The sequence below is a fragment of the Cellulomonas olei genome (assembly GCF_039548315.1).
Classification (GTDB): domain Bacteria; phylum Actinomycetota; class Actinomycetes; order Actinomycetales; family Cellulomonadaceae; genus Cellulomonas.
Genome location: NZ_JBCLVN010000039.1, coordinates 1 through 43,254 on the forward strand (window position 1 = coordinate 1; position 43,254 = coordinate 43,254).

Sequence of the window (43,254 nt, forward strand, 5' to 3'; positions counted from 1 at the left end):
GTCAGGCGGTGCCGGACGTCCCGCCCGCGGACCTGCTCGCTCCTGCCGACCCGCTCGCTTCTGCCGCGTTCCCGTCGGAGCCTCCGAGCGTGACGCGGCAGGCGGTGCCGGACGTCCTGCCCGCGGACCTGCTCGCTCCTGCCGACCCGCTCGCTTCTGCCGCGTTCCCGTCGGAGCCTCCCGGTGAGACACCTGCCGCCCCGCCGCGCCCCCGGTCGCAACCGCCGTCCCCGGGGTCGGCTGGCCCGGCGCGCAGCGGGCCCCGGGCCGAGATGCCCGCCTCACCGGGCCCGCTGGAGCAGCTGCCCGACGCGGCGCCGGGAGACGGCGTGCCCGAGGCGACCATCCCCACGGTGCCCGAGCTGGGCGACCTGGAGCACACCCGGCTCGTCCGTCGCGGTCGGGAGGACGCAGGTCCGGCGCCCGAGGCGTTCGCCCTGGTGCTCGGCCCCGCCGAGCGGGTGGTCGTGAGCCGGCGAGCGGTCGTCGGCCGCCGGCCTGTGGCGCCGGACGCCACGTGGGAGCGGGTGACCGTCGCGGATCCCGGCCAGTCCGTGTCGCAGACCCACCTGGAGGTCCACCCCGCGGAGGACGGGCTCGAGGTCCTCGACCGTGGCTCGACCAACGGCACGGTGCTGGTCGACCCGGACGGCGGCCGGTGGTCGCTCCCTCCGGGCCGACCCGCCCTGGTCGGGGCCGGGTGGACGCTGGTGCTGGGCAACCTGCGCGTCGCCGTCGAGGCCGCCTGACGAGACCACGGGTCCCGCGCCGCGCCGGCCCTGTGTCTCGGGGCCCGTGACCCGGCGCGCCGGTCCCGGCCGGACGCGTGCCCGTCGCGCCCGGGGGAGTGCCCGGTGCGCCTGGCGTGCGCCCGGACGCGTGCCCGTCGGGCCCGGCGTGCCCGGTGCCTGCCGGGTCACGGGCCCGTCGTGCGCCGGTGCACGGCCGAGCCCGACGCCCCGGCGGCCTCAGAGCGTCGGCGGCGTCCAGGCGAGCTGCACGACCTGGCGGCCCTCGTCGCGGGTGACGAGCTGCGCGCGCCCGGGCACGCCCGGCACGGGCTTCGCCCCGCCGACCAGCGCGCCCTCGTCCGGGCTGCCGGACAGCACGATGCCGGGCGCGGCGAGGTCGCGCAGCGCCTGCAGCACGGGCTCGTACAGGGCTCGGCCGGCACCGCCGGAGCGGCGGGCGAGCACCAGGTGCAGGCCCACGTCGCCGGCCTGGGCCAGCAGGGGCACGAGCGGGGCGAGCGGGTTGCCCGTCGTGGTGGCGACCAGGTCGTAGTCGTCCACCAGGACGTACACCTCGGCGCCCGACCACCACGAGCGGTTCCGGAGCTGCTCGGGCGTCACGTCCGGTCCGGGGAGCCGCCCGCGCAGGTAGTCGGCGATGCCCTGGACCTCCCCGGCGGCCTGCTCCTGCGTCGTGAAGTAGCCCGCGAGGTACTCGTCGGGGATCTCGCCCAGCAGCGACCGGCGGAAGTCGACCGCGAAGATCTGCGCCTGCTGCGGCGTGTGCAGCCGGCGGACCTCCTGGGCGACGGCCCGCAGCAGCGCCGACTTGCCGGAGCCGCCGTCGCCGAACGCGTACAGGTGCGGCTCCTCGCGGACGTCGACGCCCACGGGGGCGAGCGCCGCCTCGTCGATGCCGAGCAGCAGGCGCCGGGCGTCGGCACGGGGGTCGGCGTGCACCTGCGCGAGCGTGACCTGCTCGGGCAGCAGCCGCAGCTTCGGAGCCGCCGGCCCCTGCCAGGCCGCGTTCACCGCGTCCACGAGGTGCGTGACGCCGGCGCCGAGGGTGTCGGGGGAGGCGTCGCCGTCGATGCGCGGCAGCGCCGTCAGCACGTGGTGCTTGGACACCGCGAGCCCGCGGCCGGGACGCTCCTTCGGGACGTTGACGGCGACCTTGCGGTCGATCTCGGAGTCCATCGGGTCGCCGAGCCGCAGCTCCAGCCGGGTGCCGAACAGGTCCTTCACCTGGGTCCGGAAGTCCATCCAGCGGGCGGCGGTCGCGACCAGGTGCACCCCGAACGTGAGGCCGCGGCCGGCGAGCGCCTGGATCCGGGCCTCGAGCTCGTCGAACTCCGTGCGGACCGTCGACCACCCGTCGACGAGGAGGAACACGTCGCCGTAGCCGTCGTCGGCGGTGCCCTGCTCGCGCCGGGTCCGGTACGTCTCGATGGAGTCGATGGCGTGCTGCCGGAAGTACCGCTCGCGCTCGTCGACGATCGACTCGACCTCGGAGACGACGCGGCGCACGACGTCCGGCTCGGCGCGCGAGGCGACGCCGGCGACGTGCGCCAGCGACGCGAGCGGGGCGAACGTCCCGCCGCCGAAGTCGAGCACGTAGAACTGCACCTCGAGCGGGGTGCGCGTCAGTGCGAGCGACGTGACGACGGACCGCAGCACGGTGCTCTTGCCGGTGCGCGGTGCGCCGACGACCGCCATGTGACCCGCCGCGCCGCCGAGCGAGACGGTGAGGTTCTCGCGCCGCTGCTCCAGCGGGCGGTCCACGGTGCCGAGCGGGACGGTCAGCGTCCCGGCGGCCCGCCAGCCGGGGGAGACCAGGCCGAGGCGCGGGTCGGCCGTCAGGTCCGGCATGAGCTCGTCGAGCGTCCGCGGCACGACCAGCGGCGGCAGCCACACCTGGTGCGCGGGCGGGCCCTGGCCCTTCATGCGCTGCACCGCGATGTCGAACGTCGCGCGGGTCTCCTCCGGCTCGCTCGGCAGCACCTCCGTGGTGGCCGGCAGCTCCTCCACCCCGCCGAGGACGGGCGCGGCGGTGAACGACTCGAGCCGCCCGCGACCGGTGCCGGTGACGGCGCCGCCCCCGCCGCCGGTGCGCCGGGTCCTCGGGGGCCCGGAGACGTAGGCCGCGCGGAACTGGATCATCGTCGTGGTGTCGGGCTTGAGGTAGCCGGTGCCCGGGACGGGCGGCAGCGTGTAGGCGTCCGGGACGCCGAGCACCGTGCGCGACTCCGCGGCCGAGAACGTCCGCAGGCCGATGCGGTACGACAGGTGCGACTCCAGCCCGCGCAGCCGGCCCTCCTCCAGGCGCTGCGAGGACAGCAGCAGGTGCATCTGCAGGGAACGGCCGAGCCGGCCGATCGTCACGAACAGGTCGACGAACTCCGGCTTGGCCGACAGCAGCTCGGAGAACTCGTCGCACACGATGAGCAGCGCGGGCAGCGGCGCCAGGTCGGTGCGGCCGCCCCGCCGCGCCTTCTCGTAGTCCGCGACGTTCGCGAAGTTGCCCGCGGCGCGCAGCAGCTCCTGGCGGCGCACCATCTCGCCCTGCAGGGCGTCCTGCATGCGGTCGACGAGCGTGAGCTCCTCGCCCAGGTTCGTGATGATCGCCGACACGTGCGGCATGTCCGCCATGCCCGCGAACGTCGCACCACCCTTGAAGTCGACGAGGACGAAGTTGAGGTCCTCCGACGAGTGCGTCAGCGCGAGCGCGAGCACGAGCGTGCGCAGCACCTCGGACTTGCCGGATCCCGTCGCGCCGATGATGAGGCCGTGCGGCCCCATGCCCTGCTGCGCGGACTCCTTGATGTCGAGGGCGACGGGCTGGCCCTGCGGTGTCACGCCGATGGGCACGCGCAGCCGGTCCCGGGGGAGCCGCGGCCGCCACGCCACCGACAGGTCGAGGTCGCGCACGTCGCCGACGCCCAGCAGGTCCACGAGCTCGGAGGAGACCTCCTCGTCGGAGCGCTCCGGGCCGGACTCGACGTGCAGCGGGAGCAGCCGGCGCGCGGTGGCCTCGGCGTCCGGGACGGACATCTGGTCGCCGTCCACCCGGACGGGCGCGTTGCCGAGCCGCAGCACGTCGACCGGCGCGCGCGTCGCCTCCGGGGTCGCCACGGCGGCGCCGACGTTGAGCCGCAGCGTCGTCGCGTCGTCGAGCTCGTCCCAGCGCTCCGGGAGCTCCAGCACCGTCACGCCGAGCACGCCGTCCGTCGTGAGGATCGCGTTGCCGACCGGCACCTGCCCGCCGTCGACCACCACGAGGACGTGGGGCAGCGGCGCCTCCGCGGCGTACCCGAACCGCGGCCGGTCCACGAGGTCCTCGGGCAGCAGCGACTCGACGTCCGCGAGGGTCGTGCCGATCAGCCGCGCCGCGCCCACGGCGTCCCGGGACCGCGTCGAGTGGGCGTGCGGCAGCCACTTGACCCAGTCCCACTCGGGGAGGGCCGTGTCGTCCGCGATCACCGCGACCTGCAGGTCCTCCGGGGCGTGGAACGTCGCGAGCTGGGCCACGAGCGCGCGGGCCAGGGCGCGCGACTCGGAGGCCGCTCCCGTGACCTCGATGCGCGCCACGGAGCGCACGTCGAACGCCAGCGGCACGCCCTGCTGCACGCGGTGCGTCACGAGGAACCGGTGCGCGGCCGACGCGGCGACCGGGTCGAGCTGGGCGAGCGGCGGCGTCTGCGGCGCCTCCAGGTCCAGGCACAGCGGCTGGGCGCCGACACCGACGCGCGCGTGCAGGAAGTCGTCGTGCTGCGGGCGCCGCTCCCACACGCGGGTGCGCTCCTCCGCGACGGCGGGCAGCGCGCGGGGGTCGGGCGACGTCCACTCGGCGGCGCGACGCTGGGCGCTCGCGGCCTGGCGGACGGACGACCGCAGGTCCGCCAGGTACGCCAGGTACTCCCGCCTCGCCCCGACCACCTGGGCCTGGTGCTGCGAGCGCTGGCGCCAGCCGTTCACCCCGACGAACCCGAGGGACGCGAGCAGGAACATGCCAGCCGCGATGTAGCCGCGGGGGCCGGGCTGGTTCATCGCGACGAACACGATCGAGCCAACGGACCCCAGCATGGGGATCGCGTTCGCCAGCAGGCCGCTGACGCCGTCGGACGGCTGGATCTCCGGGGGCGGCTGCAGGACGACCTGCCCGCTGGGGACGGCGGGCGGCTCCAGGCGCGTCCCCTGCTGCGGCGCGATCGACATCGTCGGCGCTCGGTCCCTCCTGCCGGGCGGGGAGCCGCACGCCCCCCGACGTTCTCGTGCGGTCAACCTACCCGGGCGGGCGCGCGCGGGCGGCTCGTGGCTCCTCCGTCCGGGCGAACCTGGGGACCACGACCGCCGCCGGACGAGGACCGACGTGCCGACCCGGCCCGACCGCATAGCATGACTGCGCTGCGCCCGGGGGCAGGCGGGTCCGCCGCCGCCGTCCGTCCCGAGCGCCCGACGGCGGAGGGAGCGCGCGTGACGGTCCAGGCACCCGGCACGCCGCTGACGCGCGTCGCCGTGCACCTGGGAGGCCGCCGCCTCGACGTCGCCCTGGACGCCGGCCGCACGCTCGGGGAGCTCCTCGCCGCCGCGCAGGTCCCGCTCGTCCCCGGACTGCTCGTGCTCGACTCCGCGGGTGCGGCCCTCGACCTCGGCACGCCGCTCGCCGCCCAGGTCCCCGACGGTGCCGCGGTCCACGTCGTCGCGCCCGCCCCCCGGCCCCGCGGGCGCGCCGCCCGGCTGCGGGCCGGCTGGGTCGCGCGGCGTCCCGACCCGCAACCCGCGCTGCTCGCCGCCGCCGCGGCCTCGGCCGCCGTCCTCGCGACCGTCGTCATGGCGGACCCCGCCCCGCGCGGCGCCCTCACGCTGGTCGCCGCCCTGGTCCTGGCCGCCGGGGCGGTCGCGCTCGCGGTCGTGCCCGTGGCGTCGCGCTCGGCAGCGACGCTCGCCGTGCCCGTGCTGGCGTTCGCCGCGGGGGTCGCAGGCGTCGACCCGACGTCGGCGGCGGACCGCCGGCTCGCGCTCGCGGCCGGGCTGGTCTGCGCGACCGGCGGCGCCGCCGTCCGCTGGGTCGCCGCGCGGGCGCAGCGCGAGGGCCGGGACCTGGCGTCCGCCGTCCTCGCCGGGGCGGGCGTCCCGGCCGTCGTCGTGCTCGGCGTGCTGCTGGCCGGGCTGCCCGGCGTGCTCGCGGCGGCCGTCCTGCTCGGGGTCGTCCCGGTCGCCCTGCGGGCGCTGCCCGTGCTCGCGCTGTCCGTGCCGGACGAGCAGCTCGTCGACCTCGCCCACGTCGCGCGCACGGCACCGTCCGTCCGCGGCCCCCGTCCCCGGGCGCTCGGCCGGGTCAACGAGCGCCAGGTCGTCCTCACCGTCGGCGCCGCCGAGCGCCGCACGGACGCGGGCGTGCTGCTCGTCTGCGCGGTCCCGCCGCTGCTGGTGCCCGTCGTGGTCGGTGCCGCTCTCGCGGATCCCGCGCGCGGCGCGCTGCGCGGCTGGGCGGCGGTGGCCCTGGTGGCCGCGCTGCTCGCCGTGCTCGGACTGCAGCCCCGGAACGCGCGAGGGTCGGTCGCCCGGTGGGCGCCGCGCGCCGCTGCCGGCCTGGTGCTGCTCGAGCTGGCCGTGCTCGGCGGCGCCCGGATGGGCGGGTCGGCCGTCCTGGCGGCCGTCGCCTGCGCGGTGCTGGCGGTGCTCGTCGCGGGCGTCTCCGTCGCGCTCGGCCGCGGCTGGCGGTCCGTCGTGGCGTCGCGGTTCGCCGACGCCGTCGAGGGGCTCGGCGTCGTGCTCGCGCTGCCCGCCGCGCTCGTCGCGGCGGACCTGGTCGAGACGCTGCGGCGGGTGACGTCGTGAGGCGCGCGGCGGGCGCCGGGTGCGCCACGGCCCGTCGGGACGGCCCGGTGAGGCGGTCGAGGGGGACGTGGACGTGGGGGACGAGGACGACGGCGACAGGGGGCGGGACGTGGAGCAGACGATGAGCGCCGTACCGGTCGCCACCCTCGCCGTGTGCGCGAGCTGTCGTCGGCCGCTGCAGCCCGGGGCCCGGTTCTGCACCGCGTGCGGGGCGCCCGCGCAGCCCGACGCGACCGTCACGCTCGTCGAGGGCGCCCAGGGCCGCTCCCGGTCGACCGCCGCCGCGCGCGAACCGCGCCCCGCCGTGCTGCACCCCGCCTTCGGGGACGCGACGCCCGCCGCACCCGTGCGCCGGGTCCTGGCCTACGCCGTCGACGCGGTCGCTGTCGGCGCCGTCGCCGGCGGGCTGCTGGCGTGGACCGGCTCGTGGCTGCTGGCCGGCCTCGTGGTCGTCGAGCTGGCCGTCGGCCTCGTCGTCTGGGAGGCGCACACGGGGCGCACGCTCGGCAACACCGCGCTCGGGCTGCGCACGGCCCGCGAGGAGACCCCGTACTCCGTCGGCCCGGCCCGCGCGTTCCTGCGCGGTCTGGTGCTGACCGCCGGCCACGCCGTCGCGGGGCTCGGGCAGTGGGTCGTCGTCGCCTCCGGCGCGTTCGACCGCACCGGACGCGCGCAGGGGTGGCACGACCGCGTCGGCCGGGCGGTCGTCGTGGACGTGCGGGCGCACGAGCGCGCTGCCGGGACCGCGTCGGACGCCGCGGAGCGCGACCACGCCGGGGCCGCCGTCGTGGAAGGCCGTGGTGGGGCCGTTGCGCCGGTCGCGTCCGGGCTGCAGGTCGGAGCACCGGGGGCGTGGGGGACAGCGCCCGCGGTCGCGTCGCCCGGCCCGGTCGCCCACGCCGGCGGAGTCCCCGGGCCCACGGCTGCGCCGGCCGGGCAGGTCGTCGCGTCCGGGGGCGCCGGTGCTGCGCCCGGCGGGCTCCTCGGTGCCGCCGCGTCCGCGCCGCCGGCCGCGGTGCCGGCCGCGGTGCCGCCGACTCAGGGTGCCGTCGGCACGGGTGCGGGCCCTGCCGGGACGCCCACCGAGCCGGCCGCGCCCCTCGGCCGTCGTGCGGCCCGAGCCGCCGCGGAGCGCGCCTCCTCGGCCGCGGGCACGCCGCCCGCCGCCGCGTCCGCCTCGCAGGCGCCGTCCTCGGCCGGCATCCGCCCCGTCGTCCCCGGCCCCGCCCCGGTGGAGCCCCTGCCCGCGGCCGCGCCCCGCGTCGCCGACCGGGCGCAGCCGGCGCCGTTCCTCGTCACCCTCGACACGGGCCAGGTCATGTCCGTGACCGGTCCGGGTCTCATCGGACGCGCGCCGCGTCCCACCCCGGGTGAGCGCTGCGACCACGTGATCGTCGTCGAGGACCCCGAGCGGAGCGTCTCCCGCACGCACGCGCGGTTCGGCATCGAGGCGGGGACGTTCTGGGTGTCCGACGCGGGATCGGGCAACGGCACGACCCTGCGCCTGCCGAGCGGCCGCGTGGTGCCGGTCCCGACGGACCAGCGCGTGCCGGTCCCGTCGGGCTCGACGATCCAGGTCGGTGACCGGGGCGTCCGGATCGACGCCCCGGAGCCGCGCGGCTGAGCTCCTCGGGCTCGGTGAGCCCGAGGCTCAGCGTTCCGAGAGCTCGAGCCCCGTCCCGCAGCGAGTTCGCGCGTCCGCTCAGCGAGGCGGGCGTGCTCCGCCTGACCCGGCCGCGGGTGAGAGCGCCATCGTGCGCGCCGCCTGGTGGACCAGGACCGTCACCTGCGCGACGCAGAGACCGATGATGACGGGTGTGGTGACCGACAGCAGGAGCGAGCCGGCACCGCCCGCCGCCCGCGCGACGCCGTACACCAGGCCACCGAGCGCGAGCAACGGTGTCAGGCAGACCAGGACGAAGGAGGTCGCGACCGGCGCGCGCCCCGCGACCACGGCGAAGCCGCAGACGGAGGTCACGAGCAGGACCCCGGTGAGCCCTGCCGCCCACGCCGCGAGGCGGAGGTCTGGTTCGGTGCCGTACACCGCGGTCAGCACGCCTATCCCGAGCGCCAGAGGTGCGGTGACAAGCGACCCCAGTGCGCAGGTCAGGGCATTGCGGCGGGCTCTCTCGGGTGTCTTGAGGACTGGTGCCGTGCTCATGACAGCGCGAAGGACGGCCAGGCGGTCAGGCCCGAGGACCCGACCCCGTTGAGCGTGCTCTCGGCGGACGATGCTTGGGACGTGAGGACGGCGAGCGTCCCGCCGAGCGAGGCGAGCGCGGTGAGCACGGCGGCCGCAGCGAGGACCGGGGCTGCCGGAAGGCCCACGATCGTCCCCGTGGCGGTGATCGCGCCGATGATGCCCGCCACCAGAGCGGCGAGCGCTGCCCCTGCACCGCACCAGAACACGACGATCCCGTCGCGCACCTGGTCGAGGGCCGCGGTGATGCCGGCCGTGAACTCGTCACGGATGGCCCGGATGGCCGCCTGCTGCTCGGGCACCTTCTGGCGGTACTGCTCGGCGGCCGCACCGTCCCACGCGTCGTCGGTGCGCAGGTCGCCGGCGTCCAGCCTCTCGGCCAGGGCGGACGTCACCGCGGCGACCTCCGCGTGCCAGGCGTCGCGCGTCTCGGTGAGCTCCCCGGGGTCCCCGGCGTACAGCAGCTTGTCCCCGATCCACAGCATCACCTCGCGGAACCGGCGCATGAACTCGTCCCAGCCGTCCTCGACGCGCTCGACGACCCACGTGAGGAGGTCCGGCACCCCACGCAACGCGGAGCTCACGGCCGCAGCCAGCTCGGCGACCTTGCGGTCGAGCCGCTCGAGCAGCTCCGTGATCTCGGCGACCACCTCGTCCATCCCAGTTCCTCTCAGTGGTCCCAGGTCCAGAGACCGGCGATCCTGTCGCGAGCGTCCTGGTCGGCGCCCTCGTACGTCGCGCGCACCCGTCGCAGGGCGGTGGCAGCACCGCCGCTCGCGGCCTCACCCTCCTGGAGCAGGCGCTCGACCTGGGCCCGGAGGGACTCGTAGGTGTCCGCCACGCCGAGCGCGGCGAACGAGAAGGCCCGGGGGCGCACGTGGAGGCCGATGACGCGAGTCCTGGCGTCCTCGAGCCCGTCCGCGGTCTCGTCCCAGAGCGCCGCGTCGGCGGTCAGTGCGTCCAGCGCGGCGGTGACGTTCATCGTCGTCCTCCCGCCGTCACAGCACACCGAGGCGGGTCGCGAGGCCCCGCGCGTCGGCGACGTCGGCCGCGATCGCCCCGAGCGCGGTGCCGTCGAGCACCGAGGCCGGTGCCGCCGCGGCGGCCGCTGCGGCGGCGGCGTGCACCGCCTGCGTCATCTCCCGCGAGATGTTCGTGCCGTGGGCGCGCGCGGCCCAGCCCTCGTCGACCTCCACCCGGACCGGGGACCCCGAACCGTCCGCCCAGGCGCGCACGTGACCATCCGTGCTCCGGCCCGCGTGCTCGCGCGCCGCACGCTGCTGGACCTGCTCGAGCGCCGTGTCGAGCTCGGCGTTGATCTCCCGGAGCATCTCCGCGAGCGACCGCATCGCGTGCCGGGCGTCCACGCGATCACCGCGTGCGCTCACGATGTCGGCCAGGTCGGCGGCGAGACTGGTGCTCCTGGGCGGAGCCGGTCGTGTCACCGGCGTCGAGTCGTCGTCGGCGACCTGCTCCGCCCAGGAGCGGAGCCGTGCGGTGGCGGCCGAGGCCACCGCGCTGACCAGGGCAGGGCCGAGATCGGCTGGTGCCAGGACGTTGCGCCAGGTGCTGGTCAACCTCACCCGGTGGACTCGACCGTCCGCGCCGAGGAGCACGCTCAGCTGTCCGGTCTCGTCCGAGCCTGCGACCGGGGGCCCAGCGCCGGCGGCGCGCTCGTAGACCTGCGCGCGCCGGTCCAGATCGTCCCGGATGTCGGCGAGCGGCTCGGCGTCGTCACTCACGTCGGTCGGACCCTCACCACTCGTCGGGGTCGACGTCGCCCGCGGACGGGCGCTCCTCGACCGGGGTGGTGCGCAGGGAGTCGCGGCCCCCCGCGCCTGCCGCGAGACCGAGGTCGGGACGCTCCGCGCCGTCCTCGACGTCGATGTCGGGGGCCAGCAGGCCGTCGGACGTGCGACGCTTCGACCCCTTGGACGAGCCAGCGCCGGCACCGCCACCCATCGGGGCGCCCATCATGCCGCCGCTCCGGGCGCCGGACGCACCGGCACCCGTCGCGCCGGCCTGCGAGCCCTGCACGAGGGCGGACGTCGAGCCGGACAGACCCGACCCCGACGAGCCCGCGCCGACCGTCCCCAGGGGGATGCCGGCACCCGACCCGCCGGCGCCACCGACACCACCGACACCCCCGACGCCGACCCCGCCGCCTCCGGCGAGCCGGCTGAGCCCGGCACCGCCGAGCGCGGCGCCACCGACCGTCAGGCCGCCGGCGAGGCCACCCGCGCCGAGGCCGGACAGGCCGCTCGCGCCGGAGCCGCCCGCCGAGCCGCCGGGGCCGCCGAGGTGGGCGCCGCCGGCCCCGCTGCCCGAGCCGGGCACCGTCCCGCCGACGAGACCGTCGGACGAGCTGCCGTCGCCCGTGCCGGGCACGTAGCCGCCGCCGGTCCCGGACCCGCCGCCGGACCCGCTGCCGCCGGTCCCGGACCCGGACCCGGATCCGCCGCCAGGCTGCCAGCCCGGTCCGACCGACCCGCCGCCGGAGCCGGATCCGCCGGTCCCGGACCCGCTGCCACCGGTCCCGCTGCCCGAGCCGCCGCCCGGAGTCCACCCGATGTCCACGGTGCCCCCGCCCGGCGTCGGGGTCGGGGTGCCCACGGTGCGGCCGCCGCTCCCGCTCGTACCGGTCCAGCCGTCGGGCACGCTGCGACCGCCGGTGCTGCCCGTCGGACCGCTCGGGTCGGTGGTGCCGGTGCCGGGAGTGAAGTCGCTCAACCGGTCGTGCGCCGGTGGGTCGACACTGATGGCAGCCATCGACGCGTCCAGCTCCCGCAAGGCTGCGGCCGCCCGGGCCTCACGTGCCTGCTCGCGCTGCCGGGAGAGGATCTCACCGGCGGCGATGCCCGTCACGGTGCCGATACCCGGCAGGGCGACGGTCCCGGCAGCGGTCAGGCTGGCGCGCTCCGCGAACGTGAGCTCGCCATCGGGGAGGTTGGCGTACGCCGCCTTCGCCGCGACGATCGCTTGGGTGGCGCGGGCGCCGGCATCGGCGAGGGTCGACAGGTAGTCGGCGACGGCGGCGACCTCGCGCGCGAGCCCCACGAACCGGTCGGCCGCGGCGTCGGAGCTCGCGCCCTCGATGCCGGTGTCGCTCCCGACGGCCCGGAGCGTGTCGACCGTGGGCTCGATGTCCGACGAATAGGCCGAGAGCTGCCGCACGGACGTGTCCATCACGCCGAGGTCGGCCTCCCGTGCCCGTCCGAGCTGCTCTGCGCGCTCACCCATGGTTCCCCCTCGTGTCGGTCGGCGGTGCGTCGTGGTGGTCGGAGGCGGCCACCGCCGGATGCCGACGGCGGCGTGCGAGGACGGTCGCGACGGCGACACCGACCACCACCACGCCGGCGGCCGCCCCGAGCACGACACCGATCCCGGGGCCGGTCGTGGCCGCCTCAGTGGGCCCGGTGCCGGATGCGTCGCCGTCGACGTCCCCGGGGGCGGCGGTGGCGCTGGGCCGGTCGTCCGTCGCAGGCGCGGTCGCCTCCGCGGTTCCCAGGATCTCGGCGGCCGTGGGGACGACGTTCGGGTCGTCAACGATGAACGGGTTGACGTCGGGGAGTGTGGTCGGGTCCACGGTCATCAGCACCCGGGCGTTGACGACGCCGTAGCCCCAGGCGGGGTCGTGCGTCCACGTGTCCTTGACCTCGCCGTCCGTGGTGCGGATCAGCGCCTGGAGGATCTGCCCGTCTGTCGCGTCCGGGTACAGCGACCACAGCAGAGCCAGGACGCCCGCGGTGTACGCCGCGGCGTTCGAGGATCCGGTCGTCGTGCCGTAGCTGTCCCACGTCGGCGCGAGGGCGCGGAAACCGGTCCCCGGGGCGACGACGCTGAGACGCGGGCCCTCCACGCTCCCAGGATCGAGCGTCTGGTCAGGGGTCAGCGTGCCGGTGGAGACGACGCCGTTGAAGACGGCGGGCATGCCCGTGAGCACGCCGCCGTCGTTGCCGGCCGCACCCACGACGATCACGCCGGCTCGTTGGGCCGCGGCGACGACCTCCTGGGACATCTCCTGGGTACCGGGCACGAAGATGATGTCCGCGCCGTCGGCGATGGCGTCGCGCACGGTGTCGTCCGAGGAGATCTGGTCGCCTCGTGGGGTGTGGCACGGGAGGCCGTCGAGGTTCGACGCGTACGTGCGCAGGGTGATCCCGGGGGCGATACCGGGGATGCCGGGCTGCCCGTCGAGGCCGGCGTCGCGGCCGACGAGCACGGTCGCCATCGACGTCGCGTGCCCTGCGTCAGGTCCGGTGGACGTGCCCGGATACGGATCACCGCCCGCCGCGTCCGCGCAGTAGGACGGTTCGTGGGGGCGGATGTCGGCGCCGACGAGGTCGGCGACCTCGGTGTTCACGCGCCCGTCGACCAGGGCGACGGTGATGCCCTCGCCGGTCGTCCGCTGGTGGATCTCCGCCATGCTGGTGGCCTCGTAGTACCAGCGGCCGTCGTCGGCTCCGGGCACCGCGGCGGACGCTGGGGTGGAACCCCCGAGGGCGACCAGCGCGACGGCGGTGACCACGGCGCCCGCGCGGCGCGGCGCGAGGCGCATCAGAACGCGGACCGGCCGAGCCGACCGGCGGCGACGGCACCCGCGACCAGCGCCTCGGGGACCGGCGTCGCCTCCAGGCGCTCGGCGAGCAGGCGGAACTGCCCCTGGATGGCGGCGTCCTGCTGCTCGAGGGAGAGGCCGCTGTCCGCCAGTGCCTGACGGCAGGCGTCGATGGTCGTGCGGATCACCTCGAGCCGGTTCTCCACGGCCTGCAGCGCCTCGCGGTACCGCGCCGCGAACGCCTGGACGCTCGGGATCTCCGGCCACACGCCGCCGCTCTGGTTGTACCGCAGCGTCTGGATGCGGGTCTTGAGCTGGTCCGTGTCGTCGAACAGCCTCACGAGCTGCCGCAGTCGGGCCTCCAGGACCTGCGTCCTGACCTCGACGTCCCCTGCCACGTCCGTCCTCCGCGTGAAGTCTCGGTGCGCCGCCCCCGCGGCGCCCGTGCTCCGCGCGGTCGCGCCCGGCCGTCGGTGGGACGGCGGACGCGACCGCGCGGGTCGTGCTGGGTGGCGTCGCGCGGTGCGCGGCGCCGGGTGGTCACCAGCGGGCGGCGTTGGCCCGCTCGGTGGACTGGTAGTCCTCCCCGGAGGTGGACACCGCACGGCCGACGTCGGCGAGGAGCGCCTTCATGTCGGTGAGCGCGGCCTCCCACTTGGCCTTGGCGGCGGTGTAGGCGGTGGACGCCTCACCGGACCAGTTGGCCTTGAGGGGCTGGAGCGACCGGTCGAGGTCCGCCAGGCGGGACTCGATGTTGCCCGCGGAGGTCTGGATGTCCGCGGCGGCGGTCGACAGACCGCCGAAGTTGACCTTGAGATCAGCCATCGTCTCGTCCTTCCCGGGTCAGCCCAGCCGGCCCTGCAGGCGGCTGAACGTGGACTGCTGGGCCTCGTCGGACGCGGTGTACGTCGACTGCGAGGAGAGCAGGTTGGCCTCGAACTCGTTGAGGGCGGACACGATCTTGTTCGCGTCCTCGCGCCAGCGCGCCATCAGCGCGGTGAACGCCACGGCGCCCTGGCCCTGCCAGTGCGACCCGATCCCGGACAGCTTGCCCTCGAGGGCGCTCAGCTCGCGCTGCAGCTCCCCACGACTCTGGGCGACCGCGTCGGCGCCCTGCTTGAGCGCGCCATCTGCTGCGGAGACCTCTGCTGCCATGTCACCTCCCCTGCCACGGCCCTGCGGGCCTGCTCGGTGCGTGCACCCCTGCGGCGCCGCAGAACCAGGACCTGTGCGGTTCCTGGGACTGCTCAGGAGGCTAACCCAGGGCTCCGGAGAGCGTCACTCCAGATGACGCGGGCTGTGGACGGTCACGCTGACTGGTGTCGCGCTTCACTCGATCGGCCCATCAGAATCCGCTGTTCTGCGCGGAGTTGTCCCGATTGTCGCGTCGGCGGTGCACCGCAGGAGTGACGGCCGACCGGTCGGACGCCGCCGAGGTCCACCCGGTCGGCCGCCACCACCCGGGGGGCGTGCGTCGTCCGACGAGCGGTTCCGTGAGCCGTCGCTATGCTGACCGCCGACCTGCCCAGGGAGTACAGGGGACCCGATGACAGACGCCTCCGCCTCCACGACGTCCGTCGGGACGCTCGTGCGGGTGTCGGTGACCGCGGGGGACCGGCGGCTCGACCTCGGCATCCCGGGCGCCGTGCCGATGGCCGAGGTGCTGCCGGGCCTGGCCCGCGCGCTCGGCCTGCTCGACGCCACGACCGCGCACGGCGGGTACCGGCTCGTGCGTGCCGACGGCACCCCGGTCGACTCCGCCCGCAGCCTCCTGGCCGAGGGCGTCGAGGACGGCGCGGTGCTCACGCTCGAGTCGGGCGCCCGGCGCGAGCAGGAGCGGATCTACGACGACGTCGTGGAGGCCGTCGCGGACGCCGTGGAGCAGCAGTACGCCCCGTGGACGCCGCGTGACTCCGCGCTGAGCGCCGCGTGGACCGCCGCCGCGCTGCTGCTCGCGGGGGCGGCGCTGCTGCTCGGCGCGGACCGTGCCTCGCTGGTGCCGCCGGTCGTCGCGGGGCTCGGCTCGCTGCTGGCGCTCGTCGCCGGTGCCGTCGTCGGACGCGTGGGCACGGAGCCTGCCGCGGGCCGCGTCCTCGTGCTGGTCGCCCCGGTGCTCGCGGGCGTCGCGGGGCTGACCGCCACGTCGGGGTCGCCGTCCTGGGGGTGGCCGGCCGCGCTGGCGGGGACCGGTGTGCTGGTCGCCGGCCTGCTGGGCATGCCGGCCCTGGTGGACCACCGCGAGCTCGGCGCCGCGCCGCTGGCCGGCGGGCTCGCCGTCGCCGTGGCCGGGACGGCCATCGCGCTGACGGGTGCCGAGCCCGGCGAGGTGCTGGCCGTCGTCGTGGCCGCGGTCGCCACGGCCAGCATCGGGGTGCCCTGGCTGGCGCTGTCGAGCACGCCGCTGCGGGTCGTCTCGCCGCGCAACGACGCCGAGATCCTCGCGGACCCGCAGCCGGTGGGTCAGGCGCAGGTGCGGGCGCAGCTCGCCGCCGGGCACCGCGTGCAGGTGGCGCTCCGCGTCGCGATCGGCGCGCTGGCGGTGCTGGCCGCCCCCGCCGTCGTCGCGACCGGGGTCGCCGGGACCCTGCTGCTCGTGCTCGCCGCCGCCGGGCTGCTGCTGGCGACCCGGCAGACGTACTCGCGCCTGGACGTGCTGCTGACGGTCGGCATGTCCGTGCTGGTGCTGGTCACGGTGGCGGTGGTCGCCGCGACGCAGCACCCGTCGTGGCGCCCGGCGCTGGTCGTGCTGGCGGGCGCCGCCGCGGCCGTCGTCATCGGGCTCGGGCTCGTGGCGCCGCGGCGTCGGGTCGGCCTCGCGCGGCTGGGGGACTTCCTCGAGATCGCGTGCCTGGCGCTGCTGCTGCCGCTCGGCGTGACCGCCGCGGGCCTGGTCTGAGCCGTGGCCTCCAAGCGCGACCTCGTCGAGGCGCAGACCTACAGCCGCCGCCGGCTGCTGACGGCGTTCACGAGCGGTGCGCCCGGCGGCCGGGAGCTCGAGCCCACCAAGCCGCTGCGCGGCGTCGTCGCCGGGGTGTCGCTGACCGTGCTGCTGGTGCTGGGCAGCCTCGGGTTCGGCCTGCTCAGCCCGTCCCTGCCGGACGGGTGGGACGACCAGTCGCTCGTCATCGTCGAGGGCGACGGGAGCCGGTACGTCGGGATCCAGGGCACCCTGCACCCCGTGCTCAACGTGACGAGCGCGCGGCTGGTGCTCGACTCCGGCGCGTTCCACGTGGTCGACGTCAGCGAGGACGACATCACCGACGCGCCGCGCGGGGCCACCTTCGGCATCCCGGGCGCGCCCGACGAGCTCCCTCTCCCGAGCCGGCTCACCGCCGCCGGGTGGGCGTCGTGCGTGGCCCCGGACGGCAGCACGACCCTCGACCTCGACCCGGAGGCGCCGGCCCCGGACGTCGACCCCGACGCGGGGGTGCTGGTGGAGGTCGCCGGGAAGCTCCACCTCGTGGCCGGCGGCGTACGCCACGCCGTCCCGGAGTCCGACGAGGCCGCCGTGCTGCGCGCGCTCGGCCTCGACACGGCCACCCCGGTCGAGGCGGGCGCCGACTGGCTCACGCTCTTCCCGCTGGGCTCCGACCTGGCGCCGCTGACCGTCGAGGGGGCGGGCGACCCGGCGCTGCCGGAGGGCGGGCTGCCCGTGGACACCCGTGTCGGGACGCTCGTCGAGGTCACCGGGACCGGGGAGGGCGACCGCCGCTACGTCGTCGACGCCCGTGGTGAGCTCGCCCCGCTGAGCGACCTCGCCTACCCGCTGTACCTGCTGGGCGCGGGCGACCTGGCCGCTGAGCCGCTGCGGGTGAGCGCCTCGGACATCGGGGAGGTCCGGACGTCCACGACCCCGGTCGCCCCCGCGGACCTGCCCGCGACCGTGCCGACGCTCCCGGCGGCGGGGCAGGCGCCCTGCTCGGTGCTCCGCCCGGGCGAGGACGGCGGGGTGGACCTCGTGCTGCGCGACGGCGACGTCGAGCCGGGCGTGCGCGTCGCCCCGGGCTCCGGTGCGCTCGTGCGGGCGCAGACCACCGAGGGCGGGACGGCGACCGTCAGCCTCGTCGACGGCTCCGGGCGGGCCTACCCCGTGCCGGACGCGAGCGACGAGGTGCTGGCCCGGCTCGGGTACGGGCCCGAGGACGTGACGACCGTGCCGCCGGCGTGGGCGGCGCTGCTGCCGACGGGTCCGTCGCTGACGGTCGAGGCCGCCGCCACGGAGGTGTCGGGCGCGACCGCCGCGTCGGGCGGCGCCGGGGACTCGTGAGCGGCGTGCCCGCCGGGCGTCGCCGGGCGGCCGCCGGGCTGCTCGGGGCGGCGCTGCTGCTCGCGCCCGCCGCGCAGCCGGCGTCCGCCGCGCCCGCGCCGGCCGTGCCCGCGCCGGCCGTGCCCGCGCCCGCCGCGACCGACCAGCAGTGCACCCCCGACCGCGTCGCGTACAGCACGGAGCAGCCGCAGGCGCTCGCGCGGCTGTCCGCCGAGCGCGCCTGGGACACCGCCACGGGCCGGGGCGTCCTCGTCGCCGTCGTCGACTCCGGCGTCGACGCCCGCAACGAGCACCTCGCGGACGCGGTGCTGCCCGGCGTGGACCTGGTCGGGGTCAGCGGCGACCCGGGCGGGCGCACGGACACCGCGGGGCACGGGACCGCCGTCGCCGGCCAGATCGCCGCCCGGCCCGTGGACGACTCCGGCGTGGTCGGGCTGGCGCCGGACGCCGAGATCCTGCCGGTGCGGGTGTACTACGCCGACGACGACCGGGCGCGGGAGGAGGGCGTGGCCCCGGACGCCGGGCGGATCGCGGCCGGCATCGAGGCCGCCGTCGCCGCCGGGGCGCAGGTCGTCAACGTCTCGATGAGCACGCCCACGGACACCCCGGCGCTCCGCGAGGCCGTCGCCCGGGCCACGGCCGCCGGCGCGCTCGTCGTCGCGAGTGCCGGCAACCGCACGACCAGCAGCGACGAGACGGACGGGCCGCGGTACCCGGCGGCGTACGACGGCGCGCTCGCCGTGACCGCGGTCGACGTGGACGACGCGCCGTCCGCGGACGCGATCCACGGGGAGCACGTGGACGTCGCGGCTCCGGGGACGAACGTGCTGACGACGTACCACGCGGCCGGCGACTGCCTGCTGTCGGGCGAGAACGTCTCCACCAGCTTCGCGACGGCGTACGTCAGCGCGGCGGCGGCGCTGATCGCGGAGCGGTACCCGGACGAGACCCCCGAGCAGTGGGCGTACCGCCTCGAGGTCACCGCCGCCCGCGCGCAGCCCGGTGAGCGGGACGACCTGGTCGGCTGGGGCGTCGTCCGGCCCGCCGAGGCGCTGGGCTTCGTCGACGACGGGACCGCGGTCGGGCCGCCGAGCCCCGTGCACGGCGCCGACGCCGCCGCGGCGCCCGAGCCGCGCACGGTCGACCTGTCGCCGCGCACCGACCCGCTGGCCGCCGCACGCCGGGGGGCGACCTGGTGGGGGATCGCCGGCACCGCGCTCGTGCTGCTGGCCGCCCTCGCGGGCCGCGTCGTCGGTCGCCGCCGGCGCCGCTGACCCCTCGCGCGGGCCGCGCCCCGGGTCAGCACCCCGCCCCGGGTCAGCGCCCCGCGACCTCCGCGAGCCGCAGCACCGTCGCCCGCCGTGCCCGCACCCCGTCGACCGTGAGCAGCACGAGCGCGACCCACACCAGCCCGAAGCCCCACCACCGGGCGGGCGGCATGGTCTCGTGCAGGACGAGCACGCCGATGACGAGCTGCAGCACCGGCGCGAGGTACTGCAGGCTGCCGACGACGCTGAGCGGGAGGCGCCGGGCGGCCTCGCCGAACAGCAGCAGGGGCAGGGCCGTCGCGATGCCCGTCCCGGCCAGGGCGAGGGCGTGCCAGGTGCCGTCGGCGCTGAACGTCGCGTCGCCGGTGCCCTGGAGCCACACGAGGTAGACGGCGGACGCGGGCGCGAGCACGAGCGTCTCGGCCGCGAGGCCGGGCGCCGCCGCCACGCTGCGCCCGACGCGGTTCTTCAGCAGCCCGTACAGCCCGAACGACCCGGCCAGCGTGAGCGCGACCCACGGCAGCCGGCCGAGGCCGAGCGTGATGACGACGACGGCCGCGACCCCGAACCCGAGGGCGACCCACTGGAGGCGCCGCAGCCGCTCGCGCAGCACGAGGACCGCCAGCAGGACGGTGACCAGGGGGTTGATGAAGTACCCGAGCGCCGCGTCGACGACGTGCCCGCTGAGGGCGGAGAACACGAACGTCAGCCAATTGACCGCGAGCAGCACGGCCGCGGCGGCGATCAGCGCGAGCGTCCGTCCGGAGCGCAGCACGACGCCCAGGGCGCGCCAGGTCCGCGTGACCGAGAGCACCACCGCGCAGAACACGAGCGACCACAGCACGCGGTGGGCGACGATCTCGGTCGCGGCCGACGGCTTGAGGAGCTCGAAGTACAGCGGCAGGACGCCCCACAGCAGGTAGGCGCCGGCGCCGGCGGCGAGCCCGCGGGGGTCGAGCGCCGCGGGGGCCGACGTCGGGGGAGGGACGGAGCCGGAGGCCGCCGCGGTCGTGCTCGGGGCGGCACCGGCCGCCGGGGACGGGGTGGTCACGAGCAGACGCTAACGCTGTCCGGGGACAGCGCCGGCACCCGCAGGGCCGGGCCGGGCAGAACGGCAGGAACTCGCGCACGTCCGGCAGAGGTTAGGCCGTCCTACACTGGCACCGTCATCCTGTGCGCACCGCGCCGGGCTCCGGCCGGGACGTCCTCCCGACGCCGCCGGGCCGCGCCGCGCCGGGACCTCGGAGGAAGGACCTGCGTGAGCTCGAACCGCCCTGTCCGTGTGGCCGTCGTCGGCGCCGGACCCGCCGGGATCTACGCGTCGGACATCCTGTCCCGCTCCGGCCTGGACGTGTCCATCGACCTGATCGAGCGGCTGCCCGCGCCGTTCGGTCTGGTCCGGTACGGCGTCGCGCCGGACCACCCGCGCATCAAGCAGATCATCGTCGCGCTGCACAAGGTGCTGGAGCGTGGTGACATCCGGCTGATCTGCAACGTGGACTACGGCGCGGACCTCAAGCTCGACGACCTGCGCCGCCACTACGACGCGGTGATCTTCGCGACGGGCGCGATCAAGGACGCGGACCTGCCGATCCCGGGCATCGACCTCGAGGGTTCGTACGGTGCCGCGGACTTCGTGTCCTGGTACGACGGCCACCCGGACGTCCCGCGCACGTGGCCGCTGACCGCGCGGCACGTCGCGGTGCTCGGTGCGGGCAACGTGGCGCTGGACGTCGCCCGCATGCTCGCGAAGCACGCCGACGACCTGCTGCCGACCGAGGTCCCGCAGAACGTCTACGACGGCCTGAAGGCCAGCCCGGTCACGGACGTGCACGTGTTCGCCCGGCGCGGCCCGGCGCAGGCGAAGTTCTCCCCGCTGGAGCTGCGCGAGCTCGGGCACGTGCCCGACGTCGACGTGGTCGTGTACCCGGAGGACTTCGACTTCGACGAGGGCTCGATGGCGGCGATCCACTCGTCGAACCAGACGAAGCAGGTCGTCAAGACGCTGACGGACTGGACGCTCAAGGAGCCGGAGGAGCTCACCGCGAGCCGCCGCATCCACCTGCACTTCCTGCACAGGCCCGTCGAGGTGCTCGGTGAGGACGGCCACGTGGTCGGCCTGCGGACGGAGCGCACGGCGCTGGCCGGCGACGGCACCGTCGCCGGGAGCGGGCAGACGCACGACTGGCCGGTCGAGGCGGTGTACCGGGCGGTCGGGTACTTCGGCTCCCCGCTCGTGGACGTGCCGTTCGACGAGGCCGCCGGCGTCATCGCGAACCGCGAGGGCCGGGTCGTCGACGTCGACGGCGAGCCCGTCCCGGGCGTCTACACCACCGGCTGGATCAAGCGCGGGCCGGTCGGCCTCATCGGGCACACCAAGTCCGACGCGAGCGAGACGATCCGTCACCTGGTCGAGGACGCCGGCGACGTGACCGACCCGGGCAACCCGTTCCTGTCCGCCGCGGAGCCCGACCCGCAGGCCGTGCTCGACCTGCTGACCGCGCGGGGCGCCCGGCCGATCCACTGGGCCGGGTGGGAGCTGCTCGACGCGTACGAGCGCTCGCTCGGCGAGCCGCACGGCCGGGAGCGCGTCAAGGTCGTGCCGCGCGAGGACATGGTCCGCATCGCCCTGGCCCAGGCGGCCGGCGAGGCCTGACGGGCACGGGAGGCCGGGTCAGGCCGTGAAGCGGCGGAGGAACTCGCGCGTGCGCGCCTCGCGGGGGTCGACGAGCACCTGCTCGGCCGGCCCCCGCTCGTGCACGCGGCCGGCGTGCAGGAAGCACACCTCGTCGGCGACGTGCCGGGCGAACGCCATTTCGTGCGTGGCGACGACCATCGTCGTGCCCTCGTCCTTGAGCTCGCCCAGGAGGTCCAGCACCTCGCCGACCAGCTCCGGGTCGAGGGCGCTCGTCACCTCGTCGAGCAGCATGAGGGCCGGCTGCGTCACGAGCGCCCGGGCGATGGCGACGCGCTGCTGCTGACCGCCGGAGAGCTCGTCGGGGAACGCCCGCGCCTTCGCGCCGAGCCCGACCCGCTCCAGGATCGCGCCGGCCCGCTCCCGCGCCTCCGCGCGCGGCACGCCGTGGACGAGCCGCGGGGCGAGCGCCACGTTGTCGAGCACCCGCAGGTGCGGGAACAGGTTGTACGCCTGGAACACCATGCCGATCCGGGAGCGGACCGCGTTCGCGTCGACGCGCGGGTCGGTGACCTCCTGGCCGGCGACCTCGATGACGCCGTCGTCGACCTCCTCGAGCAGGTTGATGCAGCGCAGCAGCGTCGACTTCCCCGACCCGGAGGCGCCGATCAGCACGACCACCCGGTGCTCCGCGACGTCGAGGGACAGGTCGTCCAGGACGACGTGGTCGCCGAACGCCTTGCGCACCCCGTCGACGCGCAGCAGCGGCGCGCCCGCAGCCCGGGCCCCGGGGTCGATCCCGGTCACCGCATCGCCGGCGTTCACCGCATCGCCGGCGTTCACCGCATCGCCCCCGCCCCGGCGAGCCCCGCCTGCGACCCGAGCCAGCCGCTGCGCCGGGCGAGCGCGTCGGTGAACCGCGTCAGGGGGATGGTGAGCAGCACGAACAGCACCCCCGCGACGACGTAGGGCGTGAAGTTGGCGTAGGTGGCGGTCTGGATCTGCGCGGCGCGCACGGCGTCGACGGCCCCGAGGATCGAGATGAGGCCGGAGTCCTTGGACAGCGCCACCAGGTCGTTCAGCAGCGGCGGGACCACCCGGCGCCACGCCTGCGGCAGCACGACGTGCCGGAGGGTCTGCCCGCGGGTCAGGCCGAGGGACCGCGCGGAGGCGATCTGCGACGGGTGCACCGACTCGATCCCGGCGCGGAACACCTCGGCGACGTACGCCGAGTACGTCAGCACGAGCGCGAGGCCACCCAGCACCACGGCGGACGTCGGGATGCCCTGGAGGCGCAGCCCGGGCAGCCCGAACCCGACGAGCAGCAGCACGAGGATGAGCGGCAGGCCGCGGAACACGTCGACGTACCCGGTGGCGAGCGCCCGCAGCGGGAAGAACGCCGGCCCGCGCAGGGTCCGCGCGAGGGCCAGCAGCATGGCGACCACGACGATGAGCACCGCGCACACCGCCATGACGCGCACGTTGATCCACAGCCCCTCGGCGATCTTCGGCAGCGACGCCCACGCGACGTCGGGGTCGAGGAACGACTGCCGCACGCGCGGCCACCCCGGCGACGACACGAGCCCGAGCACCGCGAGCCCCGCCACGACGACCGTGCTCACGAGGGCCACGAGCGTCGAGCGGCGGGCCTGCGTGCGCCGGTAGGCGTCCCTCCCGCGCTGCCGCTCGGACGGCACCCACACGGGGAGGGCGCCGTCCGGCGGCGTCGTCGGGGTCACTTCAGGACGGGAGCGCCGGCCGCGTCGGTCAGCCACTCGGCCTCGAGGTCGGCGAGCGTGCCGTCCTCGCGCAGCGCGTCGACGGCCTCCGTGACGGGGCCGGTGAGCGCCGAGCCCTTGTCGAGCACGAGGCCGAACTGGTCCGGGTCGTCGCCCGCGGGCAGCTGCCCGACCAGGACCCCGCCGTCGAGCTCCGCCGCCGTGATGTACAGCGCGGTGGGCAGGTCCACGACGATCGCGTCGACCAGGCCGGACTGCAGCGCCTGCTTGACCTGGTCGTTGTCGTTGAACACCTGGACGTCGGTGGCCGGGTCGATCGACTCCTGCGCCACCGTGAGGCTGGTGGTGCCGACCATCGCGCCGATCTTCGCGTCCTGGAGGTCCGCCAGGGACGTCGCGTCGGCGACGGGGCTGCCCTCGACCGTCACGACCGCCTGCGCGGTGTCGTAGTACGAGGACGAGAAGTCGAGGTTCTCGGCGCGCTCCGGGCTGATCGACACCTGGTTGATCGCGAAGTCGAAGGACTTGGCGCCCGGGGCGATGATCTGGTCGAACGTCACCGGGACCCACGTGACGTGGTCGGCGTCGAAGCCGAGCTCCTCGGCCACGGCGTACGCCACGGCGGACTCGAAGCCCTCGCCGTTGGACGGGTCGTTGTCGACGACCCACGGCTCGTAGCCGGGGTCGGACGTGCCGATGGTGAGGACCCCGTCGGTCAGGGTCTCCAGCGAGCCGTCGGCGGCGGGCGAGCCGGACGCGGCGGGCTCGTCGTCGGCGGGGGCGCACGCGGCGAGCGCCAGGGCGCTCGCAGCGGCCAGGGCGATCAGGCGGACGGTGCGCACGGTGCTCTCCAAGGGGTCCGGGGCGGGGTTCGACGACGTGCGGGGTCAGGGTAGGGGAACCAGCGCGCCCGCCGCGGCGTTGTCCTCCACGCGGGACGAGTCGACGGGACCGCGCGGAGCACCGAGAGGACGGACATGGGTCACCGGCACTACAACGGCCTGAAGACGGCGCTGCTGTTCGGCGTGCTCTGGGCGGTGCTGCTCGGCATCGGCACGTTCGTCGCGAACGGCCGGTACATCTTCCTGTTCGCGCTGTTCGGGGTCGCGATGACGGCCTACTCGTACTGGAACTCCGACAAGATCGCGATCCGTGCGATGCGCGCGCGCCCGGTGTCGGAGATCGAGCAGCCCGCGATGTACCGGATCGTGCGCGAGCTCTCCACCGCCGCGCGGCAGCCGATGCCGCGGCTGTACGTGTCGCCGACCGCCGCGCCGAACGCGTTCGCCACCGGCCGTAACCCCCGCAACGCCGCGGTCTGCTGCACGGACGGGATCCTGCAGATCCTCGACGAGCGGGAGCTGCGCGGCGTCCTCGGGCACGAGCTCATGCACGTCTACAACCGCGACATCCTCACGTCCTCGATCGCCGCCGCGGTCGCGGGCGTCATCACGTCGGTGGCGCAGTTCGCGCTGTTCTTCGGCGGTGGCAACGACCGCGACCGCGGGGGCAACCCCATCGCGGCGCTGCTCATGGTGTTCCTCGCACCGCTGGCGGCGACGATGATCCAGCTCGCGATCAGCCGCACGCGCGAGTACGACGCGGACGAGGACGGCGCGGCGCTCACCGGTGACCCGCTCGCGCTGGCGTCGGCGCTGCGCAAGCTCGAGGCCGGCACGCAGGCGCGGCCCCTGCCCCAGGACCGTGAGCTCGTGGACGTGTCGCACCTGATGATCGCCAACCCGTTCAAGGGCGCGGGGATCGGGCGGATGTTCGCGACCCACCCGCCGATGGCCGACCGCATCGCGCGGCTCGAGCGCATGGCCGGCACCGGGGGCCCGGTCACGCGGTACTGACCGCCCGCCTGCGAACTCGAGCCCCGGGCCCGTGGCGTCCCCCTAGGGTCGTGAGGATGGCGCGACCGACAGCGATCCTCTACGTGGACGGGTTCAACCTCTACCGGCGCTGCCTGGAGCGGTACCCCGAGCTGAAGTGGGTCGACCTGCTCGCGCTCGCGCAGAACCTGATGCCGTACGCGGACGTCGTGGCCGTCCACTACTTCACCGCGCTGATCAGGCCGGGTACCTCGCTCGACCGGCAGAAGCCCCAGCGGCAGCAGGTCTACCTGCGTGCGATCGCCACCCAGGCCCCGCGGGTCCAGGTCCACCTCGGCAAGTTCCGGGTGGACCCGCGCGAGATGGTCCGGCACCCGCTCGTCCTCGACCCGGGCACGGGCGAGCCCGCGCGGGTCAGGGTCCGGAAGATCGAGGAGAAGGGGTCCGACGTCAACCTGGCAGGGCGGGTGATCTCGGACGCCCACCTGGGCCGCGCCGATCTCTACGTGCTGCTCACGAACGACTCGGACCAGGCGGGGACTCTGCGGATCGTGCGCGACGACGCAGGCGGGGTGACGGGGCTGGTGCTGCCGATGGAGACCGCCCGCGGGTCCAAGGAGCTCATGCACGCCGGGCCCGGGTTCGTCGGGTTCGTGACCCGGCCGCTGCTGGAGGCGTCGCAGCTGCCGGACGTGCTCCGTGACGAGGTCGGCTCGATCCGGCGGCCGGGCACCTGGTCCAGAACGTCCGAGGACCCCGGCACCAGTGGCGCCGGGGTCCTCTAACCGGTAGCCGAAGCATCCGGGGGTGTGTAGACGAGTCTACAGCAGGCGTCGTCGCGTCGTCGGCGCGCCCCGCGTCAGCGGTAGTTGATGAACTGCAGCGCCGCGTCGATGTCGTCCGCGCCCTTGAGCAGGGCGATCACGGACTGCAGGTCGTCGCGGCTCTTGGCGGAGACGCGGACCTCGTCGCCCTGGATCTGCGTCTTGACGCCCTTCGGGCCCTCGTCGCGGATGAGCTTGGTCACCTTCTTCGCGATCTCGGAGGACAGGCCCTCCTTGACCGACGCCTCGAGCCGGTACTCCTTGCCGGACGGCTTCGGGTCGCCGTCGCCGGTGTCGAGCGACTTCAGCGAGATGCCGCGCTTGATGAGCTTGGTCTGGAACACGTCCAGCACGGCGCGCACCCGCTCCTCGGAGTTGGCGACCATGAGGATCTTCTCGCCGCTCCAGGCGATCGAGGCGCCGACGCCCTTGAAGTCGTACCGCTGGGCGATCTCCTTGACCGCCTGGTTCAGCGCGTTGTCGACCTCCTGCCGGTCCACCTTGCTGACGACGTCGAACGACGACTCGCTCGCCATGACTTCCTCCTGCTGTGCGGTGCGGGTGCTGCGGGTGTGCTCCCCGGGGGCCGATTGCGGTCCGGGGCCGATCCGTTGCTATCCTTCCATCCGCACCACGGGGACGCAGTCGCCGTGCGCGCATCCCCGGCGGGTTACCCGAGTGGCCAAAGGGGGCTGACTGTAAATCAGCTGGCATCGCCTACGGGGGTTCGAATCCCTCACCCGCCACGCGATGGACGACAGGGCGTCCTCCTCACGGAGGGCGCCCTGTCGCGTGCCGCGGGTGCGACGGTGCCGGGCGGCGGCGTGGGGCGCCCGGTGATCGTGCGGGTCAGCCGGGTGCGGTCGGAGAGATTTCGCTCCGGCCCCGGCCACCGTGTAACCTAGCCCGCGCTGCCCCGATAGCTCAGTGGTAGAGCACTTCCTTGGTAAGGAAGAGGTCACGGGTTCGAATCCCGTTCGGGGCTCTGCGGTGTGCCGCAGGTCAGGACGCTCGTCCTGGCCGGGTGCATCCGAGGCGGGGTAGCTCAGTTGGTGAGAGCGCACGACTCATAATCGTGAGGTCGCGGGTTCGAACCCCGCCCCCGCTACCAGTGTGGAGAACCGCGCGTCGGCCGGCGCGTGACGACGAGATCGCAAGCGCCCCGGGCGCGAGAGGTGGCAAGACCATGGCCAGCAAGAGCGCGGACGTCCGTCCGAAGATCACGCTCGCCTGCACGGAGTGCAAGGAGCGGAACTACATCACGAAGAAGAACCGTCGGAACGACCCCGACCGGCTCGAGATGAAGAAGTTCTGCCCGCGCGACGGCCGGCACACGCTGCACCGCGAGACCCGCTGACCTCAGCGCACCGTCGTGGCCGTCAACCCTGAGTACGCGGGACGCGAGTACCCGCCGAACGAGGCGTACGAGGTCGGCCGCGAGAAGCTCCGCGAGTTCGCGGAGGCGGTCGGGGCCACGCACCCCGCCCACACCGACGTCGACGCGGCGCGAGCACTCGGGTACCCCGACGTGATCGCGCCGCCGACGTTCGCCGTCGTGGTCGCGCAGCGCGCCGAGGCCCAGCTCATCGCCGACCCGGGTGCGGGCATCGACTTCACCCGGGTGGTGCACGCGGACGAGCGCTTCATCCACCACCGCCCGATCCACGCCGGCGACCGGCTGGTGACGGTGCTGCACGTGGACTCCGTCACGGAGCGTGCCGGGCTGTCGATGGTGACGACCCGCGCCGTGATCAGCGCCGCCGACGGCGAGCCGGTGGCGACCGTGACCTCGACGCTCGCCGTGCGGGGGGAGGACGCCTGATGGCCCTGCCCGTGCTCGAGGAGCTGACGGTCGGCCAGGAGGTCGGCCGGCGCGAGATCGCCGTCGACCGCTCCCGCCTGGTCCGGTACGCCGGTGCGTCCGGGGACTTCAACCCGATCCACTGGAACGAGCGCTTCGCGACCGAGGTGGGCCTGCCGGGCGTCATCGCGCACGGCATGTGGACGATGGGCGCCGCCGTCGGCGTCGTCTCCGACTGGCTCGGCGACCCGGGCGCCGTCGTCGACTACCAGACGCGGTTCAGCCGGCCCGTGCCCGTCCCGGACCCCGGTGCGGCGACCGTCGAGGTGGTCGCGACCGTCGGCGCCGTGGACGCGGACTCCCGCACCGCGCGCGTCGACCTGACCGTCTCGACCGGCGGCACGCGCGTGCTCGCCAAGGCGCAGGTGCTCGTCCGCCTGGGCTGACCCGCGTCAGTCCCGCGGGGCCGGCCCCGTCGTCGTGCCCACCCGCAGCTCGACGGGCAGCACGGCGTCGGCCGGGGTCCGTCCGGCGAGCAGCGCCTCGATGGCACGGCCGACCGCGGCGCCCTTCTCGGCGATCGGCTGCACCACCGTGGTGAGGACGTCGGGCGCGAGCCACGGCAGGTCGAGCCCGTCGAACCCGGCCACGGACACGTCCTCGGGGACGCGCAGCCCGAGCTCGCGGGCGCCGAGCACGACGCCGGACGCCAGCAGGTCGGACTGCGCGACGACGGCGGTCGGCCGGGTGGCGGCGGGGCCGGACAGCAGCGCGTGCGCGGCCGCGGTCCCGTGCTCGACGAGCGAGGCGGGCGTCTCGTAGACGACGGCGGGCGTCACGCCGGCGTCGGTGATGCCGTCGAGGCGCCGCCGTGACAGCGTCCACGTGATCTGCGCGATGCGGTCGGCGTCGGCCACGGCGGCGCGCCGCTCCGGGCCGAACGGGAGCGTCACCGCGGCGATGCGCCGGTGGCCCAGCCCGACGAGGTGCCGGGTCGCGTCGGCGATCCCCCCGCGGTCGTCGATGCCGACGGTCACGACGCCGGGCAGGTCCTGGCCCTCGACGACGACCGCCGGGATGCCGCGCCGGCGCAGGGCCTCGAGGGTGGGGTCGTCGAGCGTGCCGCCCCACAGCATGACGGCGACGTCCACCGCCGCCGTCTCGATCAGGGGGTCGACCGCGCGGGCGTCGGGGGCGGTGGGCCCGGGCACCAGCAGCACGCCGAGCCCGAGCGGCCCGATCGTGTCGACGAGCCCGTCGAGCAGCTGCACCGACACGGGGTCGCGGAACGAGCGGCGGAGCGTGTCGCCCACGACCACGCCCACGATGCCGGAGCGCCCGCTGCGCAGCTGCCGTCCGAGCGGGTTCGGCCCGGAGTAGCCGAGCCCGGCGGCGGCCTCGAGCACGCGGGTGCGCGTCGCGTCGGCGATGGGGCCGGCTCCGGAGAACGCCAGGGAGGCGGTGGAGACCGAGACGCCGGCGGCGGACGCCACGTCGGCCAGGGTCGGTCGCTGGGACACCGGTGCTTCTCCCGGGTCGGGGGCGGTGGCAGGCATCACGGTTGACGCCGCCGTCAGCGTACCCGCAGACTTGAGCTCTCCCTCGCATCGATTCGACCGCCGCTCGCGGCCCGGGATCGAATCGATTCGACCGAGTCGTTCCGCACCCGCCCGCCCCCGACCAGGAGCTGCCGTGAGCCAGCCGCGCGCCCGCACCGGCCGCGTCTCCCTGCGACCCGCCAACCGCCGTCCCCGCCCGGGGTCGCCGTCCTCGGCGGGCCGCCGCCCGGGCGCCACCCGCCGCCCCGTCGCGCCCGTCGACCCCGACGTGCAGCGCGCACGGGTGCTGCTGCTCGGGCTGTTCGGCCTCGTCGGCGTGATGTTCTCCGGGTGGCTGGCGCGGATCCCGTCCGTCCGGGACGCCCTCGGGATGAGCCCGGCGGAGCTCGGCGGCATCCTCATCGCCGGGTCGGTCGGGTCGTTGGTGACCGTGTCGGTGGCCGGCCTCCTCGTCACGCGGTACGGCGGCCGGCTGGTGCTGTACGTGTCCACGGCGGCGTTCGCCGCGGCCTACGTGCTCATCGGGCTCGGGCCGACCGTCGGCTCGGTGCCGGTGCTGACCACCGGCATCTTCCTGTCCGGCGTCGCCTTCGCGCTCGGCAACGTGCCGCTGAACGTCGAGACGGCCGCCGTCGAGCGGCGCATGGGCCGCACGGTGCTCCCGCAGTTCCACGCGGCCTTCTCCATCGGCGCGGTGGTCGGCTCCGGGATCGGGGCGCTCTGCGCGGCGGCCGGCGTGCCGATCGTGGTCCAGCTCACCGCCACGGCGGTGGTCGGGACGGTGTGGCGCCTGCTGTCGATCCCCGGCGCGGTCATCGAGTCCCTGCCGCCCGACCGTGCCGCCGCGCGCGCCGCCCGGGAGGCGCTGCTCGCGGGCGCCGGCCCGCGTGAGGCCGGGCTCGCCGGTCGCCTGCGCGCCGCCCGCGTCCGGCGGAGCGCCCGGCCCGGGTCGGCGCTCGGGGCGTGGCGGGAGCCGCGGACGCTGCTCATCGGCGTCGTCATCATGTCCGCGGCGCTCTCGGAGGGCTCCGCGAACGACTGGCTCGCGCTGGCCGTCGTGGACGGGTTCGGGCAGGCCGAGGCCGTCGGCGCCGCGGTGTTCGGCGCGTTCGTCGGCGCGATGACCGCGGTCCGGCTGCTCGGCACCCGGCTCATCGACCGGTTCGGTCGCGTGCGCGTGCTGCGCGCGTCGGGTCTCGTCTCGTTGGCCGGGCTCCTGCTGTTCGGGTTCGCGCCGTCGCTGCCCCTCGCGGTGGCCGGCGTGCTGGCGTGGGGCTTCGGCGCGGCGCTGACCGTCCCCCTCGGCATCGCGGCGGCCTCCGACGACCCGCTGCGCGCGGCCGGCCGCGTCGCGGTGGTCTCGGCGTTCTCCTCGACCGCCTCGCTCGCGGCGCCCCCGCTGCTGGGGCTGGCGGCGGAGGTCGTCGGGCCGCGGCACGCGCTGCTGCTCATCACGGCGGCGATGGCGACGACGATCCTGCTCGCCCGCACCGTGCGGCGCCCGGACGGGCCGCCCGCCGCGACCCCGGTCGACCCGCCGGGCGCGAGCACACCGGCCGCGGCGGCCCTGACCCCGGCGACCGCCGCGCCCGTCCCCGCGGCTCCGCACGAGCCGGCGCAGGAGCCCGCAGCCTGCGTCCCCTCCGGTAGCGTCCGACGGGACGCCACCCCGGAGCACCGGCCCGAGCCGGCCCGCCCCGCCTGACCGGCCGGTCCCGGCGCGCCGCACGCCGCGACCGGCCCGCCCCACCGCACCACCCACCCACGAGCCCGCGAGGTAGCACGGCGATGGCGCAGCACCCCCCGATCGACGCCCGGCGCGTGAACGCGGCCTCCGTCGCCGTGTTCACCGTCTTCGCGCTGTCCGGCTTCAACTTCTCGACCTGGGCCGCGCGGCTGCCCGCCGTGCGGGACGGGCTGGACCTCTCGGCGAACCAGATGGGCCTGCTGCTGCTCGTCGGCTCGTTCGGGTCGCTCGTCGCCCTGCCGCTGTCCGGCCTCGTCGTGACGCGGATCGGTGCGGCGCGCACCGTCCTCGTTTTCGCGCTGCTCAACGCCACGGGCCTGGCGACGGCGGCCGTCGGTGCCTCCGCCGGGGAGGTCGTCCTGGCCGGCGCGGGCCTGGTGGTCTACGGCGTCGGCACGGGGGTGTGGGACGCGGCGATGAACCTCGAGGGGGCCGTCGTCGAGCAGCGCCTGGGCCGGACCGTGATGCCGCGTTACCACGCGGGGTTCTCGGTCGGCACGGTCGCGGCCGCGGGGATCGCCGCGCTCGCCGCCCGCGCGGACGTCCCGGTGCACCTGCACGTGCTGGTCGCGGTCGCCCTGTCGTCGGTCGCGGTCGTCGTCGCCGTGCGCTCGTTCCTCCCCGCCGGGCACGACGCCGCGCCGGACGGCGAGGGCGCGCACGGTGCCGGGCGGACGTCGGTGTTCTCGGCCTGGCTCGAGCCGCGGACGCTGCTCATCGGGCTCGTGGTGCTCGCCGCGGCGCTCACCGAGGGCGCCGGCAACGACTGGCTGAGCCTCGCCGTGGTCGACGGGTTCGGGCGCTCGGACGAGATCGGCGCGCTGTCGTTCGGGGTGTTCGTGGCCGCGATGACGCTGATGCGGTTCCTCGGCACCGGCCTGCTCGACCGGTTCGGCCGGGTGGCCGTGCTGCGGCTGTGCGCGGCGCTCGGGCTGGTGGGCCTGCTCGTGTTCGGGCTGGTGCCGGACACCATGCTGTGGCTCGCGGTGCTCGGCGCGGTGCTGTGGGGCATGGGCGCGGCGCTCGGGTTCCCCGTCGGCATGAGCGCCGCGAGCGACGACCCGCTGCGGGCCGCCGCGCGCGTGAGCGTGGTCTCGACCATCGGGTACACGGCGTTCCTCGCGGGGCCGCCGCTGCTCGGCCTGCTCGCCGAGCACGTGGGTTACCGGCACGCGCTGCTCGCGGTCGCCGGCCCGATCGTCATCGGTCTGCTCGTCGTGAACGCCGCCGCCCCGGCACGGCGGGAGCCCACCGACCGGCCTACGCTCGTGCCGTGACCACCGTCCTGCAGCCCGCCACGTTCTCGGAGCTCACCACCCTCGGCGTCGGCGGGCCGGTGTCCCGGTTCGTCGAGACCACCTCCGAGGCCGACCTCATCGAGGCGGTGCGCACGGCCGACGCCGAGGGTGTCCCCGTGCTGGTGGTCGGGGGCGGCTCGAACCTGCTGGTGTCCGACGCGGGGTTCGACGGGCTCGTCGTGCGGGACGGCCGGCGGGACCTGACCACCCCCGACCACTCGGCGTGCGCGGGCGTCACCGTGTCCGTCGTCGCCGGCACCCCGTGGGACGACGTCGTCGCGCACGCCGCGTCGCACCGGCTCAAGGGCATCGAGGCGCTCTCCGGCATCCCGGGCTCCACCGGCGCGACGCCGGTGCAGAACGTCGGCGCGTACGGGCAGGAGGTGTCCCAGACCGTCGCGACCGTGCGCGTCTGGGACCGCTCGCGCGCCCGCGTGCGCACCCTGCCGCTGGTCGACCTGCAGTTCGGCTACCGCACGTCGCTGCTCAAGCGCTCCATGCGCGCGCTGCCCGACGCCGCCGACCCGGACGCCCCCTGGTACCCGACGCCCCGCTACGTGGTGCTCGACGTGACGTTCCAGCTCCGCGTCGCCGACCTCTCCGAGCCGATCGCGTACGGCGAGCTGGCCCGCGAGCTCGGCATCGCCGTCGGGGAGCGCGCGCCGCTGCCGGACGTCCGCGAGGCGGTGCTCGCGCTCCGCGGGCGCAAGGGCATGGTGCTCGACCCGGCCGACCCCGACACGCGGTCCGCGGGCTCGTTCTTCACCAACCCCGTGCTCACGGCCGAGGACGCCGCCGACCTGCCCGAGGACGCGCCGCGCTACCCGGCCGGCGACGGCCTGGTGAAGACCAGCGCCGCCTGGCTCATCGAGCAGTCCGGCTTCGCGAAGGGCTACGGCCTGCCCGGCCCGGCCGCGCTGTCCACCAAGCACACGCTCGCGCTGACGAACCGCGGCGGGGCCAACGCGGGGGACGTGCTCGCGCTGGCGCGGACCGTGCGGGACGGCGTGGCGCAGCGGTTCGGCATCGTGCTGGAGCCCGAGCCGGTGGTGGTGGGCACCGACCTCTGAGGGCGCCCCGGCGTTCACCCAGGCCCTTCGGATCCGTTCGCACCGACGCGCCCGGCGAGCCTGCCCGTTCGGATCCGAACGCCCAGCCAGGGGGCGGCGCGGCGGGCTCAGCCGCGAACAGCCCCCGGCCCCGGCCCCGGCTCCGGCTCCGCCGCCAGCCACGCGTCCACGCCCGCGAGCAGCCGGGTCTTCGTGCCGTCCGACGCCCGGCTGGCCCGGACCGACGCCCGCGCCAGGTCGGCGAGCTCGGCGTCGGAGAACCCGTGCACCTCCCGCGCCGTCCGGTACTGCTCGACCAGGCGCGACCCGAACAGCAGCGGGTCGTCCGCCCCGAGCGCCACCGTCGCCCCGGCGGACACCAGCTCCCGCAGCGGGACGTGCGCCGGCTCGCGGTAGACGCCGAGGGAGACGTTCGACGCGGGGCACACCTCCAGCGCGATGCCGCGGTCGACGATGCGGCGCAGCAGCGCGCCGTCCTCGGCGGAGCGCACGCCGTGCCCCAGGCGGTCCGGCGCCAGCGCCTCGAGGACGTCCTCGACGTGCGGGGGGCCGAGCAGCTCGCCGCCGTGCGGCACGGAGGCCAGGCCCGCCCGGCGCGCGATCGAGAACGCGGGCGCGAACTCGGACGTGTCGCCGCGCCGCTCGTCGTTGCTCAGCCCGAACCCGACGACCTCGCCCGGCCCGTCCCCGGCGTACCGGGCGGCGAGCCGCGCGAGCGTCCGCGCGTCCAGGGGGTGCCGCATCCGCGACGCCGCGACGACGACCCCGACCTCCAGGCCGAGGTCCCGCGAGGCGAGGCGGGCCTCGTCCAGCACGATCTCCAGCGCCGGGGTGATGCCGCCGACCGGGGGCGCGTACGACGTGGGGTCGACCTGGATCTCCAGGCGGCCGGAGCCCTCTGCGGCGTCGTCCGCGGCGGCCTCGCGCACGATGCGCCGCAGGTCGTCCTCGCCGCGCACGCAGGCGCGCGCCGCGTCGTACAGGCGCTGGAACCGGAACCACCCGCGCTCGTCCGCGGGCACCCGCAGCCCCTCGCCGTCCAGCAGCGTGGCCGGGAGCCGGACCCCGCGGTGGGCGGCGAGGTCGGCGAGGGTGGCGACCCGCATGGACCCGGTGAAGTGCAGGTGCAGGTGGGCCTTGGGCAGGAGGGCCAGGTCTCGCACCCGGCGAGTCTGCCCGATGCGCGCGGCGGTCACGACCGCGACCCGCCCGGACCGCGCCGTGACCCGCCCGGACCCCGGCGCGCCCGGCGCGTCCGGCTCACGGCGCCGGCAGCAGCCCCCGCTGCATCGCGACCGTGACCGCCGCCGTGCGGTCGTCGACGCCGAGCTTGCCGAACGCGCGCAGCAGGTGCGTCTTCACGGTGGCCTCCGCGATGAACAGCTCGCGTCCGATGGCGGCGTTCGACAGGCCTTGCGCCACCCGGCCCAGCACCTCGAGCTCGCGGGCCGTCAGCCGGTCGGACTCGCCGCGCACCTGCTGCACGAGCCGCGACGCGACGGACGGCGACAGCGCCGACTCCCCGCGGGCGGCGGCGCGCACCCCGGCGACGAGCTGCTCCCGCGGGGTGTCCTTGAGCAGGTAGCCGGTCGCCCCCGCCTCGACCGCGCGCAGGATGTCGGCGTCGGTCTCGTACGTCGTCAGCACCAGGACCCGGACGCCGGGCAGCTCCGCGACGATGCGGGCGGTCGCGGCCGCGCCGTCCAGCACCGGCATCCGCAGGTCCATGAGCACGAGGTCGGGCCGCAGCTCGCCCGCCGCCCGCACCGCCGCGGCGCCGTCCGCGACCTCGCCGACCACCTCGATGTCCGGCTCCACGGCCAGCAGCCCGGCCAGTCCCGAGCGCACCACCGGGTGGTCGTCGGCCAGCAGCACCCGCACCGTCGTCACGTCGTCCCGTCCTCGTCCGTCGGTCCCGTCCCGTCGTGGTGCGGTGTCCCCGCCCGCGTCCCGCCCGTGGGTGCCCCCGCCGCCAGCGGCAGCGCGAGCCGTACCCGCGTGCCGTGCCCCGGCTCGCCGGCGACGTCGAGCGTGCCGCCGCCGGAGGTCACCCGGTCCCGCATGCCACGCAGCCCGACGCCCTCCGCCGTGCCCGGGGCCAGCCCGCGACCGTCGTCGAGCACCTCGAGCGTCACGGAGCCGTCGCCACCCGCGAGGCGCAGCAGCACGCGGCGGGCCCCGGCGTGCCGGCGGACGTTCGCGAGCGCCTCCTGAGCGGCGCGCAGCAGCACGACCTCCGTGTCCCGCCCGGCCGGCCCGACGTCCGCCAGCGTGACGTCGACCCGCACGCCCGTCTCGGCGCGGAACCGCTCCGCCAGCCGCTCCAGCGCCTCGCCGAGCGTGGCGTCCGCCAGCGCGGCGGGCCCGAAGGCGGCCACCAGCGCCCGCGCCTCCGCGAGGTTGTCCCGCGCGACCTGCTCGATCTGCACGAGGCGGTCCGCGGCCTGCGGCTGCTGGCCGACCTCGAGCTGCGCCTGCGCCGTCTGCGCGAGCATGACGACGCTCGTGAAGCCCTGCGCCAGCGTGTCGTGGATCTCCTGCGCGACGCGCTCCCGCTCGGCGAGCACCCCCGCGGCGTGGTGGCTGGCGGCCAGCTCCGCCTGCGCGGCCTCGAGCTGCTCGATGAGGGCCGCCCGCTCCTCCGACTGCTCGGCGACCCGGGTGATCCACAGCCCGAGCGCGAGCGAGAAGATGAGCCCGATCGCCATCTGGCCGGTCAGCGACAGCAGGTCCCGGCCGGTCGCGCGCTCGGCGACGGCCATCGCCGCGCTCGTCGCGACCGTGAGGACGACGGACGCGAGCACGCCCTCGCGCAGGCTGCCCGAGAAGAACCAGACCTGCGAGAACCCGATGAACAGCAGGATCGACCCGATCGGGTTGACCCCGCTCGCCAGCGCGACGACCGCGATGAGCACCACCACGTAGACGCGCGTGAGCCGGGCGTCCCCCCGCAGCGCGCCCCGTCGGCCGAGCAGCAGGTAGGCCGCCAGCAGCACCGCCAGCCCGCCGATGGCCGCCGCGGTGCCGGGCCGCGGGGGCAGCGTGCCGTCGACGGCCAGCATCGAGACGGCGCTGATCGCCAGCAGGGCGTAGAACGCGGCGTCCCAGCCGGCGAGCGCCCGCCGCCAGAACTCGTGCCGCTCGGCCGACCCGGCGCCGGCGGGCAGCCGCGTGCGGACGGCGCGCGCCCGCCCCGCCGCCGCCCCGGCGCCCGGCCCGCGACCCGTGTCGTCGTCCAGGAACCACCCGGGCGCGCCGCCGGTGACCGGGGGCACGCCCCCGGCCGCCGGCTCCTGCGGGCTGCTCACCGGCCCAGTGTGGCGCAGGTCAGCCGTCGTCACGCCGACGCCACCGGAACGTGCGGGCGCCCACCACGAGGCCGACCACGAGCCACGCGACCAGCACTGCGGCGATCGCCCCGTGCTGCCACTCGCCGGAGGGCTCGAGGGCGCGTGCGCTGTCCGGCAGGAACACCGAGCGCATGCCCTGCGCCATCCACTTGAGCGGGAACACCGACGCCAGGTTCTGCATCCACGACGGCAGGTCGTAGAACGTGAAGAACACCCCGGAGATGAACTGCAGCACCAGCACGACGGGCGTCACGACGGCGCTCGCGGACCGGCCCGAGCGGGGGATCGACGAGAACCCCACGCCGCACACCGCGCCGGAGGCGGCCCCCAGCAGGAACACCCACGCGAACGTGGCCCACAGGGCGGAGGTGCCCGGCATGTCGACGTCGAACAGCAGCGCCGCGACGGCGAGCAGCAGGCCCACCTGCACCACCGACGTGACCAGCACCTGCCCGACCTTGCCGAGGAAGTACGCCGCGGGCGGCAGCGGGGTGCCGCCGAGCCGCTTGAGCCCGCCCTCGTCGCGCTCCACGGGGATCGAGACCGCCAGCGACTGGAACGACGACAGCAGCACGCCCGTGGCGATCATCCCGGGCAGGAAGTACTGCGCGAACGGCACCCCGTCCGCGACCTCCGCCCCGTCCTGGCCGAACACCGTCGCGAAGATCGCCAGCATGATGATCGGGTACGCGAAGATGAAGATCACCGCGTCGCGCTCGCGGAAGAACCCGCGGACCTCGTAGCGGGCGCGCTCGTACCCGAGGCGCAGCGTGCCGGGCAGCCGCGCGGCGGCCGGCCGGTCCAGGGTGGTGGCGCTCATCGCAGGGCCTCCGTCGTGACGAGGGCGGCCTCGGCCGCCGGAGTGGCGGACGCGTCCTCGGCGATCAGGCCCAGGTAGACGTCCTCGAGCGTGGGCCGCGCGACCTGCAGGCCGGGGACCTCGCCGCCCAGCCGGTGCGCGAGCGCCGTGACCAGGCCGGTGGGGGAGTCCGTCCGCTCCTCGCGGTGCACCCCGCCCTCGACCCACCGCACGACGGCCTCCTGCGCGGAGCGCCCGCCGAGCTCGGCCGGGGTGTCCACCGCGACCACCCGCCCGGCGCGGACGACCGCCACCCGGTCGGCCAGGTGCTCGGCCTCCTCCAGGTAGTGCGTCGTGAGGACGATCGTCGTGCCGCCGTCGCGCAGGCCCGCGATCAGGTCCCAGAACGCGTGCCGCGCCTCGGGGTCGAACCCGGTGGTCGGCTCGTCCAGGAACAGCAGCTCCGGGCGGCCGACGATGCCGAGGGCGACGTCGAGCCGGCGCCGCTGCCCGCCCGAGAGCTGCCGGCTGCGGGTGCGCACCTTCTCGCGCAGCCCGACGGCGTCGATGACCTCCTCGGGGTCGCGCGGGTCCGGGTAGTAGCGCGCGAAGTGGTGCACCAGCTCGCCGACGGTGGCCTCCGCCAGGTCGTTCGTCGTCTGCAGCACGATGCCGATGCGGGCGCGCCAGTCCCGGCCGGCGGTCTGCGGGTCGGCGCCGAGCACGCGCACGTCGCCGCCGTCCCGGTGCCGGTAGCCCTCGAGGATCTCGACGGTCGTCGTCTTGCCCGCGCCGTTCGGCCCGAGCACGGCGACGATCTCGCCGCGGGCCACCGTGAGGTCGAGCCCGTCGACGGCGCGCTTGCCGCCGTACCGCTTCTGCAGGCCGGTCACCCGGACCGCGAGGTCGTCTGTCGTCATGCCGCCAGCGTCCCGCGCGGGCGTGCGCCGCCGCGACGACCGGCGGTCGGGACCCGGCGTCCACCGACCGGTGGACGCCGGCGTCAGCCCTCGGCGAGCAGCGCCTGGATGCGGCCGACGCCCTCGGCCAGGTCCGCGTCGCCGAGCGCGTACGACAGGCGCAGGTACCCGCTGGGTCCGAACGCCTCGCCGGGCACCACCGCGACCTCGGCCTGGTCGAGCAGCAGCGCGGCGAGCTCCGCCGACGTCGTGGGGGTCACGCCGCGGAACGTGCGGCCGAGCAGGCCGTGCACGTCCGGGTACGCGTAGAACGCGCCCTGCGGTGCCGGGATCCGCACGCCCTCGACCTCGCCGAGCATCGCGACCATCGTGCGGCGGCGCCGGTCGAACGCCTCGCGCATCGCCGCGACCGCGGACAGGTCCCCGGTCAGCGCGGCGACCGCGGCCCGCTGCGACACGTTCGCGACGTTCGACGTCAGGTGGGACTGGAGGTTCGTGGCGGCCTTGACGACGTCCGCGGGGCCGACCAGCCACCCGACGCGCCAGCCCGTCATCGCGTAGGTCTTCGCGACGCCGTTGAGCACCACGGTCGTGGACGCGAGCTCGGGCACGACGCGCAGCACCGGCGTGGCGACCGCGCCGTCGTACGTCAGGTGCTCGTAGATCTCGTCGGTGACGACCCAGACGCCGTGCTCGAGCGCCCAGCGGCCGATCTCGGCGGTCTCCTCCGGCGTGTACACCGCACCGGTGGGGTTGGACGGCGAGCAGAACAGCAGCACCTTCGTGCGCGGGGTGCGCGCGGCCTCGAGCTGCTCGACGGTGACCCGGTAGCCCTGCTCGACCCCGGCGAACACCTCGACGGGGACGCCGCCGGCCAGCCGCACCGCCTCGGGGTACGTCGTCCAGTACGGGGCGGGCAGCAGCACCTCGTCGCCCGGGTCGAGCAGCGTCGCGAACGCCTCGTAGACCGCCTGCTTGCCGCCGTTGGTCACCAGGACGTCGGCCGGCGAGATCTCGTAGCCGGAGTCGCGCAGCGTCTTGGCCGCGATCGCCTCCTTGAGCACGGGCAGCCCGCCCGCGGGCGAGTACCGGTGGTTGGCGGCGTCGCGCGCGGCGGCCACGGCGGCCTCGACGATGTAGTCCGGCGTCGGGAAGTCGGGCTCGCCGGCGCCGAAGCCGATGACGGGCCGGCCGGCGGCCTTGAGCGCCTTGGCCTTCGCGTCCACGGCGAGCGTGGCGGACTCGGCGATGCCGCCGACGCGCGCGGAGACGCGGCGGGGCGAGGGGGCGGACGGGGCGGGCTGGTCGGCGTGCGCGCTCACGGGTCCCATCCTCGCAGACCTGCGGCGGAGCGGGTCGAGCGGCCCGACGGGGCGCGGTTCGACCCCGGGCCGACCGTCGCGTACAGTTATCCCTCGGTGGTTGACGCCCGCCATGATGAGCCGTGCCCACGGGGGCGGTGCCGTCGTGGGGGAGGGACGCCGCCGTAGGGCAGTGGCGCAATTGGTAGCGCACCGGTCTCCAAAACCGGCGGTTGTGAGTTCGAGTCTCGCCTGCCCTGCGTTTGTGGTCACGGACCGCCGACCCCAGCGGGCCGGTGGACGACAAGAGGCGACCGGCGACGGCCGGCGTCGCGAGACGTAGGGGAACGAACAGGTGAGCGACTCGGCACCCGTGGCGGCGTCCGGCGCGGGCGAGCCCGCCGAGCGGACCGGTGCCGGCAAGCCCGCCCGTCCGGAGAAGCGCCGGGGCCTGTTCGCCCGGATCGCGCTGTTCGTCCGCCAGGTCGTCGCGGAGCTCAAGAAGGTCGTCCGCCCCACCCGGTCCGAGCTCGTCACGTACACGACCGTCGTGCTGGTGTTCGTCGCGGTGGTCATGGCGTTCGTGACGGTCGTCGACCTGGGCATCGGCCAGGCCACGCGCTGGATCTTCGGGGGCTGAGCCTCCGCGGCGCCCCGCCCGGGCGCTCGACACCTCAGCACCATCGTCCGCAGCAGAAAGCAGGTTCGCACGTGTCGCAGGAATCGCAGCAGCCCGGTCCGGGTGCCGCCGAGTCCGAGCTCGACGACGCCCTCGCGTCGGTCGAGGCGGTCGAGGCCCCCGCGGCGGGCTCGGACGAGCCGGCCGACGTGAGCGACGAGGCCGGGGACGAGCCCGAGGCCGCCGGGACGGAGGACGACGAGCCCGTCGCGGACGAGCCCGTCGACGACGAGCCCGACGTCGACGAGGACCCGGTCGCGGCCTTCAAGGCGCAGCTCCGCTCGCAGCCCGGCGACTGGTACGTCATCCACTCGTACGCGGGGTACGAGAACCGGGTGAAGACCAACCTCGAGAACCGCACGCAGAGCCTCAACATGGAGGACTTCATCTACCAGGTGGAGGTCCCCATGGAGGAGGTCGTGGAGATCAAGAACGCGCAGCGCAAGGTCGTGCGCCGCGTCCGGATCCCCGGCTACGTCCTCGTCCGCATGGACCTCACCGACGAGTCGTGGGGCGCCGTGCGGCACACCCCCGGCGTCACGGGCTTCGTGGGCCACACCCACCAGCCGGTGCCGCTGACGCTCGACGAGGTGTTCTCCATGCTGGCGCCGACGATCGAGGCGAAGGCCCCGGCCGCCGCCCCGCAGCAGAAGGCCGCCGCCGCGATCGAGGTCGACTTCTCCGTCGGCGAGTCGGTCACCGTCACCGACGGCCCGTTCGACACGCTGCCGGCCACGATCTCCGAGATCAGCCCCGAGAACCAGAAGCTCAAGGTCCTCGTGTCCATCTTCGGCCGGGAGACCCCGGTCGAGCTGTCGTTCAGCCAGGTCGCCAAGATCTGACCTGCGCCCGGCCCCGCCGGGAGCACGACGGCACTGCAACCGGGTCATCGCCCACGGCGTCGGCCCACGAGAGAAGAAAGGGTGGCTCATGCCCCCGAAGAAGAAGGTCACCGGCCTCATCAAGCTCCAGATCAACGCCGGTGCGGCCACCCCCGCGCCGCCGATCGGCCCCGCGCTCGGTCAGCACGGCGTGAACATCATGGAGTTCTGCAAGGCGTACAACGCGGCGACCGAGTCGCAGCGCGGCAACGTCATCCCCGTCGAGATCACGGTGTACGAGGACCGCTCGTTCACCTTCATCACGAAGACGCCGCCGGCCGCCGAGCTCATCAAGAAGGCCGCCGGTGTCGCGAAGGGCTCGCCCACGCCGCACACCGTCAAGGTCGCGACGCTGACCGCGGACCAGGTCCGCGAGATCGCCCAGACCAAGCTCGAGGACCTCAACGCCAACGACCTGGCCGCCGCCGAGAAGATCATCGCCGGCACCGCCCGCTCCATGGGCATCAAGGTCGAGGGCTGACCCTCACGCACCACCCGCCCGCCCCGGGACGTCCGGGGCGGGCACCCCAGTGGCAGGGCCCTGTGCGGCCCGACGACCACGACTGCTGACAAGGAGACAGAGCAGATGGCGAAGCACAGCAAGGCGTACCGCGCCGCGGCCGAGAAGATCGAGCCGGGCACCCTCTACGCCCCCCTCCAGGCGATCCGCCTGGCCCAGGAGACGTCGACCACGTCGTACGACGCCACCGTCGAGGTCGCGATGCGCCTCGGTGTCGACCCCCGCAAGGCGGACCAGATGGTGCGCGGCACCGTCAACCTGCCGCACGGCACCGGCAAGACGGCCCGCGTCATCGTCTTCGCGAACGGCGAGCGTGCCGAGCAGGCCCGCGCCGCCGGTGCGGACGAGGTCGGCGGCGACGAGCTGATCGAGAAGGTCGCGGCCGGGTACACCGACTTCGACTCCGCGGTCGCGACCCCGGACCTCATGGGCAAGGTCGGCCGCCTCGGCAAGGTGCTCGGTCCGCGTGGCCTCATGCCGAACCCGAAGACCGGCACCGTGACCATGGACGTCGCGAAGGCCGTCGCCGACATCAAGGGCGGCAAGATCGAGTTCCGCGTCGACAAGCACGCGAACCTGCACTTCATCATCGGCAAGACGTCCTTCTCGGACACCGCGCTGGTGGAGAACTACGCCGCGGCGCTGGAGGAGATCCTGCGTCTGAAGCCGTCCGCGTCGAAGGGCCGCTACATCACCAAGGCGACCGTCTCGACCACGAACGGCCCCGGGATCCTGCTCGACCAGAACAAGACCCGGAACCTCACCTCGGAGGACGACGCGGCCTGACGCCCGTCCCCACCGCGACCGCAGGCCCGGTTCCCCGCTGAGGGGAGCCGGGCCTGCGGCGTCGGGCGGTCCGTGCGGCGCGAGCGAGCGGCGCCGGGCCGGGCGGCTCAGTGGTGCGGCTGCTCGGCGGGCAGGCTGTGACCGTCGTGCGGGCCCTGCTGCCCGTGCCGGCCGTGCGGGACGGCGTGCTCGCCGGCCTCGGTGGCCGCGAGCCCCGGGATGGTGACGAGGGCGACCAGCACCGAGCCGGTCGCGAGGGCGGCGAGCTGCCCGAGCGGTCCCGGGCGGCGCTCGGGTCGGCGCGGCGCGGAGGCCACGCGCTCGGCGAGACCGAGCAGCACCGCGCCGGCCAGCGCCAGGACGAGGGCGGCGCCCTCCGCGAGCGTCGGGGCGCGGCCCGTGGCGGGGGCGCTCAGCAGCACCAGGGGCCCCGCGGCGAGCAGGGCGCCGAGCGCCGCGCGGGGCGCCGGGGCCGGCCCGCGGAGCGCCGCGAGCGACCACCCCAGCGCCGCGAGGCCGAGCCCGGTCAGCGCGACCCCGACCGGGAGGTGGTGCGCCAGGTGGCCGGCGCCCGTGCCGCAGGCGACCAGGCCGAGGCCCAGGGCCGCGGTCGCCGCCCACGCCCGCGCGGTGAGCGCCAGGGCG

Annotated in this window: 42 protein-coding genes and 4 tRNA genes; 23 read left to right on the forward strand and 23 right to left on the reverse strand. The window is 75.8% G+C overall.

Annotated features, from left to right (window positions below; all coding sequences use genetic code 11):
• Positions 1–329 precede the first annotated feature (329 nt).
• On the forward strand, positions 330–749 hold the full coding sequence (locus AAHH18_RS12335; protein WP_343301832.1) for an FHA domain-containing protein: 420 nt from the start codon (positions 330–332) through the stop codon (positions 747–749).
• Between the two features lie 219 nt (positions 750–968).
• Here AAHH18_RS12335 and eccCa read toward each other — a convergent pair whose 3' ends face one another.
• On the reverse strand, positions 969–4,946 hold the full coding sequence (gene eccCa / locus AAHH18_RS12340) for a type VII secretion protein EccCa (RefSeq protein ID WP_343301833.1): 3,978 nt from the start codon (positions 4,944–4,946) through the stop codon (positions 969–971).
• A gap of 258 nt (positions 4,947–5,204) precedes the next feature.
• Here eccCa and AAHH18_RS12345 point away from each other — a divergent pair, with 258 nt between their 5' ends.
• Entirely contained in the window at positions 5,205–6,572 is a 1,368-nt protein-coding gene (locus AAHH18_RS12345; RefSeq protein ID WP_343301834.1) for a hypothetical protein, read from the forward strand.
• 121 nt (positions 6,573–6,693) lie between these two features.
• Positions 6,694–8,196, forward strand: a complete 1,503-nt coding sequence (locus AAHH18_RS12350) for an RDD family protein (RefSeq protein WP_343301835.1) — start codon at positions 6,694–6,696, stop codon at positions 8,194–8,196.
• A 78-nt stretch (positions 8,197–8,274) separates the two neighbouring features.
• Here AAHH18_RS12350 and AAHH18_RS12355 read toward each other — a convergent pair whose 3' ends face one another.
• From AAHH18_RS12355 to AAHH18_RS12395, 9 genes are all read right to left on the reverse strand, one after another.
• Positions 8,275–8,733 carry a hypothetical protein gene (locus tag AAHH18_RS12355; protein ID WP_343301836.1) on the reverse strand — a complete coding sequence of 153 codons (459 nt, stop codon included), beginning with the start codon at positions 8,731–8,733 and terminating at the stop codon, positions 8,275–8,277.
• The gene (locus AAHH18_RS12360) at positions 8,730–9,431 is read right to left on the reverse strand and encodes a hypothetical protein (RefSeq protein ID WP_283321642.1); all 702 of its coding nucleotides are present in this window, start codon (positions 9,429–9,431) and stop codon (positions 8,730–8,732) included. The genes AAHH18_RS12355 and AAHH18_RS12360 overlap by 4 nt, the downstream gene beginning before the upstream one ends.
• Before the next feature lie 11 nt (positions 9,432–9,442).
• A complete protein-coding gene (locus tag AAHH18_RS12365) occupies positions 9,443–9,754 on the reverse strand; it encodes a hypothetical protein (protein WP_343301837.1) in 312 nt (103 codons plus the stop codon).
• A gap of 16 nt (positions 9,755–9,770) precedes the next feature.
• Positions 9,771–10,514, reverse strand: a complete 744-nt coding sequence (locus tag AAHH18_RS12370; RefSeq protein ID WP_343301838.1) for a hypothetical protein — start codon at positions 10,512–10,514, stop codon at positions 9,771–9,773.
• A 13-nt stretch (positions 10,515–10,527) separates the two neighbouring features.
• Positions 10,528–12,012, reverse strand: coding sequence for a hypothetical protein (locus AAHH18_RS12375; protein WP_283321639.1), 1,485 nt, complete (start codon positions 12,010–12,012; stop codon positions 10,528–10,530).
• The gene (locus tag AAHH18_RS12380) at positions 12,005–13,243 is read right to left on the reverse strand and encodes a S8 family peptidase (protein WP_343301839.1); all 1,239 of its coding nucleotides are present in this window, start codon (positions 13,241–13,243) and stop codon (positions 12,005–12,007) included. The genes AAHH18_RS12375 and AAHH18_RS12380 overlap by 8 nt, the downstream gene beginning before the upstream one ends.
• 86 nt (positions 13,244–13,329) lie before the next feature.
• Positions 13,330–13,728, reverse strand: a complete 399-nt coding sequence (locus AAHH18_RS12385; protein ID WP_343301840.1) for a hypothetical protein — start codon at positions 13,726–13,728, stop codon at positions 13,330–13,332.
• A 142-nt stretch (positions 13,729–13,870) separates the two neighbouring features.
• Positions 13,871–14,155 carry a WXG100 family type VII secretion target gene (locus AAHH18_RS12390; RefSeq protein WP_283321636.1) on the reverse strand — a complete coding sequence of 95 codons (285 nt, stop codon included), beginning with the start codon at positions 14,153–14,155 and terminating at the stop codon, positions 13,871–13,873.
• 18 nt (positions 14,156–14,173) lie between these two features.
• The gene (locus AAHH18_RS12395; protein ID WP_283321634.1) at positions 14,174–14,485 is read right to left on the reverse strand and encodes a WXG100 family type VII secretion target; all 312 of its coding nucleotides are present in this window, start codon (positions 14,483–14,485) and stop codon (positions 14,174–14,176) included.
• Positions 14,486–14,876: 391 nt separating this feature from the next.
• Here AAHH18_RS12395 and eccD point away from each other — a divergent pair, with 391 nt between their 5' ends.
• The 3 genes from eccD to AAHH18_RS12410 are packed head-to-tail and all read left to right on the forward strand — an operon-like array spanning position 14,877 to position 18,871.
• On the forward strand, positions 14,877–16,226 hold the full coding sequence (gene eccD, locus AAHH18_RS12400; protein WP_343301841.1) for a type VII secretion integral membrane protein EccD: 1,350 nt from the start codon (positions 14,877–14,879) through the stop codon (positions 16,224–16,226).
• Between the two features lie 3 nt (positions 16,227–16,229).
• A complete protein-coding gene (gene eccB, locus AAHH18_RS12405) occupies positions 16,230–17,597 on the forward strand; it encodes a type VII secretion protein EccB (RefSeq protein WP_343301842.1) in 1,368 nt (455 codons plus the stop codon).
• A complete protein-coding gene (locus tag AAHH18_RS12410) occupies positions 17,594–18,871 on the forward strand; it encodes a S8 family serine peptidase (RefSeq protein WP_343301843.1) in 1,278 nt (425 codons plus the stop codon). Before eccB ends, AAHH18_RS12410 begins: the two co-directional genes overlap by 4 nt.
• 43 nt (positions 18,872–18,914) lie before the next feature.
• On the opposite strand, the gene rarD is transcribed toward AAHH18_RS12410, so the two are convergent.
• A complete protein-coding gene (gene rarD, locus AAHH18_RS12415) occupies positions 18,915–19,916 on the reverse strand; it encodes an EamA family transporter RarD (protein ID WP_343301844.1) in 1,002 nt (333 codons plus the stop codon).
• 207 nt (positions 19,917–20,123) lie between these two features.
• Here rarD and AAHH18_RS12420 point away from each other — a divergent pair, with 207 nt between their 5' ends.
• The gene (locus AAHH18_RS12420; RefSeq protein ID WP_343301845.1) at positions 20,124–21,521 is read left to right on the forward strand and encodes an FAD-dependent oxidoreductase; all 1,398 of its coding nucleotides are present in this window, start codon (positions 20,124–20,126) and stop codon (positions 21,519–21,521) included.
• An 18-nt stretch (positions 21,522–21,539) separates the two neighbouring features.
• Here the strand turns inward: AAHH18_RS12420 and AAHH18_RS12425 are convergent, their stop codons facing one another.
• Genes AAHH18_RS12425 through AAHH18_RS12435 form a run of 3 tightly spaced genes read right to left on the reverse strand, consistent with a single transcriptional unit; the run spans position 21,540 to position 24,081 of the window.
• Complete coding sequence (locus tag AAHH18_RS12425) at positions 21,540–22,307, reverse strand: amino acid ABC transporter ATP-binding protein (protein WP_343301846.1); 768 nt, start codon at positions 22,305–22,307, stop codon at positions 21,540–21,542.
• 32 nt (positions 22,308–22,339) lie between these two features.
• A complete protein-coding gene (locus AAHH18_RS12430; RefSeq protein WP_343301847.1) occupies positions 22,340–23,239 on the reverse strand; it encodes an amino acid ABC transporter permease in 900 nt (299 codons plus the stop codon).
• Complete coding sequence (locus AAHH18_RS12435; RefSeq protein WP_343301848.1) at positions 23,236–24,081, reverse strand: ABC transporter substrate-binding protein; 846 nt, start codon at positions 24,079–24,081, stop codon at positions 23,236–23,238. The genes AAHH18_RS12430 and AAHH18_RS12435 overlap by 4 nt, the downstream gene beginning before the upstream one ends.
• A 135-nt stretch (positions 24,082–24,216) precedes the next feature.
• On the opposite strand from AAHH18_RS12435, the gene htpX reads away from it, so the two are divergent.
• Positions 24,217–25,095 carry a zinc metalloprotease HtpX gene (htpX, locus tag AAHH18_RS12440; RefSeq protein WP_343301849.1) on the forward strand — a complete coding sequence of 293 codons (879 nt, stop codon included), beginning with the start codon at positions 24,217–24,219 and terminating at the stop codon, positions 25,093–25,095.
• Between the two features lie 56 nt (positions 25,096–25,151).
• Complete coding sequence (locus AAHH18_RS12445) at positions 25,152–25,859, forward strand: NYN domain-containing protein (protein ID WP_343301850.1); 708 nt, start codon at positions 25,152–25,154, stop codon at positions 25,857–25,859.
• A gap of 74 nt (positions 25,860–25,933) precedes the next feature.
• On the opposite strand, the gene AAHH18_RS12450 is transcribed toward AAHH18_RS12445, so the two are convergent.
• Entirely contained in the window at positions 25,934–26,434 is a 501-nt protein-coding gene (locus AAHH18_RS12450; RefSeq protein ID WP_222171233.1) for a YajQ family cyclic di-GMP-binding protein, read from the reverse strand.
• 128 nt (positions 26,435–26,562) lie between these two features.
• Between AAHH18_RS12450 and AAHH18_RS12455 the strand changes: the two genes are divergently transcribed.
• From AAHH18_RS12455 to AAHH18_RS12480, 6 genes are all read left to right on the forward strand, one after another.
• A tRNA-Tyr gene (locus tag AAHH18_RS12455) sits at positions 26,563–26,644 on the forward strand.
• Positions 26,645–26,811: 167 nt separating this feature from the next.
• Positions 26,812–26,883: transfer RNA gene (locus AAHH18_RS12460), tRNA-Thr, on the forward strand.
• A gap of 49 nt (positions 26,884–26,932) precedes the next feature.
• Positions 26,933–27,009, forward strand: a tRNA-Met gene (locus AAHH18_RS12465).
• A gap of 75 nt (positions 27,010–27,084) precedes the next feature.
• Positions 27,085–27,255, forward strand: coding sequence for a 50S ribosomal protein L33 (rpmG, locus tag AAHH18_RS12470; protein WP_146839572.1), 171 nt, complete (start codon positions 27,085–27,087; stop codon positions 27,253–27,255).
• A gap of 15 nt (positions 27,256–27,270) precedes the next feature.
• Positions 27,271–27,720, forward strand: coding sequence for a MaoC family dehydratase N-terminal domain-containing protein (locus AAHH18_RS12475; RefSeq protein ID WP_283321623.1), 450 nt, complete (start codon positions 27,271–27,273; stop codon positions 27,718–27,720).
• Positions 27,720–28,145 (forward strand): MaoC family dehydratase, encoded by a 426-nt coding sequence (locus AAHH18_RS12480; protein WP_283321622.1) that lies wholly within the window; start codon positions 27,720–27,722, stop codon positions 28,143–28,145. The genes AAHH18_RS12475 and AAHH18_RS12480 overlap by 1 nt, the downstream gene beginning before the upstream one ends.
• 6 nt (positions 28,146–28,151) lie before the next feature.
• Here AAHH18_RS12480 and AAHH18_RS12485 read toward each other — a convergent pair whose 3' ends face one another.
• Positions 28,152–29,255, reverse strand: a complete 1,104-nt coding sequence (locus AAHH18_RS12485; protein ID WP_283321621.1) for a LacI family DNA-binding transcriptional regulator — start codon at positions 29,253–29,255, stop codon at positions 28,152–28,154.
• Positions 29,256–29,391: 136 nt separating this feature from the next.
• On the opposite strand from AAHH18_RS12485, the gene AAHH18_RS12490 reads away from it, so the two are divergent.
• The 3 genes from AAHH18_RS12490 (at position 29,392) to AAHH18_RS12500 (ending at position 33,373) form a co-directional block, all read left to right on the forward strand.
• A complete protein-coding gene (locus tag AAHH18_RS12490; RefSeq protein WP_343301851.1) occupies positions 29,392–30,963 on the forward strand; it encodes an MFS transporter in 1,572 nt (523 codons plus the stop codon).
• 83 nt (positions 30,964–31,046) lie between these two features.
• Entirely contained in the window at positions 31,047–32,282 is a 1,236-nt protein-coding gene (locus AAHH18_RS12495; protein ID WP_283321619.1) for an MFS transporter, read from the forward strand.
• On the forward strand, positions 32,279–33,373 hold the full coding sequence (locus tag AAHH18_RS12500) for a UDP-N-acetylmuramate dehydrogenase (RefSeq protein ID WP_343301852.1): 1,095 nt from the start codon (positions 32,279–32,281) through the stop codon (positions 33,371–33,373). Before AAHH18_RS12495 ends, AAHH18_RS12500 begins: the two co-directional genes overlap by 4 nt.
• Positions 33,374–33,480: 107 nt before the next feature.
• On the opposite strand, the gene AAHH18_RS12505 is transcribed toward AAHH18_RS12500, so the two are convergent.
• From AAHH18_RS12505 to AAHH18_RS12530, 6 genes are all read right to left on the reverse strand, one after another.
• Positions 33,481–34,536, reverse strand: coding sequence for an adenosine deaminase (locus AAHH18_RS12505; RefSeq protein WP_343301853.1), 1,056 nt, complete (start codon positions 34,534–34,536; stop codon positions 33,481–33,483).
• A 97-nt stretch (positions 34,537–34,633) separates the two neighbouring features.
• Positions 34,634–35,263 (reverse strand): response regulator, encoded by a 630-nt coding sequence (locus AAHH18_RS12510; protein WP_283321616.1) that lies wholly within the window; start codon positions 35,261–35,263, stop codon positions 34,634–34,636.
• A complete protein-coding gene (locus tag AAHH18_RS12515; protein ID WP_343301854.1) occupies positions 35,260–36,681 on the reverse strand; it encodes a sensor histidine kinase in 1,422 nt (473 codons plus the stop codon). The genes AAHH18_RS12510 and AAHH18_RS12515 overlap by 4 nt, the downstream gene beginning before the upstream one ends.
• Positions 36,682–36,700: 19 nt before the next feature.
• Positions 36,701–37,543 carry an ABC transporter permease gene (locus AAHH18_RS12520; RefSeq protein ID WP_343301855.1) on the reverse strand — a complete coding sequence of 281 codons (843 nt, stop codon included), beginning with the start codon at positions 37,541–37,543 and terminating at the stop codon, positions 36,701–36,703.
• Positions 37,540–38,442 (reverse strand): ABC transporter ATP-binding protein, encoded by a 903-nt coding sequence (locus tag AAHH18_RS12525; RefSeq protein WP_343301856.1) that lies wholly within the window; start codon positions 38,440–38,442, stop codon positions 37,540–37,542. The genes AAHH18_RS12520 and AAHH18_RS12525 overlap by 4 nt, the downstream gene beginning before the upstream one ends.
• Positions 38,443–38,525: 83 nt before the next feature.
• Entirely contained in the window at positions 38,526–39,773 is a 1,248-nt protein-coding gene (locus AAHH18_RS12530) for a pyridoxal phosphate-dependent aminotransferase (protein WP_459349131.1), read from the reverse strand.
• Between the two features lie 157 nt (positions 39,774–39,930).
• Here AAHH18_RS12530 and AAHH18_RS12535 point away from each other — a divergent pair.
• The 5 genes from AAHH18_RS12535 (at position 39,931) to rplA (ending at position 42,609) form a co-directional block, all read left to right on the forward strand.
• Positions 39,931–40,003, forward strand: a tRNA-Trp gene (locus tag AAHH18_RS12535).
• Between the two features lie 95 nt (positions 40,004–40,098).
• On the forward strand, positions 40,099–40,383 hold the full coding sequence (secE, locus tag AAHH18_RS12540) for a preprotein translocase subunit SecE (RefSeq protein WP_222171244.1): 285 nt from the start codon (positions 40,099–40,101) through the stop codon (positions 40,381–40,383).
• A gap of 71 nt (positions 40,384–40,454) precedes the next feature.
• Positions 40,455–41,264, forward strand: coding sequence for a transcription termination/antitermination protein NusG (gene nusG / locus AAHH18_RS12545; protein WP_343301858.1), 810 nt, complete (start codon positions 40,455–40,457; stop codon positions 41,262–41,264).
• Positions 41,265–41,352: 88 nt separating this feature from the next.
• Positions 41,353–41,784, forward strand: a complete 432-nt coding sequence (gene rplK / locus AAHH18_RS12550; RefSeq protein WP_222171246.1) for a 50S ribosomal protein L11 — start codon at positions 41,353–41,355, stop codon at positions 41,782–41,784.
• Positions 41,785–41,889: 105 nt separating this feature from the next.
• Entirely contained in the window at positions 41,890–42,609 is a 720-nt protein-coding gene (gene rplA, locus AAHH18_RS12555) for a 50S ribosomal protein L1 (protein WP_283321610.1), read from the forward strand.
• 107 nt (positions 42,610–42,716) lie between these two features.
• Here the strand turns inward: rplA and AAHH18_RS12560 are convergent.
• Positions 42,717–43,254: hypothetical protein (locus AAHH18_RS12560; RefSeq protein ID WP_343301859.1), on the reverse strand; the 538-nt coding region annotated here is incomplete at its 5' end.

Bases quoted from the DNA above. Each gene is read 5' to 3' on its own strand.
- eccCa (WP_343301833.1), bottom strand. From the start codon at position 4,946: ATGTCGATCGCGCCGCAGCAGGGGACGCGCCTGGAGCCGCCCGCCGTC.
- AAHH18_RS12350 (WP_343301835.1), top strand. From the start codon at position 6,694: ATGAGCGCCGTACCGGTCGCCACCCTCGCCGTGTGCGCGAGCTGTCGT.
- AAHH18_RS12355 (WP_343301836.1), bottom strand. From the start codon at position 8,733: ATGAGCACGGCACCAGTCCTCAAGACACCCGAGAGAGCCCGCCGCAAT.
- AAHH18_RS12360 (WP_283321642.1), bottom strand. From the start codon at position 9,431: ATGGACGAGGTGGTCGCCGAGATCACGGAGCTGCTCGAGCGGCTCGAC.
- AAHH18_RS12365 (WP_343301837.1), bottom strand. From the start codon at position 9,754: ATGAACGTCACCGCCGCGCTGGACGCACTGACCGCCGACGCGGCGCTC.
- AAHH18_RS12375 (WP_283321639.1), bottom strand. From the start codon at position 12,012: ATGGGTGAGCGCGCAGAGCAGCTCGGACGGGCACGGGAGGCCGACCTC.
- AAHH18_RS12390 (WP_283321636.1), bottom strand. From the start codon at position 14,155: ATGGCTGATCTCAAGGTCAACTTCGGCGGTCTGTCGACCGCCGCCGCG.
- AAHH18_RS12395 (WP_283321634.1), bottom strand. From the start codon at position 14,485: ATGGCAGCAGAGGTCTCCGCAGCAGATGGCGCGCTCAAGCAGGGCGCC.
- eccD (WP_343301841.1), top strand. From the start codon at position 14,877: ATGACAGACGCCTCCGCCTCCACGACGTCCGTCGGGACGCTCGTGCGG.
- htpX (WP_343301849.1), top strand. From the start codon at position 24,217: ATGGGTCACCGGCACTACAACGGCCTGAAGACGGCGCTGCTGTTCGGC.
- AAHH18_RS12445 (WP_343301850.1), top strand. From the start codon at position 25,152: ATGGCGCGACCGACAGCGATCCTCTACGTGGACGGGTTCAACCTCTAC.
- AAHH18_RS12450 (WP_222171233.1), bottom strand. From the start codon at position 26,434: ATGGCGAGCGAGTCGTCGTTCGACGTCGTCAGCAAGGTGGACCGGCAG.
- rpmG (WP_146839572.1), top strand. From the start codon at position 27,085: ATGGCCAGCAAGAGCGCGGACGTCCGTCCGAAGATCACGCTCGCCTGC.
- AAHH18_RS12480 (WP_283321622.1), top strand. From the start codon at position 27,720: ATGGCCCTGCCCGTGCTCGAGGAGCTGACGGTCGGCCAGGAGGTCGGC.
- AAHH18_RS12485 (WP_283321621.1), bottom strand. From the start codon at position 29,255: ATGCCTGCCACCGCCCCCGACCCGGGAGAAGCACCGGTGTCCCAGCGA.
- AAHH18_RS12495 (WP_283321619.1), top strand. From the start codon at position 31,047: ATGGCGCAGCACCCCCCGATCGACGCCCGGCGCGTGAACGCGGCCTCC.
- AAHH18_RS12520 (WP_343301855.1), bottom strand. From the start codon at position 37,543: ATGAGCGCCACCACCCTGGACCGGCCGGCCGCCGCGCGGCTGCCCGGC.
- AAHH18_RS12525 (WP_343301856.1), bottom strand. From the start codon at position 38,442: ATGACGACAGACGACCTCGCGGTCCGGGTGACCGGCCTGCAGAAGCGG.
- AAHH18_RS12530 (WP_459349131.1), bottom strand. From the start codon at position 39,773: ATGGGACCCGTGAGCGCGCACGCCGACCAGCCCGCCCCGTCCGCCCCC.
- rplK (WP_222171246.1), top strand. From the start codon at position 41,353: ATGCCCCCGAAGAAGAAGGTCACCGGCCTCATCAAGCTCCAGATCAAC.
- rplA (WP_283321610.1), top strand. From the start codon at position 41,890: ATGGCGAAGCACAGCAAGGCGTACCGCGCCGCGGCCGAGAAGATCGAG.